Genomic DNA, 57,000 nt, shown 5'->3' on the forward strand with positions numbered 1-57,000 from the left:
TCGCAGAAAGAAGTGCTGGAGCACTTCTTTCTGCTCACGAGCGCGTCAGCGCACCCGCACCAGCGCGAACGCCTCCGCGGGCAGGGTCAGGGAGGCGTCGGCGACGTCGACGCCGGAGGGGGCGGAGAGCACCTCGCGGGCGGCCACCGGCAGCGTCGCCGGGGACCCGCCCAGGTTCACCGCCAGGCGCAACGTCCCCCGGTGCACGACGAGCGTCCGCGCCTGCGCGTCGTGGTCGACGCGCACCGGGGCGAGGTGCGGGTCGGTGAGCTCGGGGTGGGCGCGGCGCAGGGCGATCAGCTCGCGGTAGACCCCGAGCAGGGCCGCGTGGGGCTCGCGCGACGGCTCCGACCAGTCCAGCTTCGACGCCTCGAACGTCGCCTCGGCGGTGGGGTCGGGCACCTCCTCGGCGCCCCAGCCGTGCTCGGCGAACTCCTTGGTCCGCCCCTCGCGCACCGCGACCTGCAGCTCGGGGTCGGAGAAGCCGACGAAGAACGCCCACGGCGTGCGGGCGCCCCACTCCTCGCCCATGAACAGCATCGGCGTGTACGGCGAGCAGAACACCAGCGCCGCCCCGCAGCCCAGCAGGCCCGGGGAGAGCGTCGCGGAGAGCCGGTCGCCGCCCGCGCGGTTGCCGACCTGGTCGTGGTCCTGGAGGTAGGCGAGGAACCGGTGCCCGGGGGTGCGCAGCAGGTCGACCGGGCGGCCGTGGACGCGGCCGCGGAACGTCGACCACGTGCCGGCGTGGTGGAACGGGTGGTGCAGGACCTCGGCGAGCGTGGCCAGGTCGCCGAAGTCGACGTAGTAGCCCTGGGTCTCGCCGGTCAGCGTCGAGTGCAGCGCGTGGTGGACGTCGTCGCACCACTGCGCGTCGAGGCCGTAGCCGCCGGCCTCGCGCGAGGTGATCAGCCGCGGGTCGTTGAGGTCGGACTCCGCGATCAACGTCAGCGGGCGGCGCAGGTGGGCCGAGAGCGACGCGACGTGGTCGGCCATCTCCTCGAGCAGGTGGGTGGCGCGGGCGTCGCGCAGGGCGTGCACGGCGTCGAGGCGCAGGGCGTCGACGCCGTAGTCGCGCAGCCACATGGTGACGTTGTCGAGGATGTAGGCCCGCACGGTGTCCGAGCCGGGCCCGTCGAGGTTGAGCGAGGGCCCCCACACGTTCTCGCCGAGGAAGTACGGCCCGAACCGGTCGAGGTAGGCGCCCGACGGCCCGAGGTGGTTGTAGACGACGTCGAGCACGACGCCCAGGCCGCGGGCGTGGCAGGCGTCGACGAACCGGCGGAACGCCGCGGGCCCGCCGTAGTTCTCCGTGACCGCGTACCAGAGCACGCCGTCGTAGCCCCAGCCGCGCGTGCCGTCGAAGGCGTTGACCGGCAGCACCTCGACGAAGTCGACGCCCAGCTCGACGAGGTGGTCGAGGCGCTCCTCCGCCGAGGCGAACGTGCCCTCGGGCGTGAAGGTCCCGACGTGCATCTCGTAGATCACCGCGCCGGGCAGGGACCGCCCGGTCCAGGCGGCGTCGGCGGGGGAGGGCTCGACCTCGACCAGCCGCGACGCGGCGTGCACCCCGTGCGGCTGCCAGCGCGAGCGCGGGTCGGGCAGCGGGTCACCGCCGTCCAGCGAGAAGGCGTAGTCGGTGCCCGGGCCGGCCTCCGGCACGCTCGCGTGCCACCACCCGTCGGTCCCCGCCGTCATCGGTTCCGTCCGTCTGTCCGGACCACCCAGGACCAGCCCGACCGACGTGCGGTCGGGGGCCCACACCGCGAACTCGTGCGCCACGGGCCCGATGTGCCCGACGGGCCGGTCGCGCATGCGTGCTCGCCGCCGACCATGATGGTCGGCGGGTGCGACGCCACCCACACGAGCCCACACGGCAGCCCGCACACGGATCGACCCGGCAGGACGGCGCAGGAGGGAGGAGGCGATGAGCTCGGAGCCCCTCGCCGACACGGCCGACCTCCTCGCCGGCGGGGGCCGGGTCGGCGCCGACATGGCGGGCGTGGACTGGTCCGCGACCCCGGTCGGGACGCCCGAGCGCTGGCCGACGGCCCTGCGCACCGTCGTGCGCATGCTCCTGACGTCGCGGTTCTCCATGTGGATGGCGTGGGGCCCGGACCTGACGTTCTTCTACAACGACGCCTACTGGCGCGACACGCTGCAGGCCAAGCACCCGTGGGCGCTGGGCAAGCCGGCCCGCGAGGTGTGGTCGGAGATCTGGGCGGACGTCGGGCCGCGCGTCGCCTCGGTCCTCGACACCGGGGTCGCCACCTGGGACGAGGACCTGCTGCTCTTCCTCGAGCGCAGCGGCTACCCGGAGGAGACCTACCACACGTTCTCCTACAGCCCGCTGACCGACGCCGAGGGCACCGTCGCCGGGATGCTGTGCGTGGTCACCGAGACCACCGAGCGCGTCATCGGCGACCGGCGGATGGCGACGCTGCGCGACCTCGCGACCGCGATGGGCTCGGCGCGGTCGCGCGACGACGTGCTGCGGGCGGTGCGGGGAACGCTCGCCGAGAACGACCGGGACCTCCCGTTCGCGCTGGTCTACCTGCTCGACGAGGACACCGGCGAGGTGCGCCTGGCCGCGAGCGCCGGCGCCGAGCCCGGATCCCCGATCGCCCCGACCGACCCCGCGGGCGGCGCGGCACCCTGGGCGGCGGGGCCGGTGGGGGAGCCGGTGGTCGTCGACGACCTCGCCGCCCGCTTCGGGGACGCGGTGCCGCGCGGCGCCTGGGACAAGCCGGCCGAGCAGGCGGTGCTCGTCCCGCTGGCCGCGGCGCCGGGCACGGGACCCGAGGAGGACACCGCGGGCCTCGCCGGCTTCCTCGTCGCGGGGCTCAACCCCCACCGCCCCCACGACGATAAGACCGCGAGCTTCCTGCAGCTGCTCGGCGGGCAGATCAGCGCGGGCCTCGCGCACGCGGGCGGGTACGAAGCCGAGCGCCGGCGGGCCGAGGCGCTCGCCGAGCTCGACCGCGCCAAGACCGAGTTCTTCTCGAACGTCAGCCACGAGTTCCGCACCCCGCTGACCCTGATCATGGGGCCGGTCGAGGAGCTGCGGGCGGCCCCGGACGTCGACCCCGAGCGCTGGCGCGCCGAGCTCGAGGTGGTGCACCGCAACGGCCGGCGCCTCGGCCGGCTGGTCAACAGCCTGCTCGACTTCTCGCGCCTCGACGCCGGGCGGCGCCGGGCGCGCTACGTGCCCACCGACCTGGGCCCCGCCACCGAGGAGCTCGCCGGGCTGTTCCGGTCGGCGATGGAGCGGGCCGGGCTGTCCTACGAGGTCGCCTGCCCGCCCACGGGACGCCCGGTGCTCCTCGACCGGGCGGCGTGGGAGCAGATCGTGCTCAACCTCCTCTCCAACGCGCTGAAGTTCACGACGGCGGGCCGGGTGTCGGTGCGCGTCGAGACCGCCGGGGACGCCGCGGTGCTCCACGTCGCCGACACCGGCGTCGGGGTGCCCGCCGACGAGCTACCCCGGCTGTTCGAGCGCTTCCACCGCGTCGAGGGCGCGGGCGGGCGCTCGGGCGAGGGCAGCGGGATCGGGCTCGCGCTGGTCCGCGAGCTGGTCGGGCTGCACGGCGGCGAGGTCACCGCGACCAGCGAGTTCGGCGCGGGCACCACGATGACCGTGCGACTGCCGTTCGGGCGCGCGCACCTGCCCGCCGACCGCGTCGTCGACGTGCTCGAGCCGGTGCCCGACACGGCGGCCGCCCCGTCCGCGGACGCCGAGTCGTTCGTCGCCGAGGCCATGCGCTGGCTGCCGGAGGGCGACGAGGCCCACGAGGCCCACGAGGGCCACGACGGTCACGCCGGCGAGCCGGAGGCGTCGGCCGGCACGCGCGGCCGCGTGCTCGTCGCCGACGACAACGCCGACATGCGCTCCTACCTGCACCGGCTGCTCGCCCCGCGCCACGCGGTGCGCCTGGTGTCCGACGGCGAGGAGGCCCTGACCGCGGCGCTCGCCGACCCGCCCGAGATCGTCGTCTCCGACGTCATGATGCCGCGCCGCGACGGCCTCGAGCTCCTCGCGGCCCTGCGCGCCGACGAGCGCACCGCGCGGGTCCCGGTGCTGCTGCTCTCGGCGAGGGCCGGGCAGGAGGCCGCCGTCGAGGGCCTCGCCGCGCAGGCCGACGACTACCTGGTCAAGCCCTTCACCGCCCCGGAGCTGCTCGCCCGCGTCGACGCGCACCTCCGGTTGGGGCGGGCGCGGCGCCGCGCGGAGGCCCGGTTCACCGCGATGGCCGACCTCGCGCCGGCGATGATCTGGGTAGCGGACCCCGACGGCGGGCGCACCTTCCACAACACCGGCTGGCGGCGCTTCACCGGGCGCGCCGACGCCGACGACCGCGGGACGCGGTGGCTCGCCGGCGTCCACCCCGAGGACCGGGCGCGCTACCGGGCGGTGCGGGACCGGGCGATCCGCGCGGGCGAGGGCTGGGAGGCCGAGTACCGCCTGCGCCGCGGCGACGGGGCGTACCGGCGTGTCGCCGAGCACGCCGTCGCGCTCCCCGGCGACGGCGGGGTCACGGGCTTCGTCGGGAGCTGCGTCGACGTCCACGCCCGCTGGCTCGAGGCCGAGCGCCAGCGGCTGCTCGCCCGCGTCGGGGCCGAGCTGGACCGTGAGCCGGAGGTGTTCGACCGCCTGGAGCGCCTGGTCCTGCTGCTCGTCGAGGTCGGGCTCGCCTCCCGCGCGGCGGCCAGGGCCCTCGACGACGACGGCAGGCCCGGGGACGGCCGGGAGGCGAACCGGCCGGCCGCGACCACCGACGGCGGCGCGGCCCCCGGCCTCGCCGCGCCGGCGGCGGCCACCGCGGTCCCGCTGTCCGCCGGCGCCGTCGGCGACGCCGAGCAGCGCGCGCTGGAGGGGCGCACCGCGGTGACCGAGGCGGGCGTGTTCCACCTGCCGCTCGTGGTCCGCGACCAGCCGGTCGCCCTGGTCACCCTCGAGCGGGGGGACGGCGCGCCGGGGTGGAGCGACGACGACCGCGACCTCGTGGAGGAGATCGGCGCGCGCGCCGCCCTGGCCCTCGACAACGCCCTGCTGCTGGCCGAGGAGCGTGCCACCGCCGCGCGGCTGTCGCTGCTGCAGCGGGCCACCACCCAGCTCTCCGCCGCGGCCACGCCGGTCGAGGTCGCCGAGGTGACCGTCGGGCACCTGCGGGCGCTGTTCGGCGACGGCGCCCGGGTCGTCGTCTTCGAGTACGACCCGCGCTCGGGGGCCCTCGCCCCGCTCGCCGCGGAGAACGTCGAGGCGCCCGTCGTGGGCCCCGAGCGCGCCGCCCCGACGCTCGTGGGCGCCGCGGTCGACAGCGGGGAACCGCTGTGGCTGATCGGCGGGGAGGACGGCGCCGAGAGCGACCACCAGTCGCTGCGGACCCTGATGCGCGAGCAGGGCATCCGCGGCGCGATGGCGCTGCCGCTCGTGGCCGCGGGGGTCACCGTCGGGGCGATCGGGGTCGGGCTGCCCGACCGCGCCCGCATCTCCCACACCGAGCGCAGCGCCCTCGTCGCGCTCGCCGAGCCGTGCGCGATCGCGCTGGACCGGGCGCGGCTCTACCGCGCCGAGCACCAGATCGCCGACACCCTGCAGCGCAGCCTGCTGCCGCAGGGCCTGCCGACCCTCGACCGCGTCGATCTCGCGGTGCGCTACCTGCCCGGCGCCACGGGCACCCAGGCCGGTGGCGACTGGTACGACGTCGTGGACCTCGGCGAGCACCGCATCGCCGTCGCGGTCGGGGACGTCGTCGGGCAGGGCACCGCCGCCGCGGCCGTCATGGGCCAGCTGCGCACCGCGCTCTCGGGATACCTGCTGGCCGGGCACGGCCCCGCGGAGGCCCTCGGGCTGCTCGACGGCCTGACCTCGCGCATCCCGGGCTCGCAGGCCTCGACGGCGATGTGCCTGATCCTCGACACCGTCACCGGCGAGCTGCGCCACGCCCGCGCCGGGCACCTGCCGGCCCTCCTCGCGCCGGGCGACGGCTCCCCGGCGTCCTTCCTCGACGACCCCGCCGGCCACGGACCGCTGCTGGGCCTGCCGCCCGGGCTGCGCGACCACGGCGAGGCCGTCACCACCGTCGACCCCGGGACGGTGCTCGTGCTCTACACCGACGGGCTGGTCGAGCGCCGCGACGAGGCCCTCGACGAGGGCTTCGAGCGCCTGCTGAGCTCGGCGGAACGCCACCGCGACGCCGACTGCGCGACGCTGGCCAGCGCCCTGCTCGCCGACCTCGGCACGCGCACCGACGACGTCGCGCTCGTCGTCGCCCGCCTCGTGCCGCCGCCGCTGGAGCTCGTCCTGGCCGCCCGACCCGACTCCCTCGCCGTCCTGCGCCGCCGCACGGCGCGGTGGGGGCGGGCCGCCGGGATCGGGGAGGGCCCGCTCGGCGACCTCCAGCTCGCCCTCGGCGAGGCCGCCACCAACGCCATCGAGCACGGCTACCGCGACGACGACGGCTCCGGGCAGGTCGAGGTGCGCCTCGCGCGGTGCGAGGAGGGGTCCGTCGAGGTCCACGTGGTCGACCACGGCTCGTGGCGCCCGGTGCCCGACGACCCCGGGTTCCGCGGGCGCGGGCTCGCCCTGCTGCGCGAGGTGTCGCGCGACGCCACCGTCACGCCCGTGCCCGACGGCGGCACCCAGGTCGTCTTCCGCGTCCCGCCGGGGGAGCCCGAGGACGTCACCGAGCCGCGGGTGCCCGACGGGCGCTCCGTCGGCCGGCCGGCGCGGATCGAGGTCCGCGACGACGAGGACGGGCGGCACGTGGTGCTGAGCGGCGACCTCGACCTCGCGGGCGCCGAGGCCTGCCGCGACGCGGCGGACGGGGCGCTCGGCGACGGGGGGACGGTCGTGATCGACCTGCGCGACGTCGGGCACCTCGCGAGCGCCGGGGTCGGCCTGGTGCTGCGCGCGCTGCAGGAGGCGCGCCGGCGCGGCGTCGCCGCCCGGCTGCGGACCGCGCCGGGCAGCCCGGCCGCCCGCGTGCTCGCCCTGGCGCTGCCGGGCGAGGACCGCCCGGAGCCCTAGCCGCCCGCCCGCCCCAGCCCGGCCTCGCGCGCCCGCACGATGGCCTCGGCGCGGTCGGCGACGTGCAGCTTCGTGAAGATCGCCGAGACGATGTTGCGGACGGTCTTGGGCGACAGGAACAGCGCCGACGCGATCTGCGGGTTCGCCCGCCCGGCGGCGACGAGGTCGAGCACCTCGCGCTCGCGGGCCGTGAGCTCGGGGAACACCTCGACCGTCGCCTGCCGCGGGGCGAGGAACTCCACCACCCGGCGGGCCAGCGCCGGCCCGAAGATCGCGTCGCCCTCGGCCACCGCGGTCACCGCCCGCACGATCTCGTCCTTCGTCGCGCCCTTGAGCAGGTACCCGCTGGCGCCGGCGCGCAGGGCGGCGAAGACGGTCTCGTCCTCCTCGCTCATCGTCAGCACGACGACGCCGACCGACGGGTCGGCGTCGACGATCCGCCGGGTCGCGGCGATCCCGTCGAGCTCGGGCATGCGGACGTCCATGACCACGACGTCGGGGCGCAGGGCCGCCACCGTCTCGACGGCCGCGGCGCCGTCGGTCGCGGTGCCCACCACCTCGAGGCCGTCGACCGTGGCCAGCAGCCCGGCCAGGCCGTCGAGGTAGACGGGGTGGTCGTCGGCGAGGACGACGCGGATGTCGCTCACGGGCCCTCCAGGGGGATCTCGGCGGCGACGACGGTGCCGCCGTCGGGCGGGCACGACACGCTCGTGTGCCCGCCGAGCTCGGCCGCGCGCTCGCGCAGCGACAGCGTCCCCACCCCGGCGACGACGTCGGCGCCGATGCCCCGCCCGTCGTCGGTGACGGTGACGACGAGGCCTCCGGGCCGGCGGTCGAGGACGACGGTCGCGCGGGTCGCGCCGGCGTGGCGGACGACGTTGGTCATCGCCTCCGAGGCGATCCGGAAGGCCGCGACCTCGACGGCGGCGGGCAGCTCGCCCGGCTCGCCCTCCACGCCGATCTCGAGCTCGTCGCCCGAGAGCCGCCGGGCCTGGGCGCGCAGGGCCCCGGAGAGCCCGAGCTCGTCGAGGGCGGGCGGGCGCAGGTCGTGGACGAGCCGGCGGACGTCGCTGAGCAGGGCGCCGACGTCGGCGACGGCCTGCGCGAGCACCCCGTCGGCGGCCGCGGGGTCCTTCGCGGCGAGGCCGCGGGCGGTCTCGATCCGCAGGGTCACCGCGCCGAGCCCGGGGCCGACGCTGTCGTGCAGGTCGCGACGCAGCCGCCGGCGCTCCTCCTCGCGCGCGGTGACGAGGTCGACGCGGGCCTGCTGGAGCGACGCCGACAGCGCGCCGGCCCGGGCGGCCCCCGCGGCCTGGCGCAGCAGGTCGCCGAGCAGGCGCTGGTCGGCGTCCGAGAGCCGCCGTCCCTCCGCGACCGCGACCCGGCCGATCGTCTCGTCGCGGTAGCGGATCGGGAGCGCGACGGTGGGGCGGTCGGTGTGCCCGTGCTCGACGACGGCCTGCGCACCGTCGGCGCGGTCGATCTCGACGCGCACGTAGGGCAGCCGGAACGCTTCGGCCACCGAGCGCGCGAGCGCGGCGAGCTGCTCGCCCGGCGCGGCCGCGGTCTCGAGCCGCCCGGCGAGGGTGGCGACGGCGGCGTAGGGGTCGTCGCGGGAGCCGCGGGTCAGGCGGCGGGCCGCGCGCCAGAGGCGGCTGCGCAGCGGGGTGTAGAGCACGGCGACGATCGCCACCGCGAGCAGCGCGGAGTCCCGGTCGCCGAACGCCGCCCCGGCGACCAGCAGCACCAGCCCGTCGACGGCGAGCACCAGCACGCCGAGGGCGAGGGCGACGACGGTCGTCGGCAGCAACCGGTCGATCTCGTAGAGCCGGTGGCGGGTGATCGCGACGACGACGGCGGAGCTCGTCACGGCGATGCTGACGATCACCCCGATCATGAGCCACGCGGGGGGCAGGACCTGGACGACGGCCATCGCGACCGCCGAGACCGCCCCGGCCCACACCAGCCAGCGCATCTGCAGGCGACGCTGCCCGCGCGCCGTGCGGTAGCGCGCGGCCACGACGACCAGGGCCAGGAGGAGGCCGACCGCGGGCAGGTGGCGGGCGACGGCGAACACCGTCGGCCAGCCCGGCAGGTCCACGGTCAGCTGGTCGAACGGCAGGGCCGCGATGGGTGCCGGGGTGGCGCCCCCGGAGAAGGCGCGGGCGACGTCGGCGGGCACGAGCACGGCGACGAGCGGCATCACCGCCGTGGCCGCGACCCCGGCCACCGCGACGGCGCGCCAGCCCCGTGGGCGCGGCAGCCGGCCGTCGGGGAAGAGCACCATCAGCAGCGGCAGACCGACGATCGCGAAGGCGCCCCAGCGGTATCCGAGGTGCAGTCCGAGGACGGCGCCCGGGAGCTCCGGGTGCCGGTGGACGACGAACACCATCCAGGCCGACGCGAGCCCGCCGATCAGCCACACGACCCCGGAGACGACGAGCACCCACGCGACGGGGTGGCGGGGACGGTCCCGCAGCACGAGCAGACCCGGCAGCAGCTGGGCGACGCCCGCCACCGCGTTCGGCCACCCGGCCGCGGTGTCGATCGACCGCGGCAGCGTGAGACCGCGTCCCGCGACGTCGAGGACGACGGCGAGCGCCCCGAGCAGGACGGCCACGGCGCCGGCCAGGGCGAGCACCGCGGGGCGGTGGCCGGACGGCGCCCGGTCGGCGCCGTCGGGGGGCGGTGTGCCGGCGGCGTCGGTGGGGTCGGTGGCATCGGTGGCGTCCCCGGACGCGTCGACGCTGGTCGGGGGCGCCGTCGGGGGGTGTGTCTGCGACTCGCCGACCCGCGTGGCCATGACGTGATCGTCGCAGGTCGGGCCCGCGCTGTCGGGGGTCTCGCGTCCCGGGCCGTGTCCCGGGTCCTCGGGACACGGTCGGGACCGGCACGGGGCGCGCGGCCCTGGGGCGGGGGACCGGTCCCGGCGCATCGTTCTCCCCGTGCAGGCCGACAGCCGCCGGAGCCCGAGTCACGCGGCTCGCCGGCCCGACCGACCCCCCGTCGACCACTTCTCCCGGGAGCCCGCCATGACCAGCATCCGCACCACCCCCGCCCGTGTCCGCACCGACGCCGCCCCCGCCGCCGCTCCCGCCCCGGCCGCCGTCTCCCCGACCGCGCCGACCGAGGCCGTCCCGACCGTCGGCTCCGCGCCGGGCTCCGGGAGCCCGGGGGTCCGTGCCCCCGGAGAACGTGGCCTGCGGGCTCTGGGGGCCGGCCTCGCCGCCGGCTCGGCGTTCTTCGGCGTCGCCTGGCTGGTCCTCGGCCCGGTCGCCGACGTGGGCAGCTTCGCCATCGACGCCGGCGGCATCGCGTTCCAGGCCGGCGTGTTCTGCCTCCTGATCGCGCTCTGGCGCACCCGGGGCACCGGGATCGGCCGGTTCGGCCGCGGCGTGCTCGTCACCGAGGCCGTCCTGCTCGCCGTCGCCACCGTCCAGTCGTTCGCCGCGGCCGCCGCGCGGGGTGGACAGTGGGGCACCCTGGCCACCGTGCTCGACCCGTCCTGGCCGCTGTCGATGCTCGGGATGGTCGTCGTCGGCATCACCGTCGCGGTCGTCGGCCGCTGGCGCGGGGCGCTGCGGGTGTGGGCGCCGGTGGCCGGCTCGTGGCTCGTCGTCGGGCTCGTCGGCGGGATGCTGCTGCCCGCGTCGTTCCAGGGCATCGTGATCGGCGGGCACTTCCTCCTCGGCTACACCGTGCTCGGCCTGCTGCTCGCCGTGCGCCCGGAGCTGACGCGGCGCTGACCGCCGCGTCCGGATCGACGGACCCCGTCGCTCGGGTGGACCGAGCGACGGGGCCCTTCGGTCATCTCACGTTCCCGCGCCGCCGGACAGGGGCAACCGATCGGCATGGAGTACCGCACTCTCGGACGGTCGGGCCTGCGGGTCTCGACGATGACCATGGGCACGATGACGTTCGGCGGCAAGGGCGGGTTCTCCAAGCTCGGCGCCACCGACGTCGAGGGCGCCACCCGCCAGATCGACCTGTGCGTCGACCACGGCGTCAACCTCGTCGACACCGCGGACATGTACTCCGCGGGCGTGTCCGAGGAGATCGTCGGGCAGGCGACGAAGCACCACCGCGACGACCTGCTGATCGCCACCAAGTGCCGCTTCCCGATGGGGGACGGTCCGAACGAGGCCGGGGCGTCGCGCCAGCACATCGTGCGCAGCGTCGAGGACAGCCTGCGCCGCCTCGACGTCTCGCACATCGACCTCTACCAGCTGCACGGCTGGGACGGCGTGACGCCGCTGGAGGAGACGCTCGAGGCGCTGGACACGCTGGTCAGCAAAGGCAAGATCCGCTACATCGGCTGCTCGAACTACTCGGCCTGGCACATCATGAAGGCGCTCGGCGTGTCCGAGCGCGAGCACTACCAGCGGTTCGTGTCCCAGCAGATCCACTACACGCTGCAGGCGCGCGAGGCCGAGAACGAGCTGGTCCCGGTGTCGGTCGACCAGGGCCTCGGCATCCTGGTGTGGAGCCCGATCGCCGGCGGTCTGCTCTCGGGCAAGTTCCGGCGCGGCCAGGACGACCCGGAGACCTCGCGCCACCTCGGCGAGTGGTCCGAGCCGCCGGTCCACGACCGCGAGCGCCTCTACGACGTCATCGAGGTCGCCGCGGAGATCGGTGACGCGCACGGCGTCTCGGTGGCGCAGGTGGCCAACGCGTGGCTGCTGCGCAAGCCCGGCGTCACCTCGCTCGTCATCGGCGCGCGCACCGAGGAGCAGCTCACCGACAACCTCGCCGCGGCCGAGCTCGCGCTCACCGACGAGGATGTGCGCCGCCTCGACGAGGTCTCGGCGACGCCGCTGCTCTACCCCTACTGGCACCAGAAGAACACGATCACCGACCGGCTCTCGCCGGCGGACGCGACGCTGCTGGGCTGACCTCGCCTCCCGGGGCTCCCCGCTCCGGGGGCGTCCCGCGAGGACGGCCTGCGTTCGTCCGGGTCGTCGGCCCTGTCCTCCGGGCCGGGAGGGGCGGCACGCTGTCGGGACTGCTCGACCGTCCCCGCCCGGAGGCCGCCGTGTCCGTCCCGCCGACGCTCCACCACGTCACCTCCGCCGACGGCACGCGGCTCGCGCTCGAGCGGGTCACCGACGGGCCCCGCCCGCTCGTGACCTTCGCCGGCGGCCCGACCGGCCGCGCGGTGTGGGCGGCGACCGCCCGGGCGCTCGACGGGCGGTTCGCCGTGTGGCTCGCCGACCGGCGCGGCAAGGGCGACTCGGGCGACACGCCGCCGTACTCGTTCGACCGCGAGCACGAGGATCTGCGCGCCGTCGCGATCTGGTTCGACGGCGAGGCGGTCCTCGCCGCCCACTCCTCGGCCGCGGTCTGCCTGCTCGGCGCGGCCGCGGGTGGGCTGCCCGCGTCGGCGCTCGTCGTCTACGAACCGCCGTGGCCGCTCCCCGGCCGCGACGACCCGACCGAGGCCCTCGACGCCATGGACGCGCGGCTCGCCGCCGGTGACCCCGAGGGCGCGCTGGAGATCGGGCTCGTCCGGCTGGTCGGCATGCCGCCGCCCGCGGTGGCGGGGATGAAGCAGGCACCCGGCTGGGCCGAACGCGTCGCGAACGCCCACACCTGGTCCCGCGAGGGTCGGGAGCTGGAGCGCCTGGCCGAGGGGACCGACGCCCTGCGCGACGTGCGGCTGCGCGCCGTGCTGCTGCTCGGGGAGCAGAGCCCCGAGCACCTGCGCCGGTCGACCCACGCCGTCGCCGAGGCGCTGCCCGACGCCACCGTCGTCGACCTGCCAGGCCAGGGGCACGCCGCGCTGCAGACGGCGCCGGACCTCGTCGCGGACGTGCTCCTGCGGCACCTCTGACGCCGCGCACGGTCCGGGCGCTGATCACGCCGACCCCTGACCCGGGTCACACTCCGCGATCGTCCATCCTGGGCGGGCGACGAGGAGGAGGCGCCGGTGCCCGGTCGACGCACGGCGAAGGCCGTCCAGCACGAGGAGAACAAGCGCACGATCGTCGAGCTGACCGCGTGGATCACGGTCGCCGCGGCGATGCTCGTGGTGGCGCTGCACGCCGGCATCTCCGCGTCGTCGACCGCCGCCGACGTCCCGCGGGTCACCACCGCCGAGTACCGCTGAGCGGCGCGTGATCGAGCTCTGGAACATCTCGCGGGCGCTCGGCCTCGTCGCGCTCCTGCTCCTGGGCGTCGTGCTCGCGCTGGGCGCGCTGCACAACACCTCGCTGACCGAGCTCCTCGGCCAGGCGCTGCCGCGGTTCGTGCTCGTCGCGCTGCACCGCAACCTCGCGCTGATCACCGTGGTGTTCGTGGCGCTGCACGTCGTGACGGTGCTGGTCACGCCGTACCTGCCGCTGCGCTGGTACCACGTCGTGGTCCCGGGGACGGCGTCGTTCAACCCGTGGCCGGTGGGGATGGGGGCGCTCGCGCTCGACCTGCTGCTCGCCGTGGTGATCTCGTCGGCCCTGCGGAAGTACCTGTCCAAGCGCGCCTGGCTCGTCGTGCACTGGACGTCGTACGTCTGCTTCCCGGTGGCCGTCGCGCACGCCGTCGCCAACGCCTCGCTGCGCGGCGGGACGTGGTGGACGCTCGTGGTGCCGCTGGTCGCCACGGCGCTGGTCGTCGCCGCCCTGCTCCACCGCCGCACCGCGCGCCGGCGCCCGGCGTCGGTGCCGCTCGCCGACCGCGGCCGCACCGACCCCGCCGAGGCCCGCAAGGCCGCCGACCACGCCACCGGCGCCCAGCTCGTGGTGCGCGGCGAGGGGCCCGAGGTGGCAGCGAACGCGCCGTTCGCTGCCTCTACGCGCACGAACGCCCCGTTCGCGGCGCCTGCGGAGAGCGACGCGGGCGAGGACGAGGGCGAGGACGAGGGCGGGGCCGGGCGCGGCGAGGTCCTCGAGATGCGGGTCGTGCCCCGACCCTCCGAGGAACCCGGCGCGGCTGCGGGAGCTGGACGGCCCGGCCGCCACGCCGCCGACCCCGACGACGACGCGAGCGACGACGCGAGCGACGACGCGAGGGACGACGCGAGCGACGACGCGCGCACCGACACCCTCGGCGGCCCCGAGGCCCCGACCGTCGCCCTGCCCGCGCGTCGCCGCCGCCGCTGACCGGGTCCCGGGTCGCGGTTACTGGCTCGTATCGCTCGCCGGCCGAGAGATACCAGCCAGTAACCGCGGGGACAGGCGCAGCGCGGGCGCGCGAACGGGGAGTTCGCGCGCCTAGAAGCCGCGAACAGCCCGTTCGCTGCGATCCCGGCGAGCCTCAGCGCGGGTCGACCACGTCGCCCGGGTCGCTCACGCCGGCGGCGTCGGCCGCCTCGTCGTCGGCGACCGCGGCCTCCGCGCGCATGCGCTCGAGCTCGGCGATGAGGGTCTTGGCGTCGTAGGGCCCGAGGTGGCGCTGGGGCACGGCGTCGCCGGCGGCCAGGTAGAACGTCGGCGTGCCGGGCAGGTCGCTGCTGCCGGCGTCGATCTCGTCGTCGGCGACGTGGTTGTGCGGGCCGCCGTCGCGCAGGTCCTCCTCGATGCGGTCGACGTCGAGGCCGAGCTCCTCGCAGTAGCGCAGGAGGTCCTCGTGCTCGAGCGCGTCGGCGTTGGCGAAGAACCGGTCGTGGACCTCCCAGAACCGCCCCTGCCGGGCCGCGGCCTCCGCGACCTCGGCGGCGTCGCGGGCGTGGGGGTGGAACTCCTCGAGCGGGAAGTGGCGGAACACGTAGCGCATCTCGTCACCGAAGTGCTCGCGGACCTGGCGGATGTTGCCGGTCGCCTTGCCGCAGAACGGGCACTCGAAGTCGCCGTACTCGACGATCGTCAGCGGCGCGTCGACGGGGCCGCGGACGTGGTCGCGGTGCACGTCGACGGGACGCAGCAGGTCGCGTGAGGGCTCCTCGGGCAGCGACGACCGGCCCGCGCGGAACACCAGCGCGCCCAGCCCGAGCGCGATCAGCGACGCCGCGAGCACCCCGACGCGGGCCTGGTCGGCGAGGGCGTCGTCGTCGAGGGCGAGGTCGACGATGAACAGCGAGATCGTGAACCCGATGCCCGAGAGCGCCGCCCCACCGGCGATCTGCGGCATCGTCAGCCCGGGGGCGAGGCTGCCGGGGCGCAGGCGGTGCAGGATCGCGGTGGCGCCGGTGATGCCGACGAACTTACCGGCCACGAGCCCGATCACGATGCCCCAGGTCAGCGGGGACGTCGCCGCGGTGCGCAGCGTCTCGGCGGTCAGGGGCACGCCCGCGTTGGCCAGCGCGAACACCGGCACGATGATGAACGCGCTGTAGGGCTGCCAGAGCCGCATGAGCCGCTCGTTGACCGACACCGCGCGCTCGAGCCCGAGCCGGGCGCTGCGCGCGTACTCGGGGTTGGGCGACTGGCGGAACGCGCGCGCGAGCGCCGCCGCCCGTTCGACCTCCTTCCGCTTCGGCGGGTACACCGGCAGCAGCAGGGCGATGAGCACCCCGGCGAGGGTCGCGTGCACGCCGGACTCGTAGAGCGCCACCCACGTCACCACGGAGACGACGAGGTAGCCGCCGCCGCGCCAGACCCGCAGCCGTCGCAGCTGCCAGATCAGGAGCAGGCCGGCGACCGCGACGAGCAGCGGGACGATGTTCAGCTCGTCGGTGTAGACGAGCGCGATGATCGCCAGCGCGCCGATGTCGTCGGCCACCGCCAGGGTGAGCAGGAAGATCCGGAGCCGCTCGGCCCGGCCGGGACCGATCACCGCCAGCGCCCCGAGCAGGAACGCCGTGTCGGTGGAGATCACGACGCCCCAGGCCGCGGCCTCGGGCCCCGACGGGTTGAGGAGCAGGAACAGCACCGCGGGCAGCGCCAGGCCGGCGACGGCCGCGGTGAGCGGGACCGCCGCCTTCGACCGGTCCCGCAGCTCGCCGAGCGCGAACTCGCGCTTGACCTCCAGGCCGACGACGAAGAAGAACAGCGCCATGAGGCCGTCGTTGACCCAGTGCTGCAGGTCGAGGTCGATCGACATCCCGCCGAACGAGATCGCCAGGTGCGTGTGCCAGAACGCGTCGTAGGTGGCGCCCCACGGCGAGTTCGCCCAGGCCAGCGCGAGCACGGTCGCACCGAGCATGAACACCGCCGCGAGCGACTCGCTCGAGTCGCCGCGTCGGGCCTCCGCGATCCGCTCGAGGACGCCGTGCCACCGGGGACGGTTCTCCGTCACGTCGGTCATGCGGGGAAGTCTCAGGCAGGGCGGACGAGCAGCGCCACGGGGTAGCGGTCGAGGAGCTGTGTGAGACGTGGCGCACCACCGTCGACGGCGCGCCCGGTGACGACGTCGGTCCAGTCGTCGGCGCCGCCGGGCAGCGGGAGCACCGTGTCACCCCAGCCGCCCGCCGCCTGCAGGCCGACCGGCAGCCGGGTGGCGACGGCGACCAGCCGCTCGCGCCCGGCCGGGCCGCCGCGGGCGAAGGCGAGCGCGTGGTCGGCGGCCGTCCCGGACGCCGGCAGCGGCGTGTAGCCGTCGAACAGCTCGGGCCGGAAGCGGCGCAGGCGCAGGGCCGCCACGACGACCGCGAGCTTCGTCGCCGCGACCTCGTCGGGGTCGTCGGCGTCGACCGCCGGCGACCACCCACCGTCGAGGCGCTCGAGGAGCCGGCGGCGCAGCCCGAAGTCGACCGGGCGCCGGTTGTCCGGGTCGACCAGCGAGTACTCGAAGAGCTCGGTGCCCTGGTAGACGTCGGGGACACCGGGCCCGGCGAGCTGCAGCAGCTTCTGGCCCAGCGCGTTGGAGCGGCCGTGACGGTCGATGCTCGCGACGAACGCCTCGATCTCGGCGACGGCGTCCGCGTCGGCGAGCACCTGGCCGGGCCAGGCCGCGATCGCCTCGTCGACCTCGGGCACCGCGTCGACGTGCGCGGTGACCAGCTTGGCCTCCTTCGAGGCCTTGGTGAGGTAGCCGGCCAGGCGCTCCTCGGTGAGCGGCCACGCCCCGAGCACCGACTGCCACGCCAGCAGCTCCAGCGACGGCGAGGGCAGGGGATGGCGCGCCGACGCCGAGCGCAGGAACGCGCCCCACTCGGCGGTGAGCTCGGAGAGCACCGCCAGGCGGGCCCGGACGTCCTCGCTGCGCTTGGTGTCGTGGGTCGAGAGCGTGGTCATCGTCGCCGGCGTCGCGGCGTCGCGGGCGGCGGCCTTCGTGTGGAACTCCCGCGGCGACACCCCGAACCGGTCCGGCGCCCCGCCGACCTCGTTGAGCGCGACGAAGCGGTTCCACCGGTAGAAGGTGGTGTCCTCGACGCCCTTGGCCGTCACCATGCCGCTGGTCTGCTCGACCCGGCGGGTGAGGTGGCCGTCGGGCTCCGCGGTCATCGCCGCGTGGATCCGGCGGACGATCTCGGCGAGCTCGGGTCGCGCGGTGGCCGCGGTGTCGACGGCGCGGTCGAGCGCGTCGCGGCCCTCGGGCAGGTAGGAGCGGTAGACCGGGTAGGCGCCGAGCAGCTCGGCGACCGCGTCCTGCACCTTCGAGGGGTCGTCGCCGCCGTCGCCGTCACCCGGCACCAGCGCGGCGATCCGCGTGACCTCGGCGACGAGGATCTCGTCGGTGACCAGGCGCTTCGCGACGTGCTCGGTGACCGACAGCGCCTCGCGCGCCCCGGTGTGCTGCGCGGACACGGCGTCGATGAGCGCCTCGCCGCGCGGGTCGACGAACAGGCCCTGGACCTCGCGCAGCGCCTCGTACCCCGTGGTGCCGTCGACGGGCCAGGACAGCGGGAGCGCCTCGTCCGGGCCGAGGATCTTCTCGACGAGCAGCCACGCGGTCTCGCCGAGCGCCGCACGCAGCCGCCGCACGTAGTCGCCCGGGGTGGTGAGCCCGTCGGGGTGGTCGATGCGCAGGCCGTCCAGCTCGCCCGCGGCGCGCCAGCGCAGCACCTCGGCGTGGGTGGCGTCGAAGATCGCCGGGTCGTCGACGCGGACGGCCGCGAGGTCCGAGACGTCGAAGAAGCGGCGGTAGGTCAGCTCGGCGTTGCCGCGCCGCCAGTGCACGAGCCGGTAGTGCTGGCGCTCGTGCACCTCCTGCGGTGTGCCGTCGTCCCCGGTGCCCGGGGCGACCGGGTAGCGGTGCTCGTAGTAGTGCAGCTCGGTGCGGTCGTCGGAGAGGGTGAGCTCGTCGATGGCCTCGGGGGAGCCGAGGACGGGGATGAGCAGCGGCCGGGCGGTGAGGTCGGTGAGGTCCGCGTCGTACCAGTCCGCGTAGGGCGAGTCCGCCCCCTCGCGCAGCAGCGACCACCACGACGGGTTGGCCGCGGGCACCGCGACGCCCATGTGGTTGGGCACGAGGTCGACGAGCACGCCGAGCCCCGCCGCGCGCAGCGTCGCCACCAGCTCGCGCCGGCCCTCCTCGCCGCCCAGCTCGTCGTTCGCCCGCGTCGGGTCGACGACGTCGTAGCCGTGCATCGAGCCGGGGGAGGCCTGCAGGATCGGCGAGCAGTACAGCGCCCCGACGCCGAGCCCGTCGAGGTAGCCGACGAGGTCGCGCGCGTCGGCGAAGGGCTGCGCCGGGGAGAGCTGCAGCCGGTAGGTGGACGGCGGGATCATCCCTGCTCCGTCACGTCGGTGCGCTGCAGCAGGAGCATCGACCGCGAGGTGACCGTGAGGACGTCGCCGCCCACCTGGTCGTCCAGGCTGTCGGGCAGCGGCGGGGTGTTCCAGGTCTGCGCGGTGCGCGTGGTGCCCACGACCACCTCGCCGGTGGTGGTGTCGAGGACCGTGGCCCAGCGGTGCGGGAAGCCCGCGCCGGGCAGCGTCACCTCGACGTCCTCGTGGTGGGCGTTGAAGATCACCAGGAAGGTGTCGTCGACGACCCGCTGGCCGCGCGGGTCGCTCTCGAGGATGCCGTCGCCGTTGAGGAAGACGGTGAGCACGGCCGCCTCGCCCGACTCCCAGTCCTGGTCGGTCATCTCCTCGCCCGACGACGTGAACCAGGCGATGTCGCGCTGGACCTCGGCGTCCGGGGCGCCGGCGGCGGGCCGGATCGGGCGGCCGTTGAAGAAGCGGCGCCGGCGGAAGACCGGGTGCGACGCGCGGAGCTCGGAGACCTTGCTCGTGTAGTCCATGAGCTCGGAGTCGGCCTTCTCCGGCGACCACTCCATCCAGGAGATCTCGGAGTCCTGGCAGTAGCCGTTGTTGTTGCCGTACTGCGTGCGCCCGATCTCGTCGCCGTGCAGCAGCATCGGCACACCCTGGGACAGGAAGAGCGTGGCGAGGAAGTTGCGGCGCTGCCGCTGGCGCAGCTCGAGGATCGCGGCGTCGTCGGTGGGGCCCTCGACGCCGTGGTTCCAGGAGTTGTTGTCGTCGGCGCCGTCCTGCCCGCCCTCACCGTTGGCCTCGTTGTGCTTCTCGTTGTACGAGACGAGGTCGTTGAGGGTGAAGCCGTCGTGGGCGGTGACGAAGTTGACCGACGCGTAGGGCCGGCGGCCGTCGTCCTGGTACAGGTCGCTCGACCCGGTCAGCCGCGACCCGAACTCGCCGAGCGTGCCCGGGGTGCCGCGCCAGAAGTCCCGCACGGTGTCGCGGTACTTGCCGTTCCACTCGGTCCAGCCGGGCGGGAAGTTGCCGACCTGGTAGCCGCCGGGGCCGACGTCCCAGGGCTCGGCGATGAGCTTGACCTGCGAGATCACCGGGTCCTGCTGCACGAGGTCGAAGAACGTCGAGAGCCGGTCGACGTCGTAGAACTCGCGGGCGAGCGTGGCCGCGAGGTCGAACCGGAAGCCGTCGACGTGCATCTCGGTGACCCAGTACCGCAGCGAGTCCATGATCAGCTGCAGGGTGTGCGGCTGCCGGACGTTCAGCGAGTTCCCGGTGCCCGTGTAGTCCATGTAGTACTGCGGCTCGTCGTCGACGAGACGGTAGTACGCCTGGTTGTCGATGCCGCGCATCGAGAGCGTCGGGCCCTGGTGGTTGCCCTCGGCGGTGTGGTTGTAGACCACGTCGAGGATGACCTCGATGCCCGCGGCGTGCAGGTCGCGCACCATCGCCTTGAACTCCTGCACGTGCGCGCCGGGCGCCGGGCTGCCCGTGATGCCGACGCTGGCGTAGCCGAAGTGCGGGGCGAAGAAGGCGATCGTGTTGTAGCCCCAGTAGTTGCGCAGCTCGCGCTGGACGAGGGCGTCGTCGTGCACGAACTGGTGCACGGGCATGAGCTCGATCGCCGTGATGCCGAGGCGCTGCAGGTGCGCGATGACCGCCGGGTGCGCCACCCCGGAGTAGGTGCCGCGCATCTCCTCGGGGATCTCGGGGTGGAGGTACGTCAGGCCCTTGACGTGCGCCTCGTAGATGACGGTGTCGTGGTACGGCGTGCGCGGCGGGCGGTCGTCGTGCCAGTCGAAGAACGGGTTGATGACCACGGACTTCGGCACGTGGGGCGCCGAGTCGTCGTGGTTGGTCTCGTCGGCGTCGTCGAAGTGGTAGCCGAACAGGGCCTCGTCCCACGCGTAGGTGGTGCCGAGCGTGCCGTCGAGCGCTTTCGCGTACGGGTCGATGAGCAGTTTGTGGCTGTTGCAGCGCTGGCCGTGCGCCGGGTCGAGCGGGCCGCGCACCCGGTAGCCGTAGCGCTGGCCGGGCACGATGCCGGGCAGGTAGCCGTGCCAGACGAAGCCGTCGCGCTCGGGCAGCGCGATGCGGGTCTCCCGCCCGGCCTCGTCGAACAGGCACAGCTCGACGCCCTCGGCGACCTCGCTGAACAGCGCGAAGTTGGTCCCGGCGCCGTCGTAGGTCGCGCCCAGGGGGTAGGACGTGCCGGGCCAGGGCTGCATCGGGCCTCCGTGTGTGGGGGGTGAACGCGGACGGGGTGCCCGAACGTGCACGCCGAGAATACGGGCCGGGAGCGACGACCCGTCCCGGCCGACGCCGGCCTCGCTACCATCCCCGCCGTGGCGACGGTCTTCACCAAGATCATCAATGGCGAGATCCCGGGACGTTTCGTCTGGTCGGACGAGCAGGTGGTCGGGTTCCTCTCCATCAACCCCCTCGGGCCCGGCCACGTGCTGGTCGTGCCGCGGGAGGAGGTCGACCAGTGGATCGACGCCCCCGACGGCCTGTTCGAGCACGCCATGGGGGTGGCGAAGACGATCGGGACGGTGATCCGCGACACCTGGTCGCCGCCGCGCGTGGCGCTCATGATCGCGGGGTTCGAGGTGCCGCACCTCCACGTGCACGTCCACCCCGCGTGGGGGCTGGAGGCGTTCGACTTCTCCCAGGCCGAGAGCGACCCGGACCCCGCCGAGATGGACCGGCACGCCGAGTCGATCCGCGCCGGGCTGCGCGCCGCCGGCCACGGCGCCGCCGTCCCGGACGCCTGACCGCGCCCGATGCAGCTGCTGCTCGTCCGCCACGCCGAGCCTCTCGCGGCGACCGCCGAGCCGGGGGCGGCGGGCGCCGACCCGGCCCTGTCCGCGCGCGGGCAGGAGCAGGCCGAGCGCTTCGCGACCTGGCTCGCCGACGCCCCCGACCGCGACGGCGTCGCCGAGATCGTCACCTCGACGATGCGCCGGGCCCGGGAGTCCGCGGCCCCGGCCGCGCGCCTGCTCGGGGTCCCGGAACCGGTCGCCGTCGACGACCTGTGCGAGTTCGACCGCGGGCGCGGGTCCTACCGGCCCGTGCACCTGCGCGACGACGCCGACGAGGACTGGCAGGCCATCCGGTCCGGCGTGTTCCCGTCGTACGTCGACGGCGCGGCCTTCACCGCGCGCCTCGCCGGCGCCCTCGACGCGGTCGTGGCGCGCCAGGACCCGCGGGCCACGGCCGTCGTCGTCTGCCACGCCGGCGTGATCAACACCTACGTCACCGGGATCCTCGGCATCGACCGCCCGCTGACGTTCCCGCTGCACCACACCTCGGTGACGCGCGTGCTCGTCTCGCGGTCGGGCGCCCGCCGGGTGAGCTCGGTGAACGAGACCCAGCACCTCGCCGGGCTGCTGTGAGGTCGTGATGGCGGAGGCCGGGGAGGACGCGCGGGGTGACTGGCTCGGTCCCGAGCGCCTGCTCGCCTTCAGCGACGGCGTGGTGGCGATCGCGCTGACGCTGCTCGTGCTGCCGCTGGCCGAGCTCGTCCCCGAGGCCGGCGAGCCCGGGACCTCGGGCCTGTCGATCCTCACCGACAACCTCGCGGCGATCGGCAGCTTCGTGCTGAGCTTCGCGGTCATCGCCCGCTTCTGGGCCGCCCACCACCGCGTCTTCGACCGGGCCCGGCAGGTCAGCCACACCCTCGTCGCCGTCAACACGGCGTGGCTGTTCACGATCGTCGTGCTGCCGTTCCCGACGGAGATGATCGGGTCGTTCCCGGAGGACCCGTTCACGCTGCGCTTCTACGTCGGGACCCTGTTCGCGAGCAGCGCGCTGCTGTCGGTGACCGCGGTGCTCGTGCGCCGGACGCTGCCGCGCGACGACGCCCAGGGGCTGCGCAACACCGCGGCGGGCGGCACGGCGGTGCTGCTGCTCCTCGTGCTCGTGGTGACGCTCGTGGCGCCGGGCCTGGGCTACTGGCCGCTGCTGCTGCTGTTCCTGACCTCGCCGCTCGAGCGCGTGCTCGGGCCCCTGGTCGAGCGCCGTCTCGCGCGTCCCCCGTCCGACTGATCACGCCCTTGTCCCCGGGCCCCGCAGCCACCAGGCTCGGTGGATCACGGCCGGTGGGGGAGGTCCATGAGCACGGCGACCGGGTCGCACGCCGGACGGCGCACGATCCTGGCGGCGATGACCGTCGCCAACGCGATGATCCTCGTGGACCAGACGGCGGTGCCCCTGGCGCTGCCCGACATCGCCCAGGACTTCGGCGTGAGCTCCACGCTCGTGCAGTGGGTGCTCACCGCGAGCCTGCTGCCGCTCGCGGGGCTGCTCGTGCTCGGCGGACGGCTCGGCGACCTGTTCGGGCGCCGCCGGGTGTTCCTGCTGGGCTCGGTGGTGTTCGCCGGCGCCTCGGCGGTCGGGGGCCTGGCGCCGGACTTCCCGGTGCTGCTCGCGGCGCGGGTGTGCCAGGGCGCGGGTGGCGCCCTGATGCTGCCGGCCACGGTGGCGATCCTCAGCGACGCCTTCGAGCCGCGGGAGCGCGGCCGGGCGCTCGGCACGATGGGTGGCGTCGCGGCGACCGCCGGCGCGCTCGGCCCGACCATCGGCGGCCTGCTCACCTCCGGCGTGAGCTGGCGCGCGGTGCTCCTCATCAACCTCCCGCTGCTGGTGGTGACGCTGTGGGCGACGCTGCGGGCGGTCCCGCCCGACGGCCCCCGCCGCACGGGGGTGCACGTCGACCTCGTCGGCGCGACGCTCCTGGGGCTCGTGCTCGTCGGGCTCGTGTTCGGCTTCGCGCAGACGACCACCGACGGCTGGACCGCGCCCGACGTCGTCGTGTCGCTGGTCGTGGCCGTCGTCGCCGCCGTGCTGTTCGTGTGGTGGGAGCGGCGCACCGCCGACCCGCTGCTCGACCTGCACCTGTTGCGCTCGAGCCGCGACTACCGCGGCGCGACGATCTCGCAGGGCCTCGCCGGCATGGCCGAGATGGGCCTCGGGCTGATCCTGCCCCTCGCGCTCGTGCTCAACCTGCAGATGGACCCGGCGCTCGCGGGGCTCGCGCTGCTGGCGACGACGGTGCCGATGGTGGTGATCGCGCCGCTGGTCGGCCGCTGGTACGACGCCGCGGGCGGGCGGCCGCCGCTCGTCGTGGGGTTCGGGCTGCTGGCCGTCTCCGGGGTCCTGCTCGCGCTCGGCATGCCGCAGAACGCGTTCTGGTGGCTGCTGCCGGGGCTGGTGGTGTACGGGATCGGGCTCGCCGTGGTGCTCACGGTCAACGACCCGGTCGGCCTCGACACGGTGCCCGAGCACGCGCACGGCCAGGCCTCGGGGGTGTCGGCCACCGCCGAGCAGGGCGGCGGCGCGATCGGGATCGCCCTGCTCTACGCCCTGCTGCACCTGACCTACCTGCAGGCGCTGGTCGACGGCGCCGCCGAGCGCGGCCTGCCGCCGCTCACCGCGGAGGCCGGCACCGCGCTGCGCGACGCGCTGGAGAACGCCGAGCAGACGGGGCTGCGGCCCTCGACGTTCGACCCGCGGGTCGTCGAGTACCTCGACGTCGCCGAGCGCGCCTCCGACCAGGGCTACGTCGTCGCGTTCCTCGCCGTCTCGGTGCTCGCGGTGATCGGCGTCGTCACCTCGGCCTGGCTCGTGCGCCGGCCCCCGGACCCCGACACCGAGGCCGCCGAGGCGGAGACGCCCGACGTGGCGTGGGGCGAGGACGGCACCCGCGACGGACCCGGGGGCACCGTCACGCCATCGTGACCTGCGGGCCCGTCGCGCTCCCTACGGTTGGGGCTCCCGCCCAGCGGCCGACAGGAGACGCCGTGCCCGTCACCCCTCCCACCCCCGAAGAGCTCGCCGCCCTGGCCGAGCGCGACCGACTCGGTCTCGATCCCGAAGGGCTCGCGGCCTTCGCCCCGCTCGTCGAGGGCTCGTTCGGCGCCTACGACCGCGTCGAGGAGCTGTGGGCCGCGCAGGCGCCGACCGCGCCGGACCGCGCCTGGTCGTGGCCCGCGGAGGGGGAGAACCGCTGGGGCGCCTGGTACGTGCGCTGCCGCGTCGAGGGCTCGCCCGACGGCCCGCTCGCCGGGCGCACCGTGGCCGTCAAGGACAACACCGCGGTCGCCGGGGTGCCGATGGCCAACGGCTCGCGGCTCGTCGACGGCTACGTCCCCAAGCGCGACGCCACGGTCGTGACGCGCCTGCTCGAGGCGGGCGCCACCGTCACCGGCAAGGCCGTCTGCGAGGACCTCTGCTTCTCCGGGGCCAGCCACACGTCGCACACCGGGCCCGTGCGCAACCCCTGGGACCCCACGCGCACCACCGGCGGCTCCTCCAGCGGCAGCGCGGCCCTGCTCGCGGCCGGCGAGGTCGACCTCGCCACCGGCGGCGACCAGGGCGGCTCGGTGCGCATGCCCGCGGCGATGAGCGGGATCGTCGGGCACAAGCCCACCCACGGCCTCGTGCCCTACACCGGCGCCTTCCCGATCGAGGCGACGATCGACCACCTCGGGCCCATGACCCGCACGGTCGGCGACGCCGCGCTCGCGCTGGGGATCATGGCCGGCCCCGACGGCCTCGACCCCCGCCAGCCCGACGCCCTCGCCCCCGTCGACTTCCTCGCCGAGATCGCGCGCGGCGCCGAGGGCCTGCGGGTCGGCGTCGTCACCGAGGGGTTCGGGCACGAGGGCCTCTCGGTGCCCGGCGTCGACGCGAGCGTGCGGGCCGCGCTCGACGTCCTCGCGGGCGCGGGCCTGGCCGTCGACGAGGTCTCGGTGCCGTGGCACAAGCACGCCTTCGACGTGTGGACGGTCGTCGCCACCGACGGGGTCGTCGCGCAGATGATCGAGGGCAACGGCTACGGCATGAACTGGGAGGGCCTCTACGACCCCGACCTCGTCGCGCACTACGGCGGGCGGCGCGCCGAGGGCGGGCACCTCTTCTCCGACACCGTGAAGATGGTGACTATGGCCGGGCGCCACGCGCTGACCCGCGAGCACGGCCGGCACTACGCCATGGCGCGCAACCTCGTCCCGACGGCCCGCGCGGCCTACGACGCGGCGCTCGCCGAGCACGACGTGCTGGTCATGCCCACGGTGCCGATCCTCCCGACGACGTTGGTCGCCGAGGGCGCGCCGGCGGCGGAGAGCGTGACCCGGGCCCTGGAGATGATCGTCAACACCGCGCCCACCGACGTCACGGGCCACCCCGCGACCTCGGTCCCGGCCTCGCCGGTCGACGGGCTCCCGGTCGGCATGATGATCATCGGCCGGCGCTTCGACGACGCCACCTGCCTGCGCGTCGCCCACGCCTTCGAGCAGGCGGTCGGGGGCTTCCCCTCGCCGCCCGGGATCGAGGCGCGGGCGACGGTGGCCGCGGGGTAGGGCGGCCCGCCGAGGGTTCGCGGGCCGGGCCTACTGCAGGTAGTCGTGCACCTGCTTCTCGGTCGCGTGGCCCGGGTCGCCGCCGAAGTCCCGGCCCGCGCGGCGGCGGCGCAGGGCGTCCCAGCACTGGTCGAGCTGCTCCTCGATCTGCGCCAGGCGCGCCCGGTCCTCGTCGTTGATCGCCTCCCCGTGCCCGCGCAGCCGGTGCTCCTCGTCGACCAGCGCGTGGATGGTGCCCAGGGTGTCCTCGTCGGCCATGGGACCGAGCCTAGCCCCGCACCAGCGCCACGAGATCGCGGACGCGGGCGTCGGGGAGGTAGGCGCGCCCGATGCCGATGCCGACGCGCGGGAGGTCGGCCTCGTCGCGGTAGAGCAGGAACATCGGCTCGTAGCGCGGCTGGAACTTCGCCTTGAACGTGTGCAGCGAGCGGAAGCCGTAGTAGGGCTCGAGGAGCTCGCCCATGCGGTCGAGGACGCGGTCGAGGACCTGCGCCTCGTCCTCGCCCTCGGCCCGTGCCAGCGGCGCGCCCGACAGCGACAGGAACCGCGCGCCCTCGGCCTGGAACGTGAGGCACGCCGAGGCGATGAGGTACTCGACGACCGCCCGGAACCCCTCCTGCCGGCGGCGCATGACGTCGAGGGTCCAGCCGACCACCTCGCCGTCGGGCCCGTACACCGGCAGCCACGAGGTGACGCCGTGGACGGTGCCCTCGGCGTCGACCGCGAGGCCGGTGCGCACCTCCGGGTCGAGGGCCTCCTCGACCCCGCCGAGCGTGAAGCCCATCTCGGGCAGGCCCTTGTCGCCGACCCACTCCTCGGAGATAGCGCGGACCTGTGCCACGACCGCCCGCGGCTCGTCGGCGAGGTGCACCATGCGGTGCTCGATCCCCGCCTTGCCGGCCCGGTTGAAGGCGCTGCGCACGTTCTGCCAGGGCTTGCCCTTGAACTCGAGGCCCTCGAGGTCGATCAGCGTGTCCTCGGCGACCTGCAGCGCCCGCCAGCCGTCGGCCCGCGCGACGTCGGCGAGGGCTTCGGTGCTCGAGAACAGGCACGGCACCCACCCCGAGCGCTCGGCCATGGCGCGGAAGTCCTCGAGCGCCGCGGACCGGTCGGCCGGGGCGACGATCGGGTCGCCGAGGGCCACCGCGACCCCGGCGTGCGCCCGGTACGCGGTGATCCCGTCGGCGTGCTGGAGGTAGCGGTTCTCGGGCCACGTCGCCATCCACGACAGCGTGGAGCCGCCGTGGCGGTGCAGCGCCTCGCGGGCGACCTCGGGGCCGCCGGCCGCGGCCCCCGAGCGTCGGCGCAGCCGCCGGCGCGACGGGACCGCGAAGGCGTGCCGGCCCGCGACCAGCCACACCACGAGCGCCGACCACAGCACCGCGTTGGGCACGAAGACCGCCAGGCCCACGAGCTCGACCTGGTCCATCTGGTTCGTGATCTGCGCGAACACCACGACGCCGACCACCAACAGGCCCAGCAGCAGGTAGAAGCCACCGAGCACCAGGCCAGCCACCCACGCCGGGCGACGCCCGCGGCGCAGGCCCTCGGCGAGCAGCAGGGCGATCGCCACCGACACCAGGGTCTCGACGACCGTCGAGTCCGAGGCGGTGTTCCCGAGCGGCCCGACGACGGGCACGACGAGGGTGAGCACCCGGATCACGGCGATGACGACGAGCCCCGCCGCGGCGACCAGGCGGAACTCGCGACGCCCCGGGCGCCCCGCGGGCGACGGCACCGCGGCCGGTCCGGCGATCCGGCGCCCCAGCGGCAGCGCGACGGCCAGCGCGATCGTGTGCGCGGCGTCGGCGAGGTGGCCGAGGAACAGCAGCCCGACGAGCGCGACCCCGACGAGCACCAGGCGCAGCCGCAGCCGCCACGGCGCGTTCAGGGTGGCCGAGGCGACCGCGAGCACGGCGAGCACGCCGGTCGAGACGCCCCCGGTCAGCGCGCCCGTGAGCGCCACGGCCCAGACCCAGCCAGTGGCGGCGAGCAGCGCGACCAGGCCGATCGCGGCGAGCAGCGCGGCGAGCTGGCCCGCGACGAGCACGAGCGCCGTGCGCCCGGAGCCCAGCCGCCCCTCCGCCCACCCGAGCCCCACCGCGGCGAGCACGAGCCCGAGCAGCGCCCCGACCGGGTGCGCCCCGACCAGCGCGGCCGACAGCGGCGTCCACATGTGGCCCTCGGCGAGCGCCGGGACGCCGGTGAGCACCGACGACGCCCAGGACCGGTCGGCCAGCGGGCTCCAGAACGCGCCGGTCGCGAGGCCGGTGACCAGCAGCAGGAGCACCGTCGCCGCGGTGACCGGGCGCCACCGGGCGACACCCTCGACGCGCGCCCGTGCCGCACCCAGCCGGTCCGGGGAGTCCTGGTCGTCGGCGGGGTCCGTGGGGTCCGTCGGCTCCCGCGGGACGGTGACCGTCATCGGCGATCTCCTGAGCTGTCACACAGTGCGACGTCCCGCTCGCACGGCACGGCTGAACGGGTGAGGTGTGCGACGAGTGTCCGTCGGCAGCCTGCCGATGACAATCCTCTGGGTGATCGAACGTCTCGACGTGGGCGCGCGCGACCGTCACGATCACCGGCGTGGAGACGAGCGAGACCGGGCGCCGGGACCGGCGCCTGCTGCTCCTGTCGGTGTGGGCGTCGGCGGTGTTCGCCGTGGTGTCCTCGGTGTGGGGGGTGCTCAGCGGCTCCTCGACGATCGTGCTCGACGGGCTCTCGTCGTTCGCCAGCATCGGCCTCTCGATGCTGGCGGTGGTCGCGCTGCGGACCTCGCAGCGCGGGGCCGACGAGCGCTACCCGTGGGGGCGGGAGTCGTGGGAGCCGGTCGTCGTGGTGGTCAAGGCCGTGGCGCTGGCCGCCCTGTGCGTGTACGCGGTGGTCGGCGGGATCACCGACCTCGTCGCCGGCGGCCGCCAGGTCGCGACGGGGTGGGCGCTGGCCTACGCGGTCGTCGCGACCGTGGCCGGGATCGTCATCACGGTCCTCATGCGCCGGGGCGCGCGGTCGGACCTCGTGCGGGCCGAGGCCGCCGAGTGGTTCGGCGACACGCTGCTCTCGATCGGCGTGCTCCTCGGGTTCGCCGTCGCGGCGGTGCTCGTGGCCGGCGGGCGCCCGGACCTCGCCGCCTACGTGGACCCGGCGATGGTGATCGTGGTGTCGCTGCTGTTCCTGCGCATCCCGGCGCGGCTGATCGGCGGGGGCATGCGGGAGATCCTGGCGATGGCGCCGCCGGCGGAGACCCAGGCGCAGCTCGACGGCGCGGTGGAGGCCGTGCGCGAGGAGTTCGGGCTGGCCGAGGCATTCCTGCGGGCGTCCAAGGTCGGGGCGCGCGTCGACGTGGAGGTGGACTTCGTGGTGGGGGAGAAGTCGTCGGTCCACACCGTGGCCGACGGGGACGTCGTCCGGCAGGCCCTGCACGACCGGCTCGCGGCACTCGGGCACGAGCGCTCGGTGGTCGTCGCGTTCACGGCCGACCGGCGGTGGGCGCTGTGAGCCGCGAGGTCGTCGTGCACCTGACCCGGCCCGAGGACCTGGTCACCGTCGACCCGGCGGGCCTGTACGACGACGCGGACGCCCGCAGCGTCCCGGGGGCCGTGGAGATCCTCGACGAGCTCCTGGCCCGCGGGCGCCCGGGACGCCACGACAGAGTCGTGCTGACCCTGCCGGCCGGGACCGCGGGCCCCGACCCGGCGGCGACGGCCGCGCACCTGCAGGCCGTCCTGCGGCGCTGGTGCGTGCGCCGCAACGAGCAGGGCGAGCGCGAGGGGGCGGTGCTCTGGCGCCAGGGCCTGAACTCGCTGCGCCCGGGGATCCCGCTCTTCCTCGTCGGCCTGCTGTTCTCCACCGGCTTCCTCGAGCCCGACGTCCCCGCGTTCTTCCAGGACGTCCTGGGCAACGGGGTCTTCCTCGTCATCGCGTGGGTCGGGCTCTGGTACCCGCTGGACCTGTTCTTCTTCGCGCGCCTGCCGCTGCGCCGCGAGCACCGGGTGCTGGACGCGCTCCTGGCGATGCCGGTCGAGGTGCGTGTCCGAGGGGCTGCTCCGAGCGAGTGACTCCGGCCGCCGCCCGGGTGAGGCGGGGTGCCCACGGTGTCGCTCTGGGTGGACCCTCACGCGCGAGTGTCGGACGGGGGCGTCATGGGTGTCAGGGGTACGGCCGCCCGGGAGGGGGAGTGGCTGGACCTCGTCGCCGACCTCGTGGCGCAGCCGTTGACGACGTGGCCGGTCGACCGCGTCCTCGCGGCGCTCGCGGGGTCGTTCGACGCCCCGGCCGGCGCGTACCACGACCAGAGGGCGTCGGGTCGCGACGAGCGCGAGGTGTGGCCGCCCGACTTCTACGACGGACGCTTCGCCGACGTCGCGTGCTGGAGCCGGGCGCGCGCCGCGACCGACCACCCGCTGCTGCGCTACTACCTCGCGACCGGGCGCGCCGAGGTCGTGCAGGTCGCCGAGGTGCCGGCGCGCTTCGCCGACCGGCGCGTGCACCAGCGCTGGCGCGCCGCGTGCGACGACCTGCTCGGCCGCGACGTCGTCTCCCAGGTGTGCCTGCCCGTGTGCCTGGACCGCAGCACCAACCGGGCGTTCCTCGTCGGGCGCGTCGACCCGTACTCGCCGCAGGAGATGGGCCTGCTGCGCCGGGTGCGGCGCGTGCTCGCGGGCCTCGACCGCCAGATCGCCGCGCACGCCCGGTGGTCGGCGCGGACCGGCGCCCTCGCCGTCCCCACCGCCGAGGAGGTCGGGCTGACGCCGCGGGAGAGCGTGGTCCTCGACATGCTCGCGACCGGCGCCACCGCCCGGGCGATCGCGCGGCGCCTGACGGTCGGCGAGCGGACCGTGCAGAAGCACCTGCAGCGGGTCTACGCGAAGCTCGGCGTCGCCGACCGTCTCGCCGCGGTGCAGCGCGCCCAGCTCCTGGGTCTGCTCCCGCCGCCGGAGCTGGTGCGGGCGTAGAGCCTCCCCGCAGGCGTACGCACTTCCCGCCCTGTCGCGCGCGTCACGCCGCCTCGCCAATGGGTGGTGCCCGACCGACCACCACACGCGAGGGAGGCCCCCCTCATGCTCGCCACCACCGACATCCGTGCCCGCCTCGAGGACTGCCGGTCGAAGACCGTGACCGCGATGCGCGACACCGAGGGCGACCCGGACGCCAGCGTCGTGACCGTCGCCGTGGTGCGCGAGTACCTCGCCAAGGCGGAGAAGGCCGGCCGGGTCCCCGACGACGAGGCCCGCGACGCGGTGATCGAGCTCGAGCAGGCGGCCGACAGCGCGAAGGCCGCGGCCGCCGCCGACCCCGGTCTCGGCGGGGCGGCGCGCGAGTCCGTCGAGGCCGCCCACCTCGCGATCTGCATCCTCAAGACCGAGGTGTGACGCCCGGGCCCTCCAGTGGTCAGCGGTCCAGCATCGCTTCCTCGTAGTCGAGCCCGCGGAGCATGTCGCGCAGGATGCTCTCGTCGATGCGGCCCATGTCGCGGAAGCGCACGAACGTCTCGCGCTCGGCGCTGAGCATGCCGCGGCGCAGGCGGTTGAACACGACCGAGGGCGCCTCGCCGATCTCCTCGTCGGGGCGCCCGAGGCGCTCCCACGGCTCGTTGGCGCGGTGCTGGGCCCAGGTGCGCAGCTGCTCGGTGACGTGCGTCGGGGTGCTGTCGTCGCTCATCTCGTCGAGGCGGTGCAGCGCGGCCTCGGCGGCGGCCTGCTTGACCTGGGCCTCGTCGAGGACGTCGCGCTGGGCGCCCTTGTCGCGCACGTGCAGGCGCCGGATGAGCGTCGGGAGCGTCAGGCCCTGCAGCAGCAGGGTGCCGACGGTGATGACGAACGCCGCGAACACGACGACGTTGTAGCCGGGCATCGCCGGGCCGGTGTCGCCGCCGTGGGGGATCGCGAACGCCGCGGCCAGCGTGACCACCCCCCGCATGCCCGCCCACGAGATGACGAAGGGCACCCGCCACGACACGGCGGGGCGTCGTCGTCGCACCGTCGGCAGCAGGCGCGGGAGGTAGATCGTCGGGTAGACCCAGGCGAAGCGGGCCAGGATCGTCACGCCGAGCAGGGCCAGCGAGACGAGCAGGATGCGCCCGGCGTCGTCGCCCAGGCCGTCGACGACGATGCGCAGCTGCAGCCCGATGAGCGCGAAGACCAGCGCCTCGAGCAGGGTGTCGAGCGCCTTCCACACGGCCTGGTCCTGCAGGCGGGTGGCGTAGCCGGCCTCGGGGGCCTTGTGCCCGAGGTAGAGGCCCGCGACGACGACGGCGAGCACGCCGGAGGTGTGCAGCTCCTCGGCCAGCAGGTAGATCGCGAACGGCACGAGCAGGCCGACCGAGCTCTCGAGCACGCCGTCGTGGAGCGCCATCCGCAGGCGGTGCAGCAGCCAGCCCGCCGCCGCGCCGATGGCGACGCCGCCGACCGCGGCCAGCGCGAACTCCTCGAGCCCGGCGAGGATCGTCGCCCCGGTGCCGACCGTCGTCGTCGCCAGCGCCACGGCGAGCAGCACCCGGAAGAGGGTCAGGGCCGTGGCGTCGTTGAGCAGGCTCTCGCCCTCGAGGATCGTCATGATCCGCCGCTGCAGGCCGAGCCGGCGCCCGATCGACGCCGCGGCCACGGCGTCCGGCGGCGCGACGACCGCGCCGAGCACCAGGGCGCTCGCGAACGGCAGCCCGGGCACCAGCAGCCACGCGGCGACGCCGACCACGGCGGTCGTGAACACGACGAGCCCGACGGCGAGCTGGCTGATGCGCCGCAGGTTCTCCCGCAGCCGCAGCGTCGAGCTCTCCAGCGCCGCGGAGTAGAGCAGCGGCGGGAGCACGAGGAACAGGACGAGGTCGGGGTCCAGGGGCACCGACGGCACCCCGGGCACGAACGACACCCCGAGCCCGACGACGACGAGCAGCAGCGGCGCGGACACCGAGAAGCGGCGGGCGACCGCCGTGACGCCCAGCGCGACGACGAAGACGAGGAGCAGGGCCCGCGGGTCGGTCTCGGTCACGGGGCCGAGGGATCCGTCGGCGAGGGTTCGGCGGCGGAGGCGGGGTCGGGCACGGGCCAGGGGGTCGTCGCCTGCAGAACGGCCTCGACGAGCGCGCCGGTGCGCAGGTGCGTGCCCTGCTGGTAGCCGGGGTCCGCGATCATGTCGCTGAACGCCTGCCGGCTCGGGTAGCGCACGATCAGCACCGCGTCCCAGGCCTGACCGTCCTCGGCCACGAGCGCGGTGCCGCCGTCGCCGAGGTAGAGGACCTCGGCGCCCAGGGGCTCGGCGTGGGCGCGGAAGTGGGCGAGGTAGGCCTCGTACGACGCCCGCCCGTCCTCGACGAAGCGCAGCAGGTTGAGCATCACCACCGGGCCACCGGGGTCCTCGGCCAGGAAGGCCTTGAGGTCACGCCCGCGCGGGTCGATCGCCATCACGCACCTCAGCTTCTCGTGGGCTTCTCGTGGGCTTCTCGTGGACGCTGACGGCGTAGCCGCCGCCGTCGTACGGTTCCTCGCCGTCCCAGTCGGCCGTGCGCGTGACGAGCCGCAGGCCCGCGGCGGCGCAGGCGTCGTCGTAGGCGGCGAGGGTCGGGAACGGGACGCCGTCGGGCAGCGTGAAGGGCACGTGCTCGGCGTCGAGCCCGAACCCGGCGACCAGGAGGCCGCCCGGTCGCAGGTGCCGGGCGAGGACCTCGATCACCGCGGCGTGCGTACCCGGCGTGAGCAGCGGCCACAGGTTGCCCGCCGCGACCACGGCGTCGACGGGGTGGTCGAGGCGCAGCTCGGTGAGGTCGACGAGGCGCCAGTCGATCTCGGGGGCCGCGGCCCGGGCCTGGTCGAGCATCGAGGCGTCCAGGTCGGCGCCGATCACCCGGTGCCCGAGCCGCGCCAGCGCGATCCCCACCCGCCCGGTGCCGCAGCCCGCGTCGAGCACGTCGCCCGACCGTCCGCCGAGCAGTGCGTGCACGCGGCGCGCCTCGCCGTCGAGGTCCTCGCCCTGCGCCGCGAGGTCGGCGAAGCGGGCGGCGTAGCCCGGCCCGGCCGTGCCGCCGGTGACCGCGAGCCAGGGATTGTCGGGCACCGGCACACTCTAGGACCGCGTGTGGCGACCGTGTGGTGTGCTCTGCCCGGGGGTACCGGAGGCGTGCGGCACGTCGCGCATCGCATGCACATCCGTGCATGTATGGTCGGCCCCGTGGGTCATGGACACGGTCACGGCGCTGCCGCCGACGATCGCCGGCGCCTCGCCCTCGCGCTCGCCGTCACCGCGCTGGTGGCGGTGGTGGGCGCGGTCGGCGCGGTGGTCACCGGCTCGCTCGCGCTGCTCGCCGACCTCGGTCACGTCGGCACCGACGTCGTCGCGCTCGCCACCGCGCTGATCGCCTCCGGCCTCGCCGCGCGGCCACCGTCGCGGCGGCGGACCTTCGGGCTCGGGCGCGCCGAGGTGCTCGGCGCCGCGCTCAACGCGGTCCTGCTGCTCGGGGTCACGGTGTGGGTCGCCGTCGAGGCCGTCGAGCGGATCGCCTCGCCGACCGACGTGCCCGGCGCCGGCCTGCTCGTCTACGGCCTCGTGGGCCTCGTCGGCAACCTCGTCTCGCTGGCGGTGCTGCAGCGCGGCGGCGGCGGCATGAACGTGCGCGGGGCCGCGCTGCACGTGCTCGGCGACGCCCTGGGCTCGGTCGCGGTGCTCGTCGCCGCGGTCGTCACGCTGTCCACGGGCTGGGCCTACGCCGACACCGTCGCCTCGCTCGTCATCGTCGCGATCCTCCTGCCGCGCACCGTCGGGCTGCTCCGCGAGACCGGGCACGTCCTGCTCGAGGGCACCCCGGCGGGCATCGACGTCGACGACGTCCACGCCACGCTGCTCGAGGTCGAGGGCGTCGCCGAGGTCCACGACCTGCACGTCTGGTCGATCAACGACCGCAGCCCGGCCGTGTCCGCGCACCTCGTGATCTCCGACGAGGGCTGCGCCACCGCCGACTGCGGCGAGCACGGCGTGCTCGACCGCGCGTCGACCCTGCTGCGCGACCGCTTCGGCCTGCACCACAGCACGCTCCAGATCGAGGCCCTCGAGCACGCCGACCACGAGCAGGCCTGCACGCCGCTGCCCGCCGCCGAGGGCGTCAGACGGCCGTGACGAAGGCCCGGCGGTGCTCCGACGGCGTGCGGCCGTAGACCTCGAGGAACGCCGTGCGCATCGTCTCGGTGGACCGGAAGCCGCAGCGGGCCGCCACGCGCGCGAGCGGGACGTCGGTGGTGGCCGCGAGCTGGGCGGCGGCCTCGGTGCGGGCGCGGCGCACGTGCTCGGCCGGTGTCCGTCCGAGGTGGGTGCGGAACAGGCGCGTGAGGTGGCGCTCGCTGACCCCGGCGCGGGCGGCGAGCGCGGCGGCGCCGAGGTCGCCGTCGAGGTGCCCGGCGACGTGGTCGACCACCCCGCGCACCACGTCGTCGGCGGGGGCCGGGGCGGCGACGTGCACGCTCATCTGGGCCTGGGTACCGGGACGCTGCAGGTAGGTGACGAGCGCCCGGGCGACCTGGCGGGCGAGCGCCGGCCCGTGGTCCTCGTGCACGAAGGACAGGGCGAGGTCGAGGGCGCTGGTGACGCCGGCCGAGGTGGCGATCCGCCCGTCGCGCACGAAGATCGGGTCGGGGTCGACGTGCACCGCGGGGTGCGCGCGGGCGAGCTCGCCGGCGAACCACCAGTGCGTCGTCACCCGGCGCCCGTCGAGCAGGCCGGCGGCGGCGAGGATGCTGGCCCCGGTGCACACCGACGCGACCCGCCGGGCGTCGCGCGCCAGGCGGCGGACGTGGGCGAGCAGCACCGGGTCGGCCGCGGCCCGGGGGCTGCCCAGGCCGCCGACCACGACGAGCGTGTCCACCGCGCCGGTGTACTGCTCGAGCGCCCCGTGGACGTCGAGGCGCAGGCCGGGGCGGCAGGTGATCGCGTGCCCGCCGGGGCTCAGCATCGTGACCGCGTAGCCCGGATCGGCACCGAGGTCGTTCGCCGTCGAGACGGTGGAGCTGACGCAGGCGACGTCGAGCAGCTCGGCGTCCTCGTAGCCCAGGATGACCGTCGCGCCCACGCCCGGAGCGTAGCGCGCAGCGTGTCCCGCCGGACCCCTTCCGCAGGATTCCGGACACGCGTCCTGCGATACCCCCTGGGGGTACCGAGCGCGCGCCATGCTCCCCGGCATGACGACCCACGGCACGACCCACCCCGCCCACGCGTCCGACGGCTCGCTCCTCCGGGCGCTCGCCCGGCGCTGGCCGATCGCGGTCGGTCTGCTCGCGGCCGCCGCGAGCGTCCTCACCGGCCCGAACAGCGCCGCCGATCCCGCGCTCATCGTCGTGATCGCCGCGTCCTGCTACGTCGCCGCCGCGGCGTTCGCCCGCCCCTGGACGGCCTGGGCCTGGGTGGGCGTCGCGACCGTGCTGGTGGTGGCGGCCCGGCTGCTCGACGTCTCGCCGGTGCTGGTGAACGTGGTGACGGGCACCGCGCTGGTGGTGCTCGGGGTCGTGCGCGGCGTCGCCCGCCACGCCCTCCGGCGGCAGACGGCGGGGTTCGTGGGCTACGGGCTGGTGGCACTCGTGGCGCTGGCGCTCCCGGCGGGCCCCGGGCTCGTGCTCGCCGCGCTGACGCTGATGGCGCACGGGGTGTGGGACCTCTGGCACCTCCGCCGGCACCGCGACCAGGTCCCGCCCGCGCTCGCCGAGGCCTGCATCGCGCTCGACGTGCCCGCCGGCCTCGCGATGCTCGTCCTCGCCGTCCTGGTGTGAGTGGTTCCATGGGCGCCGTGACCGTCACGCACACCGTGGTGGAGAGCCCCCTCGGCCCGCTGACCCTGCGCGCGGACGACGGCGTGCTCTCCGGGCTGTACATGACCGAGCACCGCCACGGCCCCGCCGCCGACACCCTCGGCGAGCGTGACGACGACGGCCTGCCGGCCGCCCGCGAGCAGCTCGCCGCGTACTTCGCCGGCGAGCTCACCGCCTTCGACCTGGACCTGCGCCTCCACGGCACCCGGTTCCGGGAACGCGTGTGGGCGGCGCTGCGGGAGATCCCGTACGGCGCGACCGTGACCTACGGCGAGCTCGCCGCGACGATCGGGCAGCCGACCGCGGTCCGCGCCGTGGGGCTCGCCAACGGCCGCAACCCGGTCAGCATCGTCGTGCCCTGCCACCGCGTCGTCGGCGCGGGCGGCTCGCTGACCGGCTACGGCGGCGGCGTGGAGCGCAAGCGGGCGCTGCTCGACCTCGAGGCCGGGGTGCCGGTCGACGTCCCCCGGGCCTGAGCGCCCGTCAGCGGCCGTCGCCGGTGCCGGCCTGCGCGGCGCGCTGGGCGGCGGCCTCGCCGTCCGGGTCGAACCAGGGATGGCCGGCCGGGGCGCCGTAGCCGGCACCCGGCGGGGTCGGGGTCGGCGATCCGGTGTTCGGCCCGTCAGCGCCTGACGACGTCGGGGCGCCGGGCTCGTCCAGCGCCTCCGCCTCGACCTCGCCGGGCTCGTCGACCTCGCCGGGCTCGGCGTCGTCGGCGTCGGCGGCGTCGGCGTCGTCGATGCCGTCGGCGTCCGCGGCGGGCTCCTCGTCGACGTCCTCGCCGACCGGCGTCTCGGCGTCGGCCGCCGCGGAGGCGTCGATGATCGACGCGTCGGCCGGGACCGCCGCGCTCCGATCGGCGCTCGTCGCTGCGGACGCGACGCCGGCGGTGATCACACCGGTCGTACCGGCGAGGTCGTCCTCGTCATCCGCGTTCTCCACGTCGTCCGCGGGCTCCGCGGCGGCGTCCCCGGTCGCCGATGCTCCGGGAGCCGAAGCGCCGGCCGTGGTCGCGTCCGCCGCTGCGGGCAGGTCGTCCTCGTCCTCCGCGAGCTCCGCGCCGGTGTCGCCCGTCGTGGCGGCTGCGGAGGTCGACGCACCCGGACCGGCCGTGGCCCCGACGCCCGCGAGGTAGCCCGGGTACTCGGTGGTCACGGGTTCGTCGTCCACTCCGTCGCCGCCCGCCACCGGGTCCGCGCCGTCCTGCCGGTCACCGGGGTGGCGCTCGTCATCGGGGTCGCGGACCGCGTCGGCGGGGCCCGCCTCCACGGCGCCCTCGGGCTCGGTGAGATCGGCCTCGGGGAGGTCGGCGTCGGCGTCGGCCTCGGCCTCGGCCTCGGCCTCGGTGAGGTCGGCGTCGTCGGGACCGCCGGGCGCGTCCTCGACCGTGTCGTCCGGCTCCTCGCCCCGCGGGCCCGTGGTCGGGGCGGGTGCGGCGAAGGGCGGCGGGCCGGCCGGGCCGCGACCGGGCCGCGGACCGACGGGTCCCGGCCGCGAGATCGTCGGCAGGGGCGAGCTCCCGGGGCCGCCCGCGGGGGAGCCGGGGCCGCCGGGGCCGCCGGGGCCGCCGGGGCCGTCGGGCCGACCGGGGGCGGAGGTGGGCAGGGGACCGGTCGGCGGGGCGAGGTCGGGGGCGTTCGGGGTGGCGGTCGCGGCGGCACCGAGGCCCGCACCGGCGCCCGCGGCCCCCGCGGCGGCGCCGACCGGCAGCAGCACGGTGCCGGCGTCGGCGACGACCTGGTCGCCGCGGGCGTCGAGCAGGGCGTGACGGCCGGTCGGCGTTCGGTCCTCGGGGACCCCGGCCCCGGCCGCGGCGGGCAGGCGGCGGAACAGCGCGATGAGCAGCAGCGTCCAGCTCACGACCTGGAGCAGGATCAGCGCGAGCCCGAGGGCGCTCGCGAGCGGCAGGAGGGCCTGGTCGGACAGCCCGAAGACGTGCAGCGAGGTCTCGGCCACGAGGAACGTCGAGATCAGCGTGACGACGAGCTGCACCGCGAGCCCGGCGATGGCCGGTGTGGCCACCGCGGGGTTCGTCCGGCGGCGGAGCACGGCCACCACGAGCCCCACGAGGACGGGGATCCCCACGGGGAGCAAGGCGGCGGCGATGCGGGCGCCCGAGTCGAGCATGGCGACGAACCTAACGGAACGGGACCGATCGGTTGAGGAGCGACCTCCCTGGTCCAGCCTCTGTGTGGCGCAGCGTGATCGGCCGTGCGCGGGGCGTGGTCACGGGAGGACCCGGGGGTCGGTGAGGTCGGCGTCGCCGAGACCGAGCTGGTGGGCGATCGCGCGGGCCTCCTCGACCGTGATCGATTCGCCGGAACCGGTGCCCAGCCACATCAGCGTCTCGGGCGCGGTGCTCGCGTGCCAGCGGCCGTCGACCCCGAGCCGGGCGCCCCGGCGCGCGCCGCCGCCGCGCAGGTCGTAGCGCAGCAGGACCGGGCCGAGGGTGCCCGCCCGGTCCACCCAGAACGTGAAACGCGCCGGACGGGGCGCGCGGCCGCGCGTGCTCGCGGCGGTCATGTCCGCCAGCATGGGCGTTCGTGAGCAGCGAGACGACCGACGGACAGGGCAACGTCACCGGCTCCCGCGCTGCTCCGCACGCCGACCCCGAGCGGGTCCGGACGGTTCTCGCGGAGGTCGACGCCGTCGACGGGTTCTTCGCGATCTCGACGCGGGTCGAGGAGTCCGCCGATCCGTCGTGGCGCCCGCTGGCCGAGCTCCTGGCGGTGCCGGACGAGGGCCCCGACCCCGTGGGGGAGCGCCTCGACCAGGTCGCCGAGGGGCTCGACGCCGACCGGCGGGTCGCGGGGTCGCTGCTGGCGCAGTCGGTGGCGTCGCGGTCGGTGTCGGTCCTGCTCGCGGCCGCCGCGGCCGGCGTGCTGCCCGACCTCTCGCCGGCGACCGTGCTGCACGCCCGGCCGTGGCCCGGCGGGCCGGTGCCGCTGTGGGTCGACCCGGAGCGGCTCGCGGGGGTCGAGCTCGGCGCGCCCGACGACCCCGCCACGGCCGCGCTGCTCGCGCGCGCCCTGGCCGACGAGCACGTCGCCCCGCTCGTCGCGGGCATCCGCGCGCGGGTGTCGGTGTCGGCGCGGGTGCTGTGGGGCAACGCCGCCGGCGCGCTGGGCGGGGCCGTGCGGGTCCTCGGCGGCGCCCGCCCGGACCGGCACGCCGCCGCGCTCGCCCTGGCGCGCGGCGTGCTCGCCCGGGAGCCGTTCGCGGGGCTCGGGGCCTTCGTCCCCGACCCCGGCCACCCCAGCGGCCTGGGGTTCCGCCGGACGACCTGCTGCCTCTACTACCGCGTGCCCGGCGGCGGGATGTGCGGCGACTGCGTGCTGCAGGGCCGGTAGAAGACCGGACGGCGGCTCAGATGGGCGGCCACACCACGAGGAGGCGCCCGGCGCCGAGCAGCGAGAACACGCCGACCAGCAGGAACAGGGCCACCCAGATGCCGGCGGGGACGCCGGTGAGGCGCTCGAGCTGGTCGGCGTCGGAGTCGGGCGCGCGACGCCGCGAGCGCTTGCGCTGCACCTCGAGCACCGTGCGCAGGCCGCCGACGATGAGGAACCACGTCACGAAGCACGCGAACCCGTACTGCACGTTCGCCGAGCCGTACGCGGCGACCACGACGAACACCGCCCCGGTGAGCACCACCGAGAGCACGCCGTAGGCGTTGCGGATGAGGATCAGTGTCGCGAGCAGCAGGATCACCGCGATCACGAGCATCCCGGAGATCGCGTCGGCCGCCACGAGCGCGGCCGCGGCCACCCCGAGCAGCGGCGGGGTGGCGTACCCGGCGGCGGCGGTCGCGACCATCCCCGGGCCGTCGCGCCGCCCCTTCGACACCGTCACCCCGGACGTGTCGGAGTGCAGCAGGATCTTGGTCAGGGTCCGTCCGGAGCAGATGGCGACCAGGGCGTGACCGCCCTCGTGGGCGATCGTCACGACGTTGCGCGCGAGCCGCCACGTGCCGTGCACGCCGACGACGAGCAGGGCGACGAGACCACCGAGGATCACCAGGGTGGCCTGCGTCTGCCCGGTGCTGAGCTGGTCGAGGCCGTCGAAGGGGAGCTCGAGGGCGGTCGCGGGGCCGGTCGTCACGATGGGTGCACGGTAGCGCCGACCGCCGGCGATCACGGGTCCGCCTCCTCGGCGGATCGCCTCCCGTCACAGCGGCACCTAGCGTCACTCGAGGACGCTCTCGTCCGCCATCGGTCACGATCGTCGGGGGACCTCCGTGCCGCGCGCTCGCCGTCCTGCCCTGGCCAGCCCTGTCCTGCCCAGCCCTGTCCTGCCCAGCCCCGTCCTCGTCGCCCTCGCCGTCCTGGCCGCCCTGGCCCTCGCGATCACCGGTGGTGCCGCCCCGGCCAGCGGCGAGCCCCGCGTGGCGGGCCCGCCGCCGCCGGTCGTGCCCGCCTCGGTGCCCGCCGCCGTCGCCGCCGCCGTCCCGCCCCCCGTCCCCGAGCTGCCCCGCGGCGGGACGACGATCTTCCCCCGACACCGGGTCGTCGCCTTCTACGGCACGGCGGGCACCGACGCGCTCGGCGTCCTGGGGGAGGGCAGCCCCGATCAGGCCGGGAAGCGGCTCGAGGAGGCCGCCGCCGCGTTCGCCACCCCGGGCCGCACGGTCCTGCCGGCGATGGAGCTGATCGCCACGGTCGCGAACGACGCGCCGGGCCCCGACGGCGACCACGCCACCGACATCACCCTCGACGAGGCGCGCACCTACCTCGACGCCGCGCGGGCCCACCGCCAGCTCCTGGTCCTCGACGTGCAGCCGGGCCGGGACAACTTCCTCACGGCGAGCCGCGTCTGGGAGCCCCTGCTGCGCGAGCCCGACGTCGGTCTGGCGCTCGACCCGGAGTGGCGGATGGACCCGGGCGAGGTGCCGGGCGAGGTCGTCGGCGGGGTGGCCGCGGCGGAGGTCAACGCCGTCGCCGAGTGGCTGGCCGGGATCGTCCGGGACGAGCGGCTGCCCGAGAAGCTGTTCGTCCTGCACCAGGTCACCGCCTCGATGATCACCGAGCCGGAACGGCTGGCGACGCCGGAGGGCCTCGCGGTGGTGCAGCACATCGACGGGTTCGGGGCGCCGGAGACCAAACGGGAGAAGTACGCGCAGCTCCAGCGCCCGCAGCAGCTCCACCCTGGGTTCGGGCTCTTCTACGACGAGGACACCCCGGTGCTCTCGCCGGCCGAGACGCTCGCCCTGTCCCCGCCCCCGGACCTCGTCACGTACCGGTGAGGCGGTCATGCTGATCGCGTGACGGAGACCGCGGGGTCCACCCCCGGCGCTGAGATCATCCGCATGGGCACCGCCCGGGGCCGCTGGATCCTGCTGACGACGGTGCTGGGGTCCGGGCTCGCGATGCTCGACTCGACGGTGGTCAACATCGCTCTGGAGCGCATCGGCTCCGAGTTCGACGCGAGCTTCGCGGCCCTGCAGTGGACCGTGAACGGCTACACGCTCACCCTCGCGGGCCTGATCCTGCTGGGCGGCTCGCTGGGGGACCGGTTCGGCCGCCGCAAGGTCTTCCTCATCGGCGTCGTGTGGTTCGCGGTGGCCTCCGCGCTGTGCGGGCTCGCGCCCTCGATCGAGTTCCTCATCGCCGGGCGCGCGCTGCAAGGGGTCGGCGGCGCGCTGCTGACGCCCGGCAGCCTCGCGCTGATCTCGGCGTCGTTCCACGGCGAGGACCGCGCGGCGGCGATCGGGGCGTGGTCGGGCCTGGGCGGCGTGGCGGGCGCCGTGGGCCCGTTCCTCGGCGGCTGGCTCGTCGAGTGGACCTGGCGGGCGGTCTTCCTCATCAACCTCCCGCTGGCCGCCGTCGTGGTGGCGGTGGCGGTGCGCCACGTGCCCGAGTCGCGCGACCCGCAGGCCGTCCAGCACCTCGACATCCCCGGCACGGTCCTCGCCGTCGCCGGTCTCGGGGCCCTGACCTGGGCGCTCACGGCTGCGGGCGAGGGCGGCTCGGCGGTGTCCGCGATCATCGCCGGCGCGGTCGGGGTGCTCGCGCTCATCGCGTTCGTGCTCGTCGAGCGCCGGTCGCGGGCGCCGCTCGTGCCCGGCGAGCTGTTCGCCAACGCCCGGTTCACCGGGACCAACATCATCACGCTGCTCGTCTACGGGGCGCTGGGCGTGAACTTCCTGCTCGTCGTCCTCCAGCTGCAGGTCGTGGCCGGGTTCAGCCCGCTCGCGGCCGGCACGGCGACGCTGCCGATCACCGTGATCATGTTGGTGCTCTCGGCGCGGTCCGGGCGCCTCGCCCAGCGCATCGGGCCGCGCTGGCCGATGACGATCGGGCTCCTGCTCGCGGCCGCCGGGATGCTGTGGCTGCGCGGCATCGGCCCCGACGCGTCGTACCTGACCGACGTGCTGCCCCCCGTGGTGCTCTTCGGCCTCGGGCTCGCGGGCACCGTCGCCCCGCTCACCGCGACCGTCCTCGACGCCGCCGACGACCGCCACGTCGGCATCGCGTCGGGGGTCAACAACGCCATCGCCCGCGCGGCGGGACTGCTCGCCGTCGCCTTCATCCCCGCCGTCGCCGGCATCTCGGGCCAGGACTACACCGACCCGCCCGCCTTCGCCGCGGGCTTCGCGAACGCGATGGTGATCGCCGCGGGACTGCTCGCCGCGGGCGCGGTGCTCTCGGCGGTGCTGCTGCGGCCCCGGCGCACGGCCGAGCCGCCCCCGACCCGCTTCCGCACCGAGGACTGCCCGCACTGCGGCATCGCCGCGCCGCAGCAGTACCCGCGCGACCTGGACGACTAGCCGGACGACGAGGAGGCCCGGACCGCCTCGACCACCGCGTCGGCGTCGTCCTCGGTGTTGTGCAGGTGGAAGCCCAGCCGCGCAGCCCCGCCCCGGACCGCGCAGCGCACGCCGGCGCGACCGAGCCGGTCGGGGGCACCGGGGTGGCGCACGGAGACGATCGCCGACTCGGCGGGCGGCAGGTCGAGGCCCGTGCGGACGCGGTTGGCGAGGCCGACCGCGTGCTCGCGCACCGCGGCGGCGTCGAGCGACGCGAGCCAGGGCAGGGCGACCGCGGCGCCGACCTGGGCGAGCCACACCGGCGAGAGGTCGAAGCGGCGGGCGTCGGGGTGCAGGCGCAGCGGCAGCCCGTAGATCGCGTCCCACCCGCCGGCGTACCAGCCGGACTGGACGGGGGCGACCCGCTCGGCGAGGCGGTCCGAGAGCGCCATCCACGCCGCGCCGCGGGGCGAGAGCAGCCACTTGTAGCCGCCGGCGACGACGACGTCGGCCCACGACAGGTCGGCGGGCAGCCAGCCGAGCGACTGGGTGGCGTCGAGGACGACGAGCGTGTCGGGCCCGACCTCGGCGCGCAGGGCGTCGAGGTCGACCACCGCCCCGTCTGCCGACGCGACGACGCTGACCGCCACGACGTCGGCCGCGCGGGTGCGCTCGGGCAGCTCGTCGAGGGGCAGCTCCACCACCTCGTGGCCGGCGGCGACGAACGGGAACGTGACGCTGGTGAACTCGCGGTCGGCGGTGAGCACCCGGGCGCCCGGCGGCAGCGAGGCGGCGACGAGCCCGAGCAGCCCCGAGACCGCGGTGCCGAGCACCACCGACGACGCCGGCACGCCCACGAGCTGCGCGAACGCGCCCCGCGCCGTCGCGACCGGCGCGTCGAACTGCGGGGCCGAGGTCTCGGCCCGGCCCCAGGCCACGACCGCGTCGCTCACCGCGGCGACCACCGGCTGCGGGGGGAGCCCGATGGACGGGGTGTTGAGGTAGACACCGTCGACGTCGAAGGTCGTGCCGAACGCATCTCGCACGATCTTCAGATTAGGCGTCGGTGGTGGGCGCGCGCGACGGCGTGCCCGCGACCCCGGCTGACGACGGACGCGACGGCCCGCGACGGGGCGGTGGCCCGGGCGGCCGCCGACCAGGGGACGTCACGCCGGCCCACGCCGTCGTGCTCCCCGCGGGGTGAAGCGCCGGAGGCGCAGGCTGTTGCCGACGACGAAGACGCACGTCGTCACCCCGGCCGCGACCTCGAGGTAGATCGTGTCCGGCCCGCCGGCGGCGGCGAGCGAGAGCGGGTGGGTCATGCCCGGCATGCCGGCGCCACCGAAGCCGGGGTCGGTGTCCCCGGTGTCCGCGTCGGTGTCCTCGGCGGGGGGGGCCGGCGGGGCGGCGCCGTAGCCGAGCTCCTCGACCGTCGCCACGAGGTCGTCGACGGGCATCGTCGCCGGGTGCTCGACCGTCGCGGTCGCCGTGGCGTAGTTGACGCTCGCCCGGACGCCGTCGAGCCTGGTCAGCCGTCGTTCGATGCGGGCGGCGCAGGAGGCGCACGTCATACCGCTGATCGCGAGCTCGACGTGCTGCGGCGTCGGCGCGGCGGGCGGTGCACTCATCGGACTCCCTCCTCTCACGCGACAGGTACCCCTGGGGGGTATCGGTGTCGAACCGGCGCGGCCGCATCGGGCGGGTGGTCGTCGGTCACGCGGGGCGAGGTGGTGTGATGGTTTCGTGACCTCCCACCGGCCGCCGCCGCGGTCGGGGCCGGACGGACCACCGGGACACCCCCGTCCGCTCGGCTCCGGCGGGCCCGTCGCCGCGCCACCGCGCCACCGCGCCGCGCCCGCGGAGCCCTGGGCGGACGGGACCGGCACCGGTGTCTCCGTGCTCACACCGCCGCCGCCCGTCCGGCGGCACCCCGTCCCGACGGCCCACGCGACGCACGTCGCGCCGCCGCCGCGACGCCGGGCGGGTGCCCCCGACGCGGGGCCCGGCATGCCTCCCGCCGCGCTCCGGTCCGTGCCTCCGTCCGCGGGGCGGCACGGGGCTCCCGGGCCCGCGGCCGTCGCGGCGGTACCCGCCCCGCCCGCCGGCCCGCGCCACGGCGGACGGCACGCGGGGGGAGGCGCAGGGGGAGGCGCGGGGGGAGGCGTGGCCCCCGTGGGTGCGCCGCCCGCCGGCGTCGACCCCAGCCCGTCCGGCCGTCACGGGCGCCCCGACGCCGCAGCGCCGGCAGCGCCGGCCCGGCCCGCGCTGGCCCGGCCCGCACCGGCCCGGACCGCACCTGCAGGCCCGGCCGACCCGGAGCCCCGGGACACCCCGCGACCGCGCGGCGCCACCGGGACCGCGCCGGGGCTGCCCGTCCCGCTCACGCCGCGCACCACCGGGAAGCGCCGCCGCACGCCCGCCGACGACCGCCCGGTCACCGGCGGTCACCGGGCGCCGGGCGGCCCGCGCACCGGCACGACCAGGGCGCGCCCCACGGCCGCCGCGACGATCGCACCCGCCCCCCGGCGCCGGGGCCTGACGCGCGGGCTGGGCGCGGCGGTGGTCGGCGCCCTCGCCGCTGGCACGATGATCACCCTCGACACGGTCTGGACCGGCACCGCCGACCCGCTGGCCTCGGCCGACCGCCTCCTGCAGGAGCTGCCCGGCGGCGCCGAGCCCACCGAGACCGTCGGCCCCGCCATCGCCCCGGACGCGCCGCGGGTCGACCTCGCCGCCGCCGTCGCGGCGGGCGAGGAGGCCGGCGCGCAGAACGGGGCCACGGTCGGCGTCGCGGCCATCGACACCGCCACCGGCGAGCTCGCCCCCGGCTCCAGCGGCGACCAGCGCTTCGACACCGCCTCGCTCGCCAAGCTCTTCGTTGTCGTCGACATGCTGCAGCGCCAGCGCGACGGCGACATGACCCTCGGGGCGCGCGACCTGCGCCTCGTGCACGCCGCGCTGAGCTCCAGCAGCGACCCGGCGATGAACGCGCTGTGGACCCAGTACGACGGACCGGGCGCGATCACCCGCGTCACCGAGGCGATCGGTCTCGAGGACACGAGCCCCCCGGAGGACACGTCGCAGTGGGGCGAGGTGCAGACCTCGGCGCGCGACATGGCCAAGCTCCTGCGGCACATCCAGGTCGAGCTGCCGCCGCCCGACCGGGACCTGATGCTGGGCTCGATGGGCCAGGCCGTACGGATCGCGGGCGACGGCTTCGACCAGGCCTTCGGCTTCCTCGACGGCCGCACCCCGGTCAAGCAGGGCTGGATGTGCTGCATCGCCGGGCGCGCCGAGGTGCACTCGGCGGGCGTCGTGGACGGGCGCTACATGGTCGCCGTGCTCACCAGCCAGCCGCCGGGCTACGACCAGGCCCGCCAGGTCGTCAACGCCGCCGCGGGCGCCGTGCGCGAGCGGCTCGGACCGGTGCCCGACGCCCGGTAGCCTCGAGCACACCCCGGCGCGAGGAGGGTCATGCACGGCTACGCGGACCACAAGGACGACCACCTGCGGCGGCTGCGCCGGATCGAGGGGCAGGTCCGCGGCATCGCCCGCATGATCGAGGACGACAAGTACTGCATCGACGTCCTCACCCAGGTCTCGGCGGCGACGCGCGCGCTGCAGAACGTGGCGCTCGGGCTGCTCGAGGAGCACATGAACGGCTGCGTCGTCGACGCCGCGAAGGCGAGCGACGAGGAGGCGGCCGAGAAGGTCCAGGAGGCCTCCGCGGCGATCGCCCGCCTCGTGCGCTCCTGATCAGGGGCGGGCGGGCGCCGTGCCGACCGTGCCCTCGATGCGGGCCCGGAGCTCGGCGGCGAGGGCCTCGACGCCCCCGAACCGGCGGTCGACGACGAGCTGGGTGAGCATCGCCAGGAGCACCGACGGCCACTCGATCAGCCCGACGACCCCGGCGCCGAGGTAGAGCCCGTAGAGCAGCAGGCTCGACGCCTCGGGCGTGTGGGCCCGGACCCAGAGCTTCACGGCCTCCTCGTCCCCGCGGTCCAGCGCGGCGAGCAGGTCGGGCGCCTCCTCGGGCTCGGGCGCGGTCTCCGAGGGCAGCGGAGGCGTGCGGGTCGCCGACCCGTCCGGCACGGCCGCGAGGTGGGCGCGGGTGGCGGGCAGCGAGGTGGTGCCGTCGGCCATGGGGTGTCCTCCGGGGGTCGGCGGGGTGAACACGTGCGGTCGGGCAGGCGTGCCCACCCTAGGCGGCCCCACCCCCGGCCACCGAGGCTGCCGGATCTCCGCAGGACGGTCAGCCGAGGAACAGCGGGTCGAGCGCCCGGCGGCGCTCGGCGCGGTCGAGGCCGCGCAGGTCCGCGACCCCGTGCTCGGTGACGACGACGTCGACGTCGTGCGCACCCGTGGTCACCGGACGCGACAGCCGCTGGACGCGGGTGGAGCGCCCGCGGTGGTGCGACGCGAGCGCCACGATCGAGAGCCCGCGGGGCGAGCGCGCCGCCGCGGCGGCGTAGTCAGGGTGCCCGCCGATGCCCCCGACCAGCGCATTCGCCGTGCCCTCGACGTTGACCTGACCGTCGAGGTCGATCTCCACCGCGGTGTTGACGGCCACGAGCGGCGGGTCGGAAGACAGCCGGCTCGGGTCGTGGGTGTGCTCGATGCGGTGCAGCACCGGGCGCCCGGCGCGCCCGCGGGCGTCGGCCCAGCCGTAGAGCGCGGCGGTGCCGACGAGGTAGGTGGCGACCGGCTCGCCGAGCAGCAGCCCGGCCTCGTCGAGGGCGACGACCCCGTCGCCGAGCAGGCCCGAGTCGGTCCGCACCCGCACCCCGGCCTCCCGCACCCCGTCGACGACGGCGGCGCCGAGCTGGCCGGGACCCCACTGCAGGCGCACCCCGTCGGTGAGCAGGCCCGCGACGTGGCGCCCGATCGCCGCGTGCTCGGCGCTGGGCTCGCCGGAGGGGACGACGTGCGGGCCGTCGTCGACCTCGCCGAGTACGAAGACCTGGGCGTCGGGCAGGGGCGGCCCGGACGCGGCCCGAGGCAGCCCCCGGTCGAGCACGACGGCGAGCGGGACGCCGAGGTCGATCACCGCGCGGACCCAGCCCACCTCGGCGCCGAGCACCGGGCCCACCGGGCCGGGGACGGCGGCCACCACGAGGAGGTCGGGGCGCAGCGGGCCCGCGACCAGCGCCGGCACCGCCGACAGGCGCGCCGGCACCGCCCGCACGTGCCCGGCGTCGACGGCCTTGCGCAGGCCCCAGCCGGGCATGACGGTGCGGGCGTCGGCGAACGCCTCGAGGTCGAGCCCGTCGGGCGCGCCGGGCAGCCAGCCGGTGACCAGGCGCAGGTCGCCGCGCTCGCGGGCCAGCTCGGAGAGCAGCGGGTACGCGGCGCGCGGGCTGCCCGTGCCGTCGGCCAGCGCGATGCGCGCACCGGGCCGGACGAGTCCCGCGAGGATGCGGCCGTCGAGCGCCATGATCTCCGCATCCTTCCAGGGGAAGCGGGCGGAAGGGGGAGCGAGGGTCACCCTCGCTGCGTGGGAGGCAGCGGGGGTGACCCTCGCTGCTCTGGGTCAGCCGCGCGCGGCCGGGCCGAGCAGGCCCCGGGCGATGATCACCTGCTGGATCTGGCTCGTGCCCTCGTAGATCCGGAACAGGCGCGCGTCGCGGTAGAAGCGCTCGACCGGCACCCCGCGCATGTAGCCCGAGCCGCCGTGGACCTGCACCGCCCGGTCGGCGATCCGCCCGACCGCCTCGGAGCAGAAGTACTTCGCCGTCGACGGGCCCATCGTGGTGTCCGAGCCGTCGTCGTAGGCCCGCGCGGCCTCGCGGACCAGCGCGCGCCCGGCGTGCCAGTCGGTGACCGAGTCGGCCACGAGCCCCTGCACGAGCTGGTAGGCCGCGATCTTGTGCCCGCCCTGCTCGCGCTCGGTGGCGAACAGGCGCATCTCCTCGACCAGGCGCGCCGACATCCCCGTGCACAGCGCCGCGATGTGCAGCCGCCCGTGCGCGAGGCAGCGCATGGCGGTGACGAAGCCGCGGTGCAGGCCCTCCTCGCCGCCGACGAGGTGCGACGCCGGCACCCGCACGTCGTCGAGGTAGACCTCGCAGGTCCACGACCCGCGCTGGCCCATCTTCGCGTCGTGCTCCGAGAACGAGACCCCGGCCGCCGACGTCGGCACGAGGAACGTCGAGATGCCTTTCGCGGGCGGAGCGTCCGGATCGGTGCGCGCGAAGACCATGAGCACGTCGGCGACCGGGGCGTTGGTGATCCAGCGCTTGGCCCCGGTGATGACGAACTCGTCGCCGTCGCGCACCGCCTTCGTGGTCAGCGACGACGGGTCGGAGCCGGCGTCGGGCTCGGTGAGCGCGAAGCTCGCGACGACCTCGCCGGTCGCCAGGCGCGGCAGCCACTCGGTCTTCTGCTCGGCGGTGCCGCCGGTGAGCAGGACCTGGCCCGCGATGCCGTTGTTGGTGCCGAACAGCGAGCGCAGCGAGGGCGTCGTCCAGCCGAGCTCCATGGCGAGCTCGACCTCCTCGGCCATCGACAGCCCGATGCCCCCGTACTCCTCGGGGATGGCGAAGCCGTAGAGGCCCATGGCCTTGCACTGCTCGCGCAGCTTCTCCGGGACCTCGTCGGCCGCCTCGATCTCGTCCTCGCGCGGCACCACCTGCTCGCGGACGAACTCGCGGACCGAGGTCAGGACGTCGGCGAAGTCGGAGGCCTCCATGCGCTCACGGTGTCACGTTCCGCGGGGCTGCGCCGTCCTCGGGAGCACCAGCCCACGACAGGAGTCCCCATGGCCCGCATCCCCCTCGTCGGCCCCCGCGACGCCGGCGTCCTCGGCCGCCTGGCCTACGCGTTCGCGCGCCGCCGCTTCGGCGACGTGCCCGAGCCCTTCGCCGCGCTGCGTCACCACCCGGGCCTGTTCTGGACGGCGGCGGTCGCCGAGTCGCTCACCGAGAAGGTCGCGACGGTCCTGCCGTCCCGCCTGCGCGAGCTCGCCGTGTACCGCACCGCGACGCAGGTCGGCTGCGCGTGGTGCGTCGACTTCGGCGAGATGCTCTGGATCCGCGAGGGCCTCGACGCCGACCACCTGCGCCGCGCCGCCGCCGACGGCGCCCCCGACGACCCGCGGTTCGACGCCGACGAGCGCGCCGTCCTCGCCTACGCCGACGCGATGACGGCCCAGCCGCCGCGGGTCACCGACGCCCAGGTCGCCGACCTCGACGCCCGGCTGGGCCACGCGGGCCTCGTCGAGCTGACCCACCTCGTGGCCGTCGAGAACCAGCGCGCCCGGGAGAACGCCGCCCTCGGCCTGCGCGCGCAGGGGTTCGCCGACTCCTGCGAGGTCCCCGTCAGGCCCTGAGCTTCTCGGGGGTCATCACGACGTGCACCCCGACCGCCCGCCCGTCGGCGACGGTGAGGACCCCGACCATCGGCGGCGAGGCGGGCAGCAGCATCCCGACCTCGCCGTTCACCGTCACCGGGCGGACGGCCGCGAGCAGCTCCGGCCCGGTCTCCTCCGCGAGCGCGACGAGCAGCCGCGCGACCCGGTCGGCGCCGCGGACCACCCGGCGGGCGGCCTTGACGATCCCGCCGCCGTCGGTGCGCAGCTCGGCGTCCGGGTGCAGCACGGCGACCAGCGCCGGGACGTCGCCCTCGGCCAGGGCCGCGAGGAACGCGTCGAGCACCCGGCGCTGCTCGGCGGCGGGGACCGGGTCGGGGAGCGCGCCCGCCGCGGTGGCCGCGGCCACCGCGCGGCGGGCCCGCGAGGCGTGCTGGCGGGCGGTGGTGGTCGTGCAGCCGAGCACGTCGGCGACGTCGTCGAAGCCCACCCCGGCGCCGTCGTGCAGGACGAACGCCACCCGCTGGTCGGGGGAGAGGTGCTCGAGCACGAGCAGCGCGGCCATCCGGACGTCCTCGCGGGCGGCGACGGCGTCGAACACGTCGTCCGGGCCCGTCGTCACCAGCGGCTCGGGCAGCCACGGTCCCACGTAGCGCTCGCGGCGCGCCGGGGCCGAGCGCACCCGGTCGAGGCACAGCCGCGACACCGTCGTCGCGAGCCACGCCCGCACGTCGCGCACGGCGCCCTGGCCGTCGGCGCCGAGCCGGTCCCAGCGCAGCCACGCGTCCTGCACCGCGTCCTCGGCGTCCGCACGCGAGCCGGTCAGCCGGTAGGCGACGGCGAGCAGGTGGGGGCGGTGCTCCTCGACGACGTCCACGGCGGGTGACTACCGCACGCCCCGCATCGCGCGGCGGATCCACGGGCTCAGGGCGAACAGGACGAGGCCCAGCACGATCGCCGCGCCGCCGATGACGCCGAAGTAGGCACCCTCGTTCTCGGCCGAGTAGTAGCCGGCGAGCGTGCCCGACAGCGCCGAGCCCAGGGACACCGACAGGTAGAACAGCGCCACCGTCTGGTTGCGAAAGGCAGCCGGCCCGACGCGGGTCGAGAGCGAGAGCCCGACCGGCGAGAGGTTGAGCTCGGCGAGGGTGAACACCAGCAGGATGCCGACGATCGCGAGCACCGGCGTGGTGTTCGCGCCGCCGCCGGCCCACGGCAGGAACAGCAGGAACGCGACGCCCATCACGCCGGCGCCGAGGGCGAACTTGACCGCGGTCGAGGGGGCCCGGTCGCCGAGCTTCGTCCACAGCAGCGCGAACAGCGGGGCGAGCACGATGACCCAGAAGGGCTGGATCGAGTTCACCCACGCGATCGGCATCTCCCAGCCGACCAGGTTCCGGTCCAGGCGCGTGTCGGAGTAGAGCGTCACGACGGTGAACTGCTGCTGGAACAGCGACCAGAACACCACGCTGCCCAGCCACATCGGGATGAACGCCCGCACGCGGCTGCGCTCGTCGCCGTCCACCTGCGGGCTGCTCAGCAGGATGGCGAAGATCGCGACCGAGATCACGGCGACGACGACCGCGACGCTCGTCGAGAGCGTGGCGGCCGAGAGGACGCCGGTGGCGAAGCCGACCGCGACGAGCACCACGACGGCCACCGCGACCACGGCCGGGCGCACCCAGGCGCCGGCGGGCAGCGGGTTGGGCACGACCGCGGCGCTCGCGGGCAGGCCGCGCCGTCCGAGGGTGTAGATCGTCAGACCGATCGCCATGCCGATCGCGGCGAGCCCGAAGGCCCAGTGGAAGCCGGCGAGCTCCTGGGTCAGGCCGGTCAGCAGCGGCCCGACGAGCGCGCCGATGTTGACGCCCATGTAGAAGATCGAGAAGCCGGCGTCGGCACGCGGGTCGTCGCGGTCGTAGAGCGAGCCGACGACCGTCGTCGCCGCCGTCTTCACCCCGCCGCTGCCGAGCGCGACCAGCACGAGGCCGACCGCGACCCCGGTGACCCCGGGCAGGAGCGCGAGGCCGAGGTGCCCGGCCATGACCATGACGGCGGAGACGAACAGCGTCCGCTCCGCGCCGAGCAGGCGGTCGGCGACCCACGCGCCGACGACCGCCGCGAGGTAGACCAGCCCGCCGTAGGCCCCGATGACGCTCGTCGCGGACTCCTCGGGGAACCCGAGCCCGCCTTCGGCCACGGCGTAGTACAGGTAGTACGCCATGACGGCCTGCATCCCGTAGAACGAGAAGCGTTCCCACAGCTCGACCGAGAACACGGTGCCCAGGGCCAGGGGGTGGCCGAAGAAGCGGCGGTCGGTGGAGCCGGTCGTCGCGGTCGATCCCGTCGGGGTCGTCGTCACGGTGTGCAGCGTGCTCCTCGCGGAGCGCGACCGCCAGGCGGCTCACCGCACCGCGACGCCCGTTCGTGTCGACAGGGAGGCACGGAGCGGGCACGCTGCGCCACCATGCCCGGCACCGCGGTCGGGTGGGTGGGAGGGGGCACGCATGTACGTCCAGAACGACACCCCGCTGGGTGGGTCACTGGTGTGGAGCTCGCTCGTCGCGGTGCTCCCGCTGCTCACGTTGTTCGTGCTGCTGGGCGGTCTGCGGATGCGGGCCTGGCTCGCGTCGCTGATCGGCCTGGCCGTCGCGCTCGCCGTCGCGATCCTCGCCTACGGCATGCCGGTCGGGCAGGCGCTGCTGGCCGGCACCGAGGGCGCCGTCTTCGGGTTCTTCCCGATCCTCTGGATCGTCATCAACGCGTTGTGGATCTACCAGATGACGGTCTCCACCGGGCACTTCGACGTGCTGCGCCGGTCCTTCGGGTCGGTCTCGGACGACCAGCGGGTCCAGGCGGTGATCATCGCCTTCTGCTTCGGCGCGCTGCTCGAGGCGCTCGCCGGCTTCGGCACCCCGGTCGCGATCTGCACCGTCATGCTCATGGCCCTGCGGTTCACCCCGCTCAAGGCCGCGGTCGTGGCGCTGGTGGCCAACACCGCACCGGTCGCCTTCGGCGCGATCGCCGTGCCGATCACCACGCTCGCCTCGGTGACCGGGCTGCCCGAGGAGGCCCTCGGCGCCATGGTGGGGCGGCAGACCCCGATCCTCGCCGTCTTCGTCCCGTTCGTCCTCGTCGCGCTCGTCGACGGCGCCCGGGGTCTGCGCGAGACCTGGCCGGTGGCGCTCGTCTCCGGGGTCGTCTTCGGGGCCGCGCAGTTCGTGACCAGCAACTACATCTCCCTCGCCCTCACCGACATCGTCGCCGCGCTGCTCGCGGCCGGCGCGGTGGTCCTGCTCGTCCGGGCGCGTCCGCCGCGGCGCAGCGCGGTGACGGCGGACGCGCCGGAGGACGCGCGGGAGTCGGTGAGCGTGAGCGGCGGCGGGTCGGCCGGGGGCGGCGGCTCCGGGGGCGGCACGGGCGCGAGCAGCACCGACGCCCCGGCGGGCTCCGACCACGACGACCACAGCCGGGACACCCGCCGGGACGTGGTCCTCGCCTACGCGCCGTACCTGATCATCATCCTGCTGTTCTCGCTGCAGCAGATCCCCGTGATCGACGACGCCCTGAGCGCCACCACGGTGAAGTTCAACTGGCCCGGACTCAACGTCATGACCGAGGCGGGGAAGCCCGTCTCGACGCAGGCGTTCACGTTCAACTGGCTGGAGTCGGCGGGCACGATCCTGCTCATCGCCGGCATCGTCACCGCGCTGGTGCTGCGCGTGCGGCCCGGTCTCGCCGTCGCCGCCTACTGGCGCACGCTCGTGCTGCTGCGCACGGCGATCGTCACGGTCATGGCCGTCCTGGCGCTGGCCTACGTCATGAACACCTCGGGCCAGACGCTGACCCTGGGCGGGCTGCTCGCCGGCACCGGCGGCTTCTTCGCGGTGCTCTCGCCGGTGCTGGGCTGGCTGGGCGTGGCGGTGACCGGGTCGGACACCTCGGCCAACTCGCTGTTCGGCTCGCTGCAGGTCACCGCGGCGCGGGGTGCGGGCCTCGACCCGATCCTGCTCGCCGCGGCCAACAGCTCCGGCGGCGTGCTCGGCAAGATGATCTCGCCGCAGAACCTGGCCATCGCCGCCTCGGCGGTGGCGATGAGCGGGCGCGAGGGCGAGATCCTGCGGCGCGTGCTGCTGTGGAGCCTCGTGTTCCTGGCGGGGATGTGCGTGCTGGTACTGCTGCAGTCGACGCCGGTACTGGGCTGGATGGTGGTGCCCGGCTGATCGGGACGGCGGAGCGGGAGGAACCGTTCGGCGACTCTTCACCCCAACGGGGATCGCGGACCGGGCGGACCGGGCACCGGGTGGTTTGATCGTCCCGCACGTCGCCGGGACGCACGGAGGGGCTCATGGATCCGGTCGTCATCGCCGTCATCGTCGCGGTCGCCGTCCTCGTGGTCGGGGTCGTGCTCGTCCTCGTGGCCCGCAGCCGGTCGCGGTCGCGCCGCGCGGCGCTGCGGAGCCAGTTCGGTGACGAGTACGACCGCGTGGTGTCCGAGTACGGCCGCAGCGACGGCGAGCGCGAGCTGCGGGCGCGACTCAAGCGCCGCCGGGAGCTGGAGATCCGCGAGCTCGACGAGGGCGAGCGCGACCGGTTCGGCAAGGCGTGGGACTCGGCGCAGTCGACCTTCGTCGAGAACCCGTCGACGGGCCTGCGCGACGCGGACCTGCTCGTCCAGCAGGTGATGCGCGAGCGCGGCTACCCGAACGAGCGCTTCGAGGACCGCGCCAAGATGATCTCGGTCGACCACCCCGACCTCGTCGAGCGCTACCGGGCGTCCCACCGCACGGTCACCGACGTCGAGGAGGGCAGCGCGGGCACCGAGGACATGCGCCAGGCGATGGTCGACCAGCGCTACCTGTTCGACGCCCTGCTCGGCGGCGGGGACGCGGCGCGGACGCGACGGATGTGAGCGCCTCCGGTGCCGCGGCCGGGCCGGTGCTCGCCGACCGCTACGAGCTGCGCGGGCTCATCGGGCGCGGCGGCATGGCCGAGGTGCACCGGGCCCTCGACCGCGAGCTCGGGCGCACGGTCGCGGTGAAGCTGCTCCCGGCCGAGCACCGGGGCGACGCCGAGTACGGCGGGCGGCTGCGCGACGAGGCCCGCGCGGCCGCGGTGATCGACCACCCGCACGTCGTCGCCGTGCACGACGTCGGGTTCGCCGAGGGCGGCGAGGTCTTCGTCGTCATGGAGTACGTGCAGGGGCGCACGCTGCGCGACGAGCTGCGCGACCGCGGGCGCCTGTCGCCGGACGAGGCGACGTCGGTGCTCGTGCCGGTGTGCGAGGCGCTCGCCGCCGCCCACGACCGCGGGATCGTGCACCGCGACGTCAACCCCGGCAACGTCATGCGCTGCCAGGACGGCACGGTCAAGCTCATGGACTTCGGCATCGCGCAGGTCGCCGACGTCGAGGGCTTCACCGGCACCGGGGTCGTCATGGGCACCGCGGCGTACCTCTCGCCCGAGCAGGTCCGCTGCGAGCCGCTGGACGGGCGCTCCGACGTCTACGCGGTGGGCTGCACGCTCTACGAGCTGCTCACCGGCGAGACACCGTTCCGCGGGCCCAGCTCGGTCGAGGTGGCCTCGCAGCGCCTGCGCGAGTCACCGGTGCCGCCGCGCGAGCACGTCCCGGCCCTCTCCCCGGACCTCGACGCCGTCGTGCTGCGCGCCCTGGCCCTCGAGCCGGCGATGCGCCACCACGACGCCCGCGAGCTCGCCGACGACCTGCGCCGCTTCGCCGCACCCGATCCCGTGCGTCGCACCGAGGTGATCACGCGGCCGGCCCCCGACACCCCGGCCCGACGCCGGCCGCCGGGCACCCGGCCCCAGGACGTCCCGCACGAGGGCCCCGACCCGGGCGAGACCGAGCCCTGGTCGGCCGTGCGCCGCCTCGGGATCGCGCTGGTCGTGCTCGCCGTGCTCGTGCTCGTCGGCGCCGGGGTGCTGCTGGCCCTGCGCTGAGCTGGTGGCTTCGCCAGGTGAGCAGAAAGACGCGCTACAGCACTTCTTTCTGCTCACCTGCGCGAAGTGCACCGCGGTCAGGGCCGGCCGATCCGCCGCAGCGCCAGGCGCCCGTCCGCCGGGCCGGTCTGCTCCCACGCGCCGGAGGCGACGGTCCAGGTCCGCCCGTCGTAGGTGACGCTCTCGAGGGCGAGGCGCTCGGCGTGGGCGACGAGCCAGGTCGCGATCGCCCACCCGTCCTCGGCCGGCTGCGCGCCCGAGAGCCGACGCGTGCCCAGCTCCGCG

At 75.7% G+C, this 57,000-nt stretch carries 50 protein-coding genes and 1 pseudogene (1 of these 51 only partly in view); 28 read left to right on the forward strand and 23 right to left on the reverse strand.

The window, feature by feature from the left end; genetic code table 11:
* Positions 1 to 45 precede the first annotated feature (45 nt).
* On the reverse strand, positions 46 to 1,812 hold the full coding sequence (treZ, locus tag PH190_RS07410; protein ID WP_274230858.1) for a malto-oligosyltrehalose trehalohydrolase: 1,767 nt from the start codon (positions 1,810 to 1,812) through the stop codon (positions 46 to 48).
* Positions 1,813 to 1,924: 112 nt separating this feature from the next.
* Here treZ and PH190_RS07415 point away from each other — a divergent pair, with 112 nt between their 5' ends.
* On the forward strand, positions 1,925 to 7,027 hold the full coding sequence (locus tag PH190_RS07415) for an ATP-binding protein (protein WP_274230859.1): 5,103 nt from the start codon (positions 1,925 to 1,927) through the stop codon (positions 7,025 to 7,027).
* On the opposite strand, the gene PH190_RS07420 is transcribed toward PH190_RS07415, so the two are convergent.
* Both PH190_RS07420 and PH190_RS07425 read right to left on the reverse strand, forming a co-directional pair.
* Positions 7,024 to 7,674: a response regulator transcription factor gene (locus tag PH190_RS07420; RefSeq protein ID WP_274230860.1), complete on the reverse strand. Its 651-nt coding sequence runs from the start codon at positions 7,672 to 7,674 to the stop codon at positions 7,024 to 7,026. The two genes, PH190_RS07415 and PH190_RS07420, sit on opposite strands and share 4 nt — an antisense overlap.
* Entirely contained in the window at positions 7,671 to 9,830 is a 2,160-nt protein-coding gene (locus PH190_RS07425; RefSeq protein ID WP_274230861.1) for a sensor histidine kinase, read from the reverse strand. The genes PH190_RS07420 and PH190_RS07425 overlap by 4 nt, the downstream gene beginning before the upstream one ends.
* Positions 9,831 to 10,059: 229 nt before the next feature.
* On the opposite strand from PH190_RS07425, the gene PH190_RS07430 reads away from it, so the two are divergent.
* The 5 genes from PH190_RS07430 to PH190_RS07450 all read left to right on the forward strand — a co-directional run bounded on the left by PH190_RS07430 (position 10,060) and on the right by PH190_RS07450 (position 14,121).
* Positions 10,060 to 10,773 carry a hypothetical protein gene (locus PH190_RS07430; RefSeq protein WP_274230862.1) on the forward strand — a complete coding sequence of 238 codons (714 nt, stop codon included), beginning with the start codon at positions 10,060 to 10,062 and terminating at the stop codon, positions 10,771 to 10,773.
* A gap of 105 nt (positions 10,774 to 10,878) precedes the next feature.
* Positions 10,879 to 11,919: an aldo/keto reductase gene (locus PH190_RS07435; protein ID WP_274230863.1), complete on the forward strand. Its 1,041-nt coding sequence runs from the start codon at positions 10,879 to 10,881 to the stop codon at positions 11,917 to 11,919.
* Positions 11,920 to 12,059: 140 nt separating this feature from the next.
* On the forward strand, positions 12,060 to 12,857 hold the full coding sequence (locus PH190_RS07440) for an alpha/beta fold hydrolase (protein WP_274230864.1): 798 nt from the start codon (positions 12,060 to 12,062) through the stop codon (positions 12,855 to 12,857).
* 96 nt (positions 12,858 to 12,953) lie between these two features.
* Positions 12,954 to 13,133, forward strand: coding sequence for a hypothetical protein (locus PH190_RS07445; RefSeq protein WP_274199534.1), 180 nt, complete (start codon positions 12,954 to 12,956; stop codon positions 13,131 to 13,133).
* 7 nt (positions 13,134 to 13,140) lie between these two features.
* Positions 13,141 to 14,121, forward strand: a complete 981-nt coding sequence (locus tag PH190_RS07450; protein ID WP_274230865.1) for a ferric reductase-like transmembrane domain-containing protein — start codon at positions 13,141 to 13,143, stop codon at positions 14,119 to 14,121.
* A 154-nt stretch (positions 14,122 to 14,275) separates the two neighbouring features.
* Here the strand turns inward: PH190_RS07450 and nhaA are convergent, their stop codons facing one another.
* Genes nhaA through glgX form a run of 3 tightly spaced genes read right to left on the reverse strand, consistent with a single transcriptional unit; the run spans position 14,276 to position 20,786 of the window.
* Positions 14,276 to 16,204, reverse strand: coding sequence for a Na+/H+ antiporter NhaA (gene nhaA / locus PH190_RS07455; protein ID WP_274230866.1), 1,929 nt, complete (start codon positions 16,202 to 16,204; stop codon positions 14,276 to 14,278).
* Between the two features lie 11 nt (positions 16,205 to 16,215).
* A complete protein-coding gene (gene treY / locus PH190_RS07460) occupies positions 16,216 to 18,570 on the reverse strand; it encodes a malto-oligosyltrehalose synthase (protein ID WP_274230867.1) in 2,355 nt (784 codons plus the stop codon).
* Positions 18,567 to 20,786 carry a glycogen debranching protein GlgX gene (glgX, locus tag PH190_RS07465; protein WP_274230868.1) on the reverse strand — a complete coding sequence of 740 codons (2,220 nt, stop codon included), beginning with the start codon at positions 20,784 to 20,786 and terminating at the stop codon, positions 18,567 to 18,569. The genes treY and glgX overlap by 4 nt, the downstream gene beginning before the upstream one ends.
* Before the next feature lie 117 nt (positions 20,787 to 20,903).
* Here glgX and PH190_RS07470 point away from each other — a divergent pair, with 117 nt between their 5' ends.
* From PH190_RS07470 to PH190_RS07490, 5 genes are all read left to right on the forward strand, one after another.
* Positions 20,904 to 21,332, forward strand: coding sequence for an HIT family protein (locus tag PH190_RS07470; protein WP_274230869.1), 429 nt, complete (start codon positions 20,904 to 20,906; stop codon positions 21,330 to 21,332).
* 9 nt (positions 21,333 to 21,341) lie between these two features.
* Positions 21,342 to 21,953 carry a histidine phosphatase family protein gene (locus tag PH190_RS07475; RefSeq protein WP_274230870.1) on the forward strand — a complete coding sequence of 204 codons (612 nt, stop codon included), beginning with the start codon at positions 21,342 to 21,344 and terminating at the stop codon, positions 21,951 to 21,953.
* Positions 21,954 to 21,960: 7 nt separating this feature from the next.
* Positions 21,961 to 22,605 (forward strand): TMEM175 family protein, encoded by a 645-nt coding sequence (locus PH190_RS07480; protein ID WP_274230871.1) that lies wholly within the window; start codon positions 21,961 to 21,963, stop codon positions 22,603 to 22,605.
* Between the two features lie 66 nt (positions 22,606 to 22,671).
* The gene (locus tag PH190_RS07485) at positions 22,672 to 24,297 is read left to right on the forward strand and encodes an MFS transporter (RefSeq protein ID WP_274230872.1); all 1,626 of its coding nucleotides are present in this window, start codon (positions 22,672 to 22,674) and stop codon (positions 24,295 to 24,297) included.
* Between the two features lie 62 nt (positions 24,298 to 24,359).
* Positions 24,360 to 25,919, forward strand: a complete 1,560-nt coding sequence (locus tag PH190_RS07490; protein ID WP_274230873.1) for an amidase — start codon at positions 24,360 to 24,362, stop codon at positions 25,917 to 25,919.
* Positions 25,920 to 25,949: 30 nt separating this feature from the next.
* On the opposite strand, the gene PH190_RS07495 is transcribed toward PH190_RS07490, so the two are convergent.
* Entirely contained in the window at positions 25,950 to 26,177 is a 228-nt protein-coding gene (locus tag PH190_RS07495) for a DUF2630 family protein (RefSeq protein WP_274230874.1), read from the reverse strand.
* On the opposite strand from PH190_RS07495, the gene PH190_RS30740 reads away from it, so the two are divergent.
* Entirely contained in the window at positions 26,067 to 26,333 is a 267-nt protein-coding gene (locus tag PH190_RS30740) for a hypothetical protein (protein WP_420791608.1), read from the forward strand. The genes PH190_RS07495 and PH190_RS30740 overlap by 111 nt on opposite strands.
* On the opposite strand, the pseudogene PH190_RS07500 reads toward PH190_RS30740, so the two are convergent.
* Positions 26,299 to 28,344, reverse strand: a pseudogene (locus tag PH190_RS07500) (bifunctional lysylphosphatidylglycerol flippase/synthetase MprF); the annotation flags it as partial. The gene PH190_RS30740 and the pseudogene PH190_RS07500 overlap by 35 nt on opposite strands.
* 161 nt (positions 28,345 to 28,505) lie before the next feature.
* On the opposite strand from PH190_RS07500, the gene PH190_RS07505 reads away from it, so the two are divergent.
* The 4 genes from PH190_RS07505 (at position 28,506) to PH190_RS07520 (ending at position 31,291) form a co-directional block, all read left to right on the forward strand.
* A complete protein-coding gene (locus PH190_RS07505) occupies positions 28,506 to 29,417 on the forward strand; it encodes a cation diffusion facilitator family transporter (protein WP_274230876.1) in 912 nt (303 codons plus the stop codon).
* The gene (locus tag PH190_RS07510) at positions 29,414 to 29,977 is read left to right on the forward strand and encodes an adenine nucleotide alpha hydrolase family protein (protein ID WP_274230877.1); all 564 of its coding nucleotides are present in this window, start codon (positions 29,414 to 29,416) and stop codon (positions 29,975 to 29,977) included. The genes PH190_RS07505 and PH190_RS07510 overlap by 4 nt, the downstream gene beginning before the upstream one ends.
* A gap of 84 nt (positions 29,978 to 30,061) precedes the next feature.
* On the forward strand, positions 30,062 to 30,874 hold the full coding sequence (locus tag PH190_RS07515; RefSeq protein WP_274230878.1) for a LuxR family transcriptional regulator: 813 nt from the start codon (positions 30,062 to 30,064) through the stop codon (positions 30,872 to 30,874).
* A gap of 105 nt (positions 30,875 to 30,979) precedes the next feature.
* A complete protein-coding gene (locus PH190_RS07520; RefSeq protein ID WP_274230879.1) occupies positions 30,980 to 31,291 on the forward strand; it encodes a hypothetical protein in 312 nt (103 codons plus the stop codon).
* Positions 31,292 to 31,310: 19 nt separating this feature from the next.
* Here PH190_RS07520 and PH190_RS07525 read toward each other — a convergent pair whose 3' ends face one another.
* Genes PH190_RS07525 through PH190_RS07535 form a run of 3 tightly spaced genes read right to left on the reverse strand, consistent with a single transcriptional unit; the run spans position 31,311 to position 33,968 of the window.
* A complete protein-coding gene (locus tag PH190_RS07525) occupies positions 31,311 to 32,906 on the reverse strand; it encodes a Na+/H+ antiporter (RefSeq protein ID WP_274230880.1) in 1,596 nt (531 codons plus the stop codon).
* Positions 32,903 to 33,319 (reverse strand): DUF1330 domain-containing protein, encoded by a 417-nt coding sequence (locus tag PH190_RS07530; protein WP_274230881.1) that lies wholly within the window; start codon positions 33,317 to 33,319, stop codon positions 32,903 to 32,905. The genes PH190_RS07525 and PH190_RS07530 overlap by 4 nt, the downstream gene beginning before the upstream one ends.
* Complete coding sequence (locus tag PH190_RS07535; RefSeq protein WP_274230882.1) at positions 33,294 to 33,968, reverse strand: class I SAM-dependent DNA methyltransferase; 675 nt, start codon at positions 33,966 to 33,968, stop codon at positions 33,294 to 33,296. Before PH190_RS07535 ends, PH190_RS07530 begins: the two co-directional genes overlap by 26 nt.
* Positions 33,969 to 34,082: 114 nt before the next feature.
* On the opposite strand from PH190_RS07535, the gene PH190_RS07540 reads away from it, so the two are divergent.
* Positions 34,083 to 35,024 carry a cation diffusion facilitator family transporter gene (locus tag PH190_RS07540; protein ID WP_274230883.1) on the forward strand — a complete coding sequence of 314 codons (942 nt, stop codon included), beginning with the start codon at positions 34,083 to 34,085 and terminating at the stop codon, positions 35,022 to 35,024.
* Here the strand turns inward: PH190_RS07540 and PH190_RS07545 are convergent.
* Positions 35,011 to 35,970 carry a GlxA family transcriptional regulator gene (locus tag PH190_RS07545; RefSeq protein ID WP_274230884.1) on the reverse strand — a complete coding sequence of 320 codons (960 nt, stop codon included), beginning with the start codon at positions 35,968 to 35,970 and terminating at the stop codon, positions 35,011 to 35,013. The two genes, PH190_RS07540 and PH190_RS07545, sit on opposite strands and share 14 nt — an antisense overlap.
* A gap of 109 nt (positions 35,971 to 36,079) precedes the next feature.
* On the opposite strand from PH190_RS07545, the gene PH190_RS07550 reads away from it, so the two are divergent.
* Both PH190_RS07550 and PH190_RS07555 read left to right on the forward strand, forming a co-directional pair.
* Positions 36,080 to 36,664, forward strand: coding sequence for a hypothetical protein (locus PH190_RS07550; protein ID WP_274230885.1), 585 nt, complete (start codon positions 36,080 to 36,082; stop codon positions 36,662 to 36,664).
* A 17-nt stretch (positions 36,665 to 36,681) separates the two neighbouring features.
* Positions 36,682 to 37,179 carry a methylated-DNA--[protein]-cysteine S-methyltransferase gene (locus PH190_RS07555; protein ID WP_274230886.1) on the forward strand — a complete coding sequence of 166 codons (498 nt, stop codon included), beginning with the start codon at positions 36,682 to 36,684 and terminating at the stop codon, positions 37,177 to 37,179.
* A 7-nt stretch (positions 37,180 to 37,186) separates the two neighbouring features.
* On the opposite strand, the gene PH190_RS07560 is transcribed toward PH190_RS07555, so the two are convergent.
* Positions 37,187 to 38,830 (reverse strand): hypothetical protein, encoded by a 1,644-nt coding sequence (locus PH190_RS07560; RefSeq protein ID WP_274230887.1) that lies wholly within the window; start codon positions 38,828 to 38,830, stop codon positions 37,187 to 37,189.
* Between the two features lie 99 nt (positions 38,831 to 38,929).
* Positions 38,930 to 39,226, reverse strand: a complete 297-nt coding sequence (locus PH190_RS07565; RefSeq protein WP_274230888.1) for a hypothetical protein — start codon at positions 39,224 to 39,226, stop codon at positions 38,930 to 38,932.
* Positions 39,227 to 39,246: 20 nt separating this feature from the next.
* Here PH190_RS07565 and PH190_RS07570 point away from each other — a divergent pair, with 20 nt between their 5' ends.
* Positions 39,247 to 40,053, forward strand: a complete 807-nt coding sequence (locus PH190_RS07570; protein WP_274230889.1) for a (2Fe-2S)-binding protein — start codon at positions 39,247 to 39,249, stop codon at positions 40,051 to 40,053.
* 16 nt (positions 40,054 to 40,069) lie between these two features.
* On the opposite strand, the gene PH190_RS07575 is transcribed toward PH190_RS07570, so the two are convergent.
* Complete coding sequence (locus tag PH190_RS07575; RefSeq protein ID WP_274230890.1) at positions 40,070 to 40,804, reverse strand: M50 family metallopeptidase; 735 nt, start codon at positions 40,802 to 40,804, stop codon at positions 40,070 to 40,072.
* A 136-nt stretch (positions 40,805 to 40,940) separates the two neighbouring features.
* On the opposite strand from PH190_RS07575, the gene PH190_RS07580 reads away from it, so the two are divergent.
* Entirely contained in the window at positions 40,941 to 41,945 is a 1,005-nt protein-coding gene (locus PH190_RS07580) for a hypothetical protein (protein WP_274230891.1), read from the forward strand.
* Between the two features lie 63 nt (positions 41,946 to 42,008).
* Positions 42,009 to 43,469, forward strand: coding sequence for an MFS transporter (locus PH190_RS07585; RefSeq protein WP_420791609.1), 1,461 nt, complete (start codon positions 42,009 to 42,011; stop codon positions 43,467 to 43,469).
* Here PH190_RS07585 and PH190_RS07590 read toward each other — a convergent pair.
* Positions 43,466 to 44,494 (reverse strand): aminotransferase class V-fold PLP-dependent enzyme, encoded by a 1,029-nt coding sequence (locus PH190_RS07590; protein WP_274230893.1) that lies wholly within the window; start codon positions 44,492 to 44,494, stop codon positions 43,466 to 43,468. The two genes, PH190_RS07585 and PH190_RS07590, sit on opposite strands and share 4 nt — an antisense overlap.
* A 120-nt stretch (positions 44,495 to 44,614) precedes the next feature.
* Entirely contained in the window at positions 44,615 to 45,076 is a 462-nt protein-coding gene (locus PH190_RS30745; protein WP_420791597.1) for a heavy-metal-associated domain-containing protein, read from the reverse strand.
* A gap of 544 nt (positions 45,077 to 45,620) precedes the next feature.
* Here PH190_RS30745 and PH190_RS07600 point away from each other — a divergent pair.
* Both PH190_RS07600 and PH190_RS07605 read left to right on the forward strand, forming a co-directional pair.
* On the forward strand, positions 45,621 to 46,892 hold the full coding sequence (locus PH190_RS07600; protein WP_274230894.1) for a serine hydrolase: 1,272 nt from the start codon (positions 45,621 to 45,623) through the stop codon (positions 46,890 to 46,892).
* A 30-nt stretch (positions 46,893 to 46,922) separates the two neighbouring features.
* Complete coding sequence (locus tag PH190_RS07605) at positions 46,923 to 47,204, forward strand: metal-sensitive transcriptional regulator (protein WP_274230895.1); 282 nt, start codon at positions 46,923 to 46,925, stop codon at positions 47,202 to 47,204.
* On the opposite strand, the gene PH190_RS07610 is transcribed toward PH190_RS07605, so the two are convergent.
* The 3 genes from PH190_RS07610 to PH190_RS07620 form a co-directional block, all read right to left on the reverse strand.
* Positions 47,205 to 47,591, reverse strand: a complete 387-nt coding sequence (locus PH190_RS07610) for a hypothetical protein (protein WP_274230896.1) — start codon at positions 47,589 to 47,591, stop codon at positions 47,205 to 47,207.
* Positions 47,592 to 47,700: 109 nt separating this feature from the next.
* Positions 47,701 to 48,882 carry an acetyl-CoA hydrolase/transferase C-terminal domain-containing protein gene (locus PH190_RS07615; RefSeq protein WP_274230897.1) on the reverse strand — a complete coding sequence of 394 codons (1,182 nt, stop codon included), beginning with the start codon at positions 48,880 to 48,882 and terminating at the stop codon, positions 47,701 to 47,703.
* A 96-nt stretch (positions 48,883 to 48,978) separates the two neighbouring features.
* Complete coding sequence (locus PH190_RS07620; protein ID WP_274230898.1) at positions 48,979 to 50,136, reverse strand: acyl-CoA dehydrogenase family protein; 1,158 nt, start codon at positions 50,134 to 50,136, stop codon at positions 48,979 to 48,981.
* A 69-nt stretch (positions 50,137 to 50,205) separates the two neighbouring features.
* Between PH190_RS07620 and PH190_RS07625 the strand changes: the two genes are divergently transcribed.
* Positions 50,206 to 50,775, forward strand: coding sequence for a carboxymuconolactone decarboxylase family protein (locus PH190_RS07625; protein WP_274230899.1), 570 nt, complete (start codon positions 50,206 to 50,208; stop codon positions 50,773 to 50,775).
* Here PH190_RS07625 and sigJ read toward each other — a convergent pair.
* Together sigJ and PH190_RS07635 are read right to left on the reverse strand one after the other, a co-directional pair.
* Complete coding sequence (gene sigJ / locus PH190_RS07630) at positions 50,765 to 51,631, reverse strand: RNA polymerase sigma factor SigJ (RefSeq protein WP_274230900.1); 867 nt, start codon at positions 51,629 to 51,631, stop codon at positions 50,765 to 50,767. The genes PH190_RS07625 and sigJ overlap by 11 nt on opposite strands.
* Before the next feature lie 9 nt (positions 51,632 to 51,640).
* Entirely contained in the window at positions 51,641 to 53,116 is a 1,476-nt protein-coding gene (locus PH190_RS07635; RefSeq protein ID WP_274230901.1) for a peptide MFS transporter, read from the reverse strand.
* Between the two features lie 145 nt (positions 53,117 to 53,261).
* Here PH190_RS07635 and PH190_RS07640 point away from each other — a divergent pair, with 145 nt between their 5' ends.
* The 3 genes from PH190_RS07640 to PH190_RS07650 all read left to right on the forward strand — a co-directional run bounded on the left by PH190_RS07640 (position 53,262) and on the right by PH190_RS07650 (position 56,715).
* The gene (locus PH190_RS07640; RefSeq protein ID WP_274230902.1) at positions 53,262 to 54,977 is read left to right on the forward strand and encodes an L-lactate permease; all 1,716 of its coding nucleotides are present in this window, start codon (positions 53,262 to 53,264) and stop codon (positions 54,975 to 54,977) included.
* 125 nt (positions 54,978 to 55,102) lie between these two features.
* Positions 55,103 to 55,666, forward strand: coding sequence for a hypothetical protein (locus tag PH190_RS07645; protein WP_274230903.1), 564 nt, complete (start codon positions 55,103 to 55,105; stop codon positions 55,664 to 55,666).
* Positions 55,663 to 56,715, forward strand: a complete 1,053-nt coding sequence (locus PH190_RS07650) for a protein kinase domain-containing protein (protein WP_274230904.1) — start codon at positions 55,663 to 55,665, stop codon at positions 56,713 to 56,715. The genes PH190_RS07645 and PH190_RS07650 overlap by 4 nt, the downstream gene beginning before the upstream one ends.
* 77 nt (positions 56,716 to 56,792) lie before the next feature.
* Here PH190_RS07650 and PH190_RS07655 read toward each other — a convergent pair whose 3' ends face one another.
* Positions 56,793 to 57,000, reverse strand: the final stretch of a protein-coding gene (locus tag PH190_RS07655) for a hypothetical protein (protein ID WP_274230905.1). It continues 599 nt past the right edge of the window; only the last 208 of its 807 coding nucleotides appear in the window; its start codon lies beyond the right edge, outside the window; it ends in the stop codon at positions 56,793 to 56,795.

Source organism: Actinomycetospora straminea (assembly GCF_028737255.1).
Taxonomy (GTDB): domain Bacteria; phylum Actinomycetota; class Actinomycetes; order Mycobacteriales; family Pseudonocardiaceae; genus Actinomycetospora; species Actinomycetospora straminea.

Coding starts and splice junctions, on each gene's coding strand:
- PH190_RS07520 (WP_274230879.1), top strand. CDS start 30,980: ATGCTCGCCACCACCGACATCCGTGCCCGCCTCGAGGACTGCCGGTCG.
- PH190_RS07530 (WP_274230881.1), bottom strand. CDS start 33,319: ATGGCGATCGACCCGCGCGGGCGTGACCTCAAGGCCTTCCTGGCCGAG.
- PH190_RS07430 (WP_274230862.1), top strand. CDS start 10,060: ATGACCAGCATCCGCACCACCCCCGCCCGTGTCCGCACCGACGCCGCC.
- PH190_RS07495 (WP_274230874.1), bottom strand. CDS start 26,177: ATGGCCGACGAGGACACCCTGGGCACCATCCACGCGCTGGTCGACGAG.
- PH190_RS07515 (WP_274230878.1), top strand. CDS start 30,062: ATGGGTGTCAGGGGTACGGCCGCCCGGGAGGGGGAGTGGCTGGACCTC.
- PH190_RS07610 (WP_274230896.1), bottom strand. CDS start 47,591: ATGGCCGACGGCACCACCTCGCTGCCCGCCACCCGCGCCCACCTCGCG.
- PH190_RS07640 (WP_274230902.1), top strand. CDS start 53,262: ATGTACGTCCAGAACGACACCCCGCTGGGTGGGTCACTGGTGTGGAGC.
- PH190_RS07605 (WP_274230895.1), top strand. CDS start 46,923: ATGCACGGCTACGCGGACCACAAGGACGACCACCTGCGGCGGCTGCGC.
- treZ (WP_274230858.1), bottom strand. CDS start 1,812: ATGCGCGACCGGCCCGTCGGGCACATCGGGCCCGTGGCGCACGAGTTC.
- PH190_RS07625 (WP_274230899.1), top strand. CDS start 50,206: ATGGCCCGCATCCCCCTCGTCGGCCCCCGCGACGCCGGCGTCCTCGGC.
- PH190_RS07485 (WP_274230872.1), top strand. CDS start 22,672: ATGAGCACGGCGACCGGGTCGCACGCCGGACGGCGCACGATCCTGGCG.
- PH190_RS07415 (WP_274230859.1), top strand. CDS start 1,925: ATGAGCTCGGAGCCCCTCGCCGACACGGCCGACCTCCTCGCCGGCGGG.
- PH190_RS07425 (WP_274230861.1), bottom strand. CDS start 9,830: ATGGCCACGCGGGTCGGCGAGTCGCAGACACACCCCCCGACGGCGCCC.
- PH190_RS07475 (WP_274230870.1), top strand. CDS start 21,342: ATGCAGCTGCTGCTCGTCCGCCACGCCGAGCCTCTCGCGGCGACCGCC.
- PH190_RS07435 (WP_274230863.1), top strand. CDS start 10,879: ATGGAGTACCGCACTCTCGGACGGTCGGGCCTGCGGGTCTCGACGATG.
- PH190_RS07480 (WP_274230871.1), top strand. CDS start 21,961: ATGGCGGAGGCCGGGGAGGACGCGCGGGGTGACTGGCTCGGTCCCGAG.
- treY (WP_274230867.1), bottom strand. CDS start 18,570: ATGATCCCGCCGTCCACCTACCGGCTGCAGCTCTCCCCGGCGCAGCCC.
- PH190_RS30745 (WP_420791597.1), bottom strand. CDS start 45,076: ATGAGTGCACCGCCCGCCGCGCCGACGCCGCAGCACGTCGAGCTCGCG.
- PH190_RS07550 (WP_274230885.1), top strand. CDS start 36,080: ATGACGACCCACGGCACGACCCACCCCGCCCACGCGTCCGACGGCTCG.
- nhaA (WP_274230866.1), bottom strand. CDS start 16,204: ATGACCGACGTGACGGAGAACCGTCCCCGGTGGCACGGCGTCCTCGAG.
- PH190_RS07615 (WP_274230897.1), bottom strand. CDS start 48,882: ATGGCGCTCGACGGCCGCATCCTCGCGGGACTCGTCCGGCCCGGTGCG.
- PH190_RS07585 (WP_420791609.1), top strand. CDS start 42,009: ATGGGCACCGCCCGGGGCCGCTGGATCCTGCTGACGACGGTGCTGGGG.
- PH190_RS07565 (WP_274230888.1), bottom strand. CDS start 39,226: ATGACCGCCGCGAGCACGCGCGGCCGCGCGCCCCGTCCGGCGCGTTTC.
- PH190_RS07620 (WP_274230898.1), bottom strand. CDS start 50,136: ATGGAGGCCTCCGACTTCGCCGACGTCCTGACCTCGGTCCGCGAGTTC.
- glgX (WP_274230868.1), bottom strand. CDS start 20,786: ATGCAGCCCTGGCCCGGCACGTCCTACCCCCTGGGCGCGACCTACGAC.
- PH190_RS07560 (WP_274230887.1), bottom strand. CDS start 38,830: ATGCTCGACTCGGGCGCCCGCATCGCCGCCGCCTTGCTCCCCGTGGGG.
- PH190_RS07645 (WP_274230903.1), top strand. CDS start 55,103: ATGGATCCGGTCGTCATCGCCGTCATCGTCGCGGTCGCCGTCCTCGTG.